The sequence below is a fragment of the Collinsella aerofaciens genome (genome assembly GCF_015557435.1).
Lineage (GTDB): Bacteria > Actinomycetota > Coriobacteriia > Coriobacteriales > Coriobacteriaceae > Collinsella > Collinsella aerofaciens_Z.
The window spans coordinates 1-46,508 of record NZ_JADNOH010000014.1 but is presented as its reverse complement, the minus strand read 5'-3'; the positions used below and the strand labels follow the sequence as shown (position 1 = coordinate 46,508).

The following is a 46,508-nucleotide window of genomic DNA, read 5'->3' as shown; positions in this document are numbered from 1 at the left end:
GCATGGCCACCGGACCCATCGAAACACATCTCCACCGTTCCTTCAACTGGGAAAACGGCGCCCCCGGGCCCCGGGAGGGGCCGCGGGGGCGTTCGGCTAACTGCGGGAACGGCCTATTTGCTCAATGTGTTCGGCTGAGATCGGAAATCAACCAAAATGACAAATCGATGTCTGTCCCACATGAGTGAATGCACTCATGTAAGCCTGTCCCCAATGAGTGAGGCGATGCATTATTAGTTGAATCGCTTCATTTTGTTGAAGCGTTTTAGTATGCCTTTTACGGGAATCTGACCGTTTACCGAATAATTTATTGCTATCATGCAAGGCGTAGGGTAAATCTCCGATCGCAAGGAGACACAAATGGTGAAAAAGTCACCGGAAAACACTACTCCCGCAATTGTGGACAACGTAGAGGCGCTTGAGGCTAAGCTCGCTCAGATGCGAGAGGCCCAGGCGCTTTTTGCTTCGTACACGCAGGAGCAGGTCGACAAGATCTTCTATGAGGCCGCCATGGCCGCCAACAAGGCTCGTATCCCGTTGGCGAAGATGGCCATCGAGGAGACCGGCCGCGGCGTTCTTGAGGACAAGGTCATCAAGAACCACTACGCCGCAGAGTACATCTACAACGCTTACAAGAACACCAAGACCTGTGGTGTCCTGGAGCGCGACGAGGCCTACGGCATCACCAAGATCGCCGAGCCCATCGGTATCGTGGGTGCCGTCATCCCGACGACCAACCCCACCTCCACCGCGATCTTCAAGACGCTGATCTGCCTGAAGACCCGCAACGCCATCATCATCTCCCCGCACCCCGCTGCCGCCAAGTGCACCATCGCCGCCGCCAAGCTCGTGCTTGACGCCGCCGTCAAGGCCGGCGCCCCCGAGGGCATCATCGGCTGGGTCGATGTCCCCTCCATCGAGCTGACCAACATGGTCATGCGCGACGTCGATATCATCCTCGCCACCGGTGGCCCGGGCATGGTCAAGGCCGCTTACTCCTCGGGCAAGCCCGCCCTGGGCGTTGGCGCCGGTAACACCCCGGTCGTCATCGACGACACCGCCGACGTGCTGCTCGCCGCCAACTCCATCATCCACTCCAAGACCTTCGACAACGGCATGATCTGCGCTTCCGAGCAGTCCGTGACCGTCATCGACACCATCTATGACCAGGTTAAGGCCGAGTTCCAGAAGCGCGGCTGCTACTTCGTCAAGCAGGGTGCCGAGATGGAGGCCCTGCGTGGCGCCATGTTCAAGAACGGCGCTCTCGACCACCGCATCCCCGGCATGGCTGCCGCCAAGATCGCCGAGCTCGCCGGCATCGAGGTTCCCGCCAAGACCAAGATCCTGATCGCCGAGGTCAACTCCACCGACCCCGCCAAGGAGGAGTTCTCCCACGAGAAGCTCTCCCCGGTCCTGGCCATGTACCACGCCAAGGACTTCCAGGAGGCCGTCGACAAGGCCGAGCACCTGGTGCTCGCCGGTGGCCCGGGCCACACCGCCTCTCTGTACGTGCACCCCGCCCAGGCCGAGAAGATCAGCCTGTTCGAGCACGTCATGAAGGCCTGCCGTATCGTCATCAACACCCCGTCCTCGCACGGCGGCATCGGTGACCTGTACAACTTTGGCATGAAGCCGTCTCTGACCCTGGGCTGCGGCTCCTGGGGCGGCAACTCCGTCTCCGAGAACGTTGGGGTGAAGCACTTGATCAACGTTAAGACTGTGGCCGAGCGCCGCGAGAACATGCTTTGGTTCCGCGCTCCCGAGAAGGTCTACTTCAAGAAGGGTTCCACGCCCGTCGCTCTCGACGAGCTCGGCACCGTCATGGGCAAGAAGCGCGCCTTCATCGTCACCGACCAGTTCCTCTTCAAGAACGGCAACACCCGCGCCATCGAGGCCAAGCTCGACGAGATGGGCATCGCCCACGACTGCTTCTACGACGTCGAGCCCGATCCGTCGCTGCAGTGCGCACGTCGTGGCGCCAAGCAGATGGCTCTCTTTGAGCCGGACGTCATCATCGCCGTCGGCGGTGGCTCCGCCATGGACGCCGGCAAGATCATGTGGATGATGTACGAGCACCCCGAGTGCAAGTTTGAGGACATGGCCATGGACTTCATGGACATCCGCAAGCGTATCTTCACCTTCCCCGAGATGGGCAAGAAGGCCTACTTCGTCGCCGTCCCGACCTCTTCGGGTACCGGCTCCGAGTGCACGCCGTTCGCCATCATCACCGACAAGGAGACCGGCATCAAGTGGCCGCTCGCCGACTACGCGCTGCTCCCCAACATGGCTATCGTCGACGCCGACAACTGCATGACCGCCCCGCGCGGCCTGACCGCTGCCTCCGGCATCGACGTCATGACCCACGCCATCGAGTCCTACGTCTCCATCATGGCTTCCGACTACACCAAGGGCCTCTCCGAGCGCGCTGCTAAGCTCGTCTTTGAGAACCTGCCCTCCAGCTTCGAGAACGGCGCCAAGGACCCGCACGCCCGCGAGGAGATGCACAACGCCTCCTGCATGGCCGGTATGGCCTTCGCCAACGCCTTCCTGGGCCTCAACCACTCCATGGCTCACAAGCTCGGCGCTTTCCATCACCTGCCCCACGGCATCGCCAACGCTGTCATCCTGACCCGCGTCATGCGCTACAACGCCGCCGAGGCCCCCGTCAAGATGGGCACCTTCTCCCAGTATCCTTACCCCAACGCGCTGCACAACTACGCCGAGATGGCCAAGTACTGCGGCATCGAGGGCAAGGACGACAAGGAGACCTTCGAGAACTTCATTACGAAGCTCGAGGAGCTCAAGGACTTCATCGGCGTCAAGAAGACCATCGCCGACTACGGTGTCGACGAGCAGTACTTCCTCGACACCCTCGACGAGATGACCGAGCAGGCATTCAACGACCAGTGCACCGGCGCTAACCCGCGCTACCCGCTCATGAGCGAGATCAAGGAGCTCTACCTGGACGCCTACTACGGCCGCGAGCCCCAGGATTACGCCGTCTGCTAGTTCTAGCACGGTTTTTTACGGCGGGGGTGCACGGGTGTTTCACACACCCCCGCCGTCGCTTCTATCGCATCGTTGAAAGGATGCAACCATGCTGCTACCCGATTCCAAGACCGAGCTCGTCCGTCGTGGCAACAAGGTCGTTTACGACCTGGGCGACAAGATCGTCAAGGTCTTCAACGAGACCAAGCCTGTCTCCGACGTGTTCAACGAGGCTTTGAATCTTGCCCGCATCAATGAGTGCGGCATCCGCAGCCCCAAGGCTCTCGAGGTTTCCCAGCTCGAGAACGCCAACGGCTGGGCACTCGTGACCGAGAAGGTCCCGGGTACCACCCTTGCCGAGAAGATGACTGCCGAGCCCCAGCGCTTCGGTGAGTACCTCGAGATGTTCGTCGACCTCCAGATCGAGATCCACGGCTACACCTCCCCGCTGCTCAACCGTCAGCGCGACAAGTTCGCCCGCATGATCGACAGCCTGGATCAGCTCAATGCCACCACGCGCTACAACCTTCAGGAGCGTCTGGACGGCATGACCAAGGAGTTCAAGGTCTGCCACGGCGACTTCAACCCCTCCAACGTCATCGTCGGCGACGACGGCCAGCTCTACGTGTGCGACTGGGCACACGCCACCCAGGGCTCCCCTGCCGCCGACGTTGCCACGACCTACCTGCTCTTTGCCCTCAACAGCAAGGATCAGGCCGAGGCTTATCTGGAGCTCTACTGCGACCGCGCCGACATGCCGATGCAGGTCGTGCGTCAGTGGACGAGCATTGTCGCCGCTTCCGAGCTCGCTCGTAAGCGCAACGTGAACGATGAGTTCCTTAAGAACTGGATCGACGTCGTCGATTATCAGTAATATCTGAGCGATTTATTTCGCATCGGAGGCACAAAGGAAAACCCCGCAGCTCATCCGGGCTGTGGGGTTTTCCTTTTTGAATTTGAGCATATCGGGGTAAATAGGGCTGCCCCGCATCTCCCCTATCTGGAGAAATGCGGGGCAGCCCCGTAATACAGTTATTGGCGATGTCGTCGACTAGCGGCGAGCAGCCTTCACAAGCTCGGCGACCTTGGCGACAACCTCGTCGATGGCGACGTCCTCGCGCTCGCCCGTGGCACGGTCCTTGAGCTCCACGGTGCCGTTCTTAAGGCCGCGCTTACCCAGAACGACCTGATACGGGAAGCCCATGAGGTCGTTATCGGCAAACTTAAAGCCGGGACGCTCGTCGCGATCATCGACGACGACCTCGATACCCTCGGCGCACAGACCCTCGACGATTCTGTCGCAGACGGTAGCGCACTCCTCCTTCTTGGGGTCGAGCGGAATCACCGCGACCTCGTAGGGAGCGACGGAAACCGGCCAGACGATGCCATGCTCGTCGTTGTGCTGCTCCACGACGGCAGCGAGCGAGCGGGACACGCCCACGCCATAGCAACCCATGATGAGCGGCTTCTCCTTGCCGTCCTCGTCCATAAAGGTGGCGCCCATGGCCTCGGAGTACTTGGTGCCCAGCTGGAACACCTGAGAGACCTCGATGCCGCGAGCAGCAGAGAGCGGCTTGCCGCAATGCGGGCACGGATCGCCGGCAACGACGGTGACCAGGTCGGCCCACTCGTCGACGGAAAAGTCGCGGTCGGGGCAGGCACCGGTAAAGTGATAGTCGACCTCGTTGGCGCCGCAGGCCCACTGCTTGGACTCGCGCAGGCTCTCGTCGCAGACCAGACGGATACCCTCGGGCAGGTTGACCGGTCCGATAAAGCCCTTGTGCAGGCCATAGGTTTGGAGCTCCTCGTCGGTCATCATACGATAGCCCTTACCAAAGACATGCTCGGCCTTGCAGTCGTTGAGCTCGTGATCGCCCGGGACGATCGCCACAACGGGCTTACCCTCGGCGTCGATGAGGGCCAGCGACTTGCGCGTGCCGTTCTCGGGGAAGCCGAAGAACTTGGCAACGGCCTCAATAGTGCCCATGCCCGGAGTCTCGACCTTGGTGAGCGTACCGTCGCCAGGACCCTCGGTCACAACGACCTTGGTGCTCGCAGCCTCATCGTCGGCAGCAAAGCCGCAGTCGTCGCAGTAGACGAGCGATGCCTCGCCGGCCTCGGCCAGAGCCATGTACTCGACGGAGGTGTCGCCGCCGATCTCACCGGAGTCGGCGACAACGGGCAGGGCCTTGATGTAGCAGCGCTCGCAGATGTTGGCGTAGGCCTGCTTCATCTTGTCGTACTCCTCCTGCAGGCTCTCCTGCGTGGCGGAGAAGCTGTAGGCGTCCTTCATGATGAACTCGCGGCCGCGCATCAGGCCAAAGCGGGGACGGAACTCGTCGCGGAACTTGTCCTGAATGTGGTAGAGGTTGACGGGCAGCTGCTTGTAGGAGCGCAGCTCGTTGCGCACCAGGGCCGTGACGGTCTCCTCGTGCGTGGGGCCCAGGACGAACTCGCGGCCATGACGGTCGTCAAAGCGCACGAGCTCCTTGCCATAGGCATCGATACGGCCGGACTCACGCCACAGCTCGGCATCGACCATAATGGGCATCATGAGCTCCTGAGCACCGGCGGCGTCCATCTCGTCGCGCACGATGTTCTCGATCTTGCGGATCGAGCGCCAAGCGAGCGGCAGGTAGGAGTAGAGACCAGCGGCCTCCTTGCGAATCATGCCGGCACGAAGCAGCAGGCGGTGGCTTGCGAGCTCAGCGTCGGCCGGATCCTCTTTGAGTGTCGGCGCATAGAGCTTAGACATGTACATTGCTCGAGTCATTTATTTCTCCTCAATAAGCTTGTCGACCTCGGCCATAAGCGCGTCGACAATTTGATCCTCAGCTACTTTACCAATGATCTGGCCATGCGAAAAGAGCAGAGCCTGACCACGTCCGCAGGCAACGCCCAGGTCGGCATCAGACGCCTCGCCGGGGCCATTAACGGCACATCCCATGACGGCAATCGAAAGCGGTGCGGCGTAGTTTTTAAGTCGCTCGGTGACTTCCTCGGCGATGGGAATCAGGTTGACCTGGCACCGCGCGCAAGTGGGGCACGAGACGATCTCGGGACCACGGCGACGCAGGCCCAGCGACTGCAGAATACCCCAAGCAACCGGCGGTTCCTCGACCGGATCGGCCGTGAGGGAGACGCGCATGGTGTCGCCGATGCCCTCGGAAAGCAAGATACCAAGGCCCACCGAACTCTTGATGGTGCCCTGCAGCTTGGTGCCGGCCTCAGTCACGCCCAGATGAAGCGGAACGTGGGGAATCTCACGCGACAGGGCACGATAGGTATCGAGCGTCGTTTGCACGCTATGGGCCTTGGCAGAAAGCACAATGTTGGTAAAACCGCGGTCCTCAAAGTGCTTGACGAAACGCTCGCTCGACATCACGAGCTTTTCGGGCTGCGTGAGGTCGTCGCGCTCGGCAATATCCTGCTCAAGCGAACCGGCATTGACGCCGATACGAATCGCACAGCCAGCAGCACCCGCAGCATCGATTACCGCGTCAACCTTGGCCCAATCGCCGATATTGCCGGGATTGATGCGCAGCTTGGCAGCACCAGCCTCAACGGCACCAATGGCGAGCTTATGGTTAAAGTGGATATCGGCGACAATCGGCACCGGAGACTCGGCACAGATGGTGCGGAAACCCTCAAGCGCGGCCTCGGTGGGCACACTCACGCGCACGATATCGCAGCCAGCCTGCGCCAAAGCACGCACTTGCGCAAGCGTTGCCTGGGCATCAGCGGTATCGGTGCAGGTCATGGATTGGACCACCACCGGCGCGCCGCCACCGATCTGCGCGCCGCCCACATGCACGGGACGCGTCAGCTCGCGAGGCAAAGGATGGGATAAAGACAATCCAACCACTCCCCTACAGAATAAATCGAAGGATGTCGGAACGAAGCATATAGACAAACAGCAGCGCAAAGAGCGCGATGCCCACATAGCTCACAATCGTCTGGACCTTGAGCGGAAGCTCGCGGCCCGCAATCTTTTGAATGATCTCGATGACCAGCTTGCCGCCATCGAGCGGTGGGATGGGCAGCAGGTTCATAAAGCCAAGCGAGAACGAAATGAGGGCGGCAAACGAAAGGAACGTGGCAGGGCCGGCGGCAGCAGCCTGTGAGGACATAACGCTAATACCCACGATTGAAGAGGACTGGTCGAGAATCTCCATCGTATGCTGCGGCTGGAGCAGGCGCATCACGCCCTCCGCTGTCTGCACGATATAGGAGAACGACAAACGAGCCGACGTGATGGGGTCCAAACGGACCACCTGCGTAGAGGCATACACACCGAGGCGCTCGTCCTCTTTGAGCGCAACCGTGGTCGAATGCTGCTTGCCGTCACGCTCGTACTCGATGGCGATATCGTCCTTACCGGCAGCCTTGCCGATGGCATCGTAAACGTCCATCCAGGTAGAGCACGATACTCCGTCGACCGAAAGGATCGCATCGCCGCCCTCGATTCCCGCCGCGGCGGCAATCGAGCCTTCGTCAACCTGGCCGATCACATTGGTATCCACCGGCACCGTGACGCCCGCGATGGAATAGATGCTCATAAGGAGCAAAAAGCCCGTCAGGATATTGACGATAATGCCCGCAAGCAGCATAAAGGAACGCTTGACAAAGCCCTGGCCCAAATAGGTGTGCGAGCGCTCGCGTGCAAGGAATTCGGACTCGCCGCACGGCAGCTCCCATACATCGCCCTCGGCAGTCGCGTGCTCACGATCGAACCGACGGCCGTCAAAGGTGGTATAACCCGCCGCGTCACGCGGCAGGGTCTGGTACTTGGTGGGATAGTAATTGGGCGAAGGCTTTTCCCCTTCTTCATACCAGGGAGCGATGGAGCCCCAGCCCAACAGCAAAGCACAGGCCTCGAGCACATCCTCCTCGGACAGCTCGAGCTCGACGGCAAGATCGGCCACCGTCACCCGGCCGTGACGATAGATGGCAGCAAGCACGCGGTCGGCACACGAGACGTCGGTCGGATCCATGCCACAAATGGCTGCATAGCCACCCAGCAGCAGCGGCGTCACGCCAAACTTGGTGCCGATACGACGCGACGTGTGGTGGATATCAAAGCGACACGGCAGGCCCAAAAAGAACTCGGTCACGCGGACACCGCAGGCACGCGCCGCCAAAAAGTGGCCGCCCTCGTGCAAAAACACGAGGACGGAAAGCATCAGAAGGCCCCAAAAGACCGATGAGAGAACGCTCAGAACAGTATCCATAAAACGAAAAAGCAATCCTTATGGGTTAAGAACGGGTTGCGGCGAGCACCTGCGCGGCCTTTTCACGCGCCCACGCATCGATATCGGCGAGCTGCTCAAACGAGGCAACTGCCTGAACCTCGTGGGCATCCATGCAGGATTCCACAATGCGGTCGATATCGGTAAAGCTACACCCATCGTGCAGGAAGGCGTCGACGGCGACCTCGTTAGCTGCATTAAGCACACACGGCATGGTGCCGCCCATCTTACCGGCACGCTCGGCCAGCGCCAGACAGCGGAAGGTATCCATGTCGGCGGCATCAAAGGTGAGCTGACCCAGCTCGCGGAAGTCGATACGTGGAGCCGGCGTATCCCAGCGCTCGGGATACGAGAAGGCAAACTGGATGGGAATGCGCATGTCGGAGGCACCGAGATGCGCCATCACGGAGCCATCGGCGAACTCGACCATGGAGTGAATCTTGGACTGACGCTGCACGACCACGTTAATAAAGTCGAGGTCGCAGCCAAACAGATGCATCGCCTCGATGCGCTCCAGACCCTTGTTCATAAGGGTGGCGGAGTCAATCGTAATCTTGGCACCCATGGCCCACGTGGGATGCGCGAGGGCATCGGCACGCGTCACGCGATCGAGCTCGTCTCGCGTGCGGCCAAAGAACGGACCGCCCGAGCAGGTGAGCCAAATACAATGAGCCTCGCGCGGGTTCTCCCCCAGATAGCACTGGTAAATGGCGGAGTGCTCAGAGTCGACTGGAATAAGCTGGCCCGGTTGCGCCAACGGCATAAGCAAGTCGCCACCGACGACGAGGGACTCCTTGTTGGCAAGGGCAAGGCGCTTATTCGAGGTCAAGGCCGCATGACTCGCCTCGAGACCGGCGGCGCCCACAATAGCGACAAGCACGCAGTCGACATCGTCGCGACGCGCGAGCTCGCAAACCGCCTGCGCGCCAACGCCGAGCTTCGTTCCCTCGGGCAACTCCTGCAGCACGGCGTCATCGCCATGATCGACAGCGGCCACGGCAACCGCCGGAACCGAGAACTCGCGGGCAGCGGCAACGAGCTCGGAGGTACTGGAGTTAACGGACAGCGCCGTCACCTGCAGGCGATCGGCATGCTGGCGGCACACATCGAGCGCCTGGGTGCCGATAGAGCCCGTACAACCCAGGATGGCAACGCGAAGGCGTCCATCAGGGCCATACGTCGTCTGGAAGGACATTACAGCACGCCTCCGATCATCAGCAACAGCTGCGCGGTGATGCAACCGAAGATAAGCGAATCGCTACGATCGAGCATTCCGCCGTGGCCCGGGATAAGGTTGCCGGAATCTTTGACGCCCACACCGCGCTTGATGCGCGACTCGATAAGGTCGCCGATAACGCCCAGAATGGACACGACCACGCCGCACAGCAGCGCATAGGGCAGGCTGAGCTTGTAGAAGTGCGTCGCCCACAGGATGAGCCAAATCAAAACCGAGCCCAGGATGCCGCCGACAAACCCCTCCCAGCTCTTTTTGGGAGAAATCTTGGGGACCATCTTGTGCTTGCCGATACGGCTGCCCACGATGTAGGCAAACGAATCGGAGACCCAAAGGGACGCGCAAACGCCCACTGAAAGCAGGGCACCGGCAAAACCGGGCACGGCATCGCGCAGCAGCACGATAGCCGACAGCATAAAGCCAGTGTAGATGGGACCCATGAGCGTCACTGCCACATCAGAGATGCGGGTACGCGGCGACCAGACATACCAAATGCCCACAGCGAGCATCAGGGCAAAAAGCAGGGCATTCAGCAACATCGAATCGCCCAACGCCGACAGCGGAAAGAGTACGGCGGCAGCGATACCCATGCGCTCGTTAGCCATCTTGCCATCGAGCCTCGTCATGCGGAAGAACTCATAGCAGCACAGACCGCTCATGACGGACACGAAGATAGCCGTGGGAACAATGCCCAAAACCAGGCACAGGATAAAGACGACGGCATAGACGATACCGGCGGCGGCACGGGTGATAAAGCCCGCCAGCCATGAACCGGAGCTGCCCTTCGCTGCGGGCGCCCCTGCAGGGGCAGCTTTGCGCGCAGGCGTCTTGGGAGCAGATGCCTTGGGACGATCGGACACGATTAAGCCTCCTCGGTCTTGCTCAGTCCACCAAACCTACGGTCACGGCCCTGATAGGCCAAAATGGCGTCGACAAGGCCCCAACGATCAAAGTCGGGCCAATAGGTATCGGTGACGTAGAATTCGGAATAAGCCACCTGCCACAACAGATAGTTCGAAAGGCGCAGCTCACCTGAGGTGCGAATCACAAGCTCAGGATCGGGAAGGCCGGCGGTATAGAGGTGGGAAGCCACCATGTCGTCATCAATTGCGGCAGGATCGATCTTACCGGCGGCAGCGTCGAGTGCAATCTGACGGACAGCGCGGGTGATCTCGGCACGGGCGCCGTAGTTGACGGCAAGCGCCAGCGTCATACCGGTGTGGTCGGCACACTCGGCTAGACCGCGCTCAAAGACATCGCGGGTCTTCTTGGGCAGTGCGGAAATGTCGCCCAAAAAAACAACGCGCACGTTTTCGCGCTTCAGAAGAGGCAGCTCGTCGATAAACGTCTTGGCAAACAGATGCATCAAGACGTTGACCTCATGCTGCGGACGGTTCCAGTTTTCGGTAGAAAACGCATAGGCAGAAAGCACGTCGACGCCCAGACGCACGCAGGCGGTAATGATCTCGCGCAGCGAGACGATACCTGCCTTATGACCCTCGGTGCGTGCAAGACCGCGCGACGTGGCCCAACGACCGTTGCCGTCCATGATGCACGAGATATGGTGCGGAATGTTATTGAGGTCAAGGTCGGAAAAACCGACGCCCGCAGGGGCGTCGGCAAAGTACTCGACCAGTTTATGCTCGTCGTATTGCACCTTAGATCTCCATGACCTCGGCTTCTTTTTCCTTCAGAAGCTCCTCGACCTTGGCGACATACTCATCGGTATGCTTCTGGACCTTGGCCTGCTCGCGACGGACATCGTCCTCGGTGAGCTCCTCATCGCGCTCGAGCTTGTTGTTGAAGTCGCGACGGATGTTACGGATAGACACCTTGGCCTGCTCGGCGTACTCGCGGCACTCCTTGACGAGCTCGCGACGGCGCTCCTCAGTGGGAGCCGGGAACGGAAGACGAACGACGGTGCCATCGGAGTTGGGGGTAATACCCAGATCGGAAGCGCCGATGGCCTTGACGATAGCGTTGATGAGGGCCTTGTCCCACGGCTCGATGAGCAGCATGTGAGCCTCGGGGGTCTTGACGGCGGCAACCTGCGTGACCGGCGTGGGGACACCGTAATAATCGACGGTGATGTCGGACAGAATGTTGGCGTTGGCGCGACCGGTACGGACCTTGGAGAAGTTATGCTTGAGGGACTCGAGCGACTTGTCCATATGGGCGGTGATGTTCTCTGCCATGCTTAATCCTCCTGATAGACGAGCGTGCCGACGGGTTCACCCGCGAGCGCGCGTTTGACGGTGTCCTCGCCATCGATGTTGAGGACCAAAATAGGCATACGGTTATCCTGGCACAGGGCCGTAGCTGTGGAATCCATAACCTGCAGGCCGCGAACGAGAACCTCGTGATAAGTAATCTTGTCAAAACGGACGGCATCGGCGCACTTGACGGGATCCTTGTCGTAGATGCCGTCAACCTTGGTGGCTTTAATCAGAATCTCGGCGCCGATCTCGCACGCACGAAGAGCCGCGGCGGTGTCGGTCGTAAAGTACGGATTACCCGAACCGGCGGCAAAAATAACAACGTTGCCCTTGGAAAGGTGGTTGATAGCGCGACGGCGAATATAGGGCTCGCAGATCTCGTTCATCTGGATAGCGCTCATCACGCGGCAGGGAACATCGTTATGCTCGAAGGCATCCTGCAGGGCGAGCGCGTTCATAACGGTTGCAAGCATGCCCATGTAGTCGGCCTGAGCACGCTCCATGCCACCGGCAGCGCCGGCCATGCCGCGGAAAATATTGCCGCCGCCGACAACGACGCCGACCTCATGGCCAACGGCGAGCAGCTCCTTGACCTGCTTGGCAAGATGGTCGGTAACCTTGGGGTCGATGCCATATTGGCCGTCGCCCATCAGTGCTTCGCCGGAAAGCTTAAGAAGCACGCGTTTATATCGGATGTCGGACAAAGCGATCCTCCTTTAATTAGACTCTCAATATGATAACAAAGGCTTAACGGGGAGCCATGAAAAAGCAGGCTGTGAGTAAAACCCACAGCCTGCTCATTACCAGCTACAAGAGCTTATTTACTCGCCACGGACCAGACGGTCGAAGGCAACGACGGTAATGGTGTCGCCAAGCTCCTTGGAGACCTGCTCAGCGTACTTCTTGATGGTGAGGGAGCTGTCCTTGATGAACTCCTGCTCAGTGAGCACGGACTGCTTGTAGAACTTCTCCAGACGGCCGACAGCCATCTTCTCCTGGATGGCCTCGGGCTTACCGGACTCGGCAGCCTGAGCCATGTAGATCTGCTTCTCGTGCTCGACGGTCTCGGCCGGAACCTGCTCACGGGTAGCGCAGATCGGGGCGACGGCGGCAACCTGAAGGGCAACGTCGTGAGCGAAGGTCTTGAAGGACTCAGCCTGAGCGGTCTCGGCCTTCTCGAAAGCGAACTCGACGAGGACGCCGATCTTGCCACCCATGTGGATGTAAGAAGCGAGAGCGCCGTTCTCGGCCTTGCGGGCGGCAAAACGGGAGATCTTCATGTTCTCGCCCATGATGTGGATCATCTCGGTGAGCTCGGAGGAAACGGTCTCCTCGCCCATCGGCTTCTCGAGCAGAGCGTCGACGTCAGCCGGCTCGGTGGTGGCGACAACCTCAGCGACCTTGGAAGCAAAGCCGGTGAACTTGGCGTTGGAGCCGACGAAGTCGGTCTCGCAGGAGAGCTCGAGCAGAGCGCCGGACTTGCCGTCCTCGGAGACGAACGCGGCGACAGCGCCCTCGTTGGTCTCACGGCCAGCCTTCTTGGCAGCCTTGGCGAGACCGTTCTTGCGCAGAACGTCGACAGCGGCGTCCATGTCGCCGTCAGCCTCGACGAGAGCCTTCTTGCACTCCATCATCGGGGAGTCGGTCATCTCGCGGAGCTGCTTGACCATAGCGGCGGTAATCTGGGCCATTGTGGTTCCTTTCAAAGAGATGAAAAAGAATTAACTAAGACTGATTTACTCGGCCTTGGGCTCAGCGGCCATCTCGGCCTCGGAGACCTGCTCCTTGCCGGAGCCGGCGAGGCAGGCGTCGGCCATGAGCTCGCACATAAGGGTGACAGCGGAGATAGCGTCATCGTTGCAGGGGATGCCGTACTCGACCTCGTCGGGATCGGAGTTGGTGTCGATCAGAGCGACGACGGGGATGTTCAGGCGCTGGGCCTCCTTGATGGCGTTCTCCTCGCGCTTGGTGTCGATGACGAAGAGAGCCTGGGGCAGACCCTTCATGTCGCGGGCACCACCGAGGTTGGTCTGGAGCTTGGTGAGCTCCTTACCGAGCACTGCCTGCTCCTTCTTGGGCAGAACAGCCATGCGGCCGTCCTCGACCATGGCCTCGAGCTCCTCCATGCGGTTGATGCGGGAGCGGATGGTGACGAAGTTGGTCAGCATACCGCCGAGCCAACGCTGGTTGATGTAAGGCATGTTGGCGCGCTCAGCAGCGTTCTTGACGGCCTCCTGAGCCTGCTTCTTGGTGCCGACGAACAGCACGTTGCCACCCTTGGCAACGTTCTTGACGAAAGTGTAGGCCTGGTCGGCGTCGAGGATGGTCTGCTTGAGGTCGAGGATGTAGATGCCGTTACGCTCACCGAAGATGAACGGCTTCATCTTGGGGTTCCAGCGACGGGTCTGGTGACCGAAGTGGCAGCCGGCCTCGAGCAGGGTGCGGATATTAATCTTGGTAGCCATGTTAAACCTCCTGTGGTTTGCCTCCGCGCGGGGTCATCCTCCAAAACCAACCCGGACATGTGCTACCAAAGCCCGGGCACCACGGTATGAAGTAGCCGCGCGTGCGTGATAAAAACCTGTTGCCGTGAAGCAACCCGATGAATGATAGCAGGATTACTTCTTCCTGCCAACCCGCAATCAAAACCACACACCTTGGTGGTTCAGCGCGAGACGCCCTATCTACTCTCCACGGGGATGGGCCTGAGCCACGGCGTTCTTGAGCCGATCGGGCGTGAGATGCGTATAGATCTGCGTCGTGGACAGGCTCGCGTGGCCCAGCAGTTCCTGCACCGAGCGCAGGTCCGCGCCACCCTCGAGCAGATCGGTCGCAAACGTATGGCGCATCGCATGTGGGGCGATGTCAGCCGGAATGCCGGCGAGCGTCGCCATCATATGGAACCTTCTCCTGAGCATGGCGGCGCTCATGCGGTTGCCGCGCGCCGAGATAAACAACGGATGCGGACCATTTGCGGCATCGCGACGCTTTGCCTGGGCGAGCAGCGCCGGTCTCCCCTCCTCGATATAGGTGCGGGTCGCCTCGAGCGCGCGGCGATACAGGGGCACGATGCGCTCCTTGCTGCCCTTTCCCCACAGCCGCAGCGTGCGCTCGGACCATGCAATGGATTCCACATTGAGCGCCGCGAGCTCGGAGATGCGCGCGCCAGAGGCATAGAGCAGCTCGAGCATCGCCGCATCACGCAATCCCGCGGGCATCGCGGTGTCGGGGGCACGGAGCAGCTCCTCAACCTGCTGGGTCGTCAGCACCCCGGGCAAGTCGCGCGGGAGTTTGGGCGAGGAGATTGCCGAGACCGCATCGCCCTCCACAATCCCCTCAGCAGCCATCCAGCGATAGAACGATCGGATAGCCGACAGATGCGCCGCAAGCGTGCGGGGTGCCACCTGCTCGCGCGAGAGCTCGGCCAAATACGTGCGAACGGTGCGCACGTCGGCCGCACGCGCGTCGGTGCCCGTACGCTTGCACCAAGCCGCAAAACGTTCCAGGCGCGAGCTATAGGCGGCAACCGTGTTGGGAGACAGACCCTCGACGCGTGCGATATAGGCGATAAACGAGTCGACGGTATCGTACAGGTCAAAGGCTATGACCGGTCGCCTCCAAACAGGTCGGAACGCGTGACCAAGTAGGCATCGAGAGCCTCGAGGGCGCGGTCCGCATAGGCCTGGTAGCGATCGCGTTTGCTGCGGCGTTTGCCGTCCTCGAGCGGCGGCACCAGGCCAAAGTTGACATGCATGGGTTGGTAGCCCACCGTGGCGGGATCGGTCGCATAGCCCACGAGCGCACCCAGGGCGCCCACGCGAGGCAGCTCGACGCCCGCGGCCCCGATAGCCTCGGCATAGGTGTTGACTGCAGCAAGCAGACCGGTCGCCACCGCTTCCATGTACCCCTCGGTGCCGGTAATCTGGCCGGCAAGGCGCACACTCGTACCGGGCACGGCAAAGGTCCCGTCGAGCACGTGCGGCGCATCGGCAAAGGTATTGCGATGCATGACGCCATAGCGGAAGAACTCGGCGTTCTCCAGACCGGGAACCATATGGAACACGCGCTTTTGCTCGCCGAAGGTCAGATTGGTCTGGAAGCCCACCAGGTTATAGGCGGTCTTCTCCTTGTTCTCGGCGCGCAGCTGAATCGCCGCCCAGGGACGACGACCGGTTCGCGGGTCGGTGAGTCCGACGGGCTTCATGGCGCCAAAACGGATGGCGTCCTTGCCGGTGCGTGCGACCTCCTCGGCGGGCTGGCAGGCCTGGAACAGGTCGCCGCCCTCAAAGTATTTAAGCACCACACGGTCGGCCGTAGTGAGCGCCTCGATAAAGGCCTCGTACTCTTCCTTGTTAAGCGGGGCGTTAAGATAGTCGCCACTCCCCTGCTCCTCATAGCGCGACTGCGAGAACAGCACGTCCATATCGAGCGTGGAGGCATCGACGATTGGGGCCGCCGCGTCAAAGAACGCCAGGGCGTCACCACCGACAAGCTTCATGACTTCCTCGCTCAACGCCGGCGAGCACAGCGGTCCCGCGGCAATGACCACATGGCCCTCGGGAATCCGGGTGACCTCGCCGTGAACGACTTCGATATTGGGGCGGGCGGCAACCTCGGCCTCGACAAGCTCGGAAAACTTGACGCGGTCGACCGCCAGGGCGCCGCCGGCGGGAACGGCCGCACGATGGGCGCAATCGAGCAGCACCGATCCCATGCGCTCAAGCTCGGCCTTCAGCAAGCCGGCAGCAGAGTCCGGACGGGTCGACTTAAACGAATTGGAGCAGACGAGCTCCGCCAAGTGATCGGTATGGTGGGCAGGAGAACTCACCTGAGGGCGCATCTCGCACAGCTTTACGGCGAACCCGCGATCTGCCAGCTGAATCGCGCATTCCGATCCCGCCAGACCGCCACCAATAACCGTCACCTGATCAAACAGCATCTGCAAACACCTTTCTAATTGACACGCTTTCCATTGTGACCGAAGGGCGTCTGAGCGTGAAGCGCAAACTTTGAGGGCGCATACCTTCCATCCATCATGCGCTCGATGAGGCCCTCGAGCTCGAGCGAGCCCAGGAGCTTAAGGACACCGACGGCATCGAGCGAGACGAGCGCGGCAATGTCGTCGACCTTGAGCGGCGAGGCGATAAGCGCATGCATCACGGTCTGTTGCATAGGGTCCAGATCGGCGATACCGGGCGCATCGGGGCGCGAGTAACGCAAGGTGCCGTAGATGCGTGAAATGGCCATCTCGATGGATTCCTCGTCCACGATACAGCAGGCACCGTTGGCGATGAGGTAGTTGGTACCGCGCGACTCGGGCGACAGGATGGAACCCGGCACCGCGAGCAGTTCACGTCCCAGGTCCATAGCGGCCTCGGCCGTCGAGAACGTACCCGAGGGCATGCCCGCCTCGGAAACAAAAAGTGCCTGCGACAGCGCGGCGATGATGCGATTACGCCGCGGGAAGGCAAACTTGCGCGGACCCATGCCCCACGGCGAGATCGACACGACCGCACCACCCGTATCGAGCGTGCGCGTGATAAGCCCCGCACTCGAGCGCGGGTAGACCACGTCGGCGCCTGTCCCCAGCACCACAACGTGTTTGCCGCCGGCATTGACCGCAGCCCAACCCGACGCCTGGTCGCAGCCCACGGCGCCACCCGAGACCACCGTGACGCCCGCCTCAACCGCCACCTTGGCCGCAAGTTCCGCGACGGCAAGGCCATACGGAGATGCCTTGCGCGCGCCGATGATGGAGAGCGCGGGCGTCGATAACACGGCAGGATCGCCGCGCACATAGAGCGTCTGGGGCACATCGGAAAGTTCTAGAACAGCTGCTGGATACAACGCATCACCGGGATGCAACTCGAAGATCCCCTCTGCCATCATTGGTCCCTCCTTCCCTGATACATCGCCGCCTCGAGCACGTGGTCCTGCGTCACCCGCTCGCTTTCGGCGACATCGGCGATCGTGCGTGCGATGCGCACCAGACGCACGATGCCGCGACCCGTGAGATGCGTACGCTTCGACAGGCCAAGCACGCACTTCTCTGCCGCCTCGTCGAGCGCAAAGGTCGACACGACGCCGTCAATGGAGCGGGACTCGTCATCCTCGGCCTCGGCGTCCGCATCGTCCATATGCGACTCGCGCCAGGCGCGGAAGGCGCGCCCACGCACAACGTAATCGCGCAACTCGGCCGATGACATGCCCTCGGCGCCCTCGATAATCACCTGGGGGTCGGGACGGGTCACGTCGAGCATCATGTCGATACGGTCGGCCAAAGGACCGCGTAACTTAGCCCGATAGCGTTCGACCATCGAGGCGGAGCAGCGACACGGCACTTCGCGATCACCCAAAAAGCCGCAGGGGCAGGGATTGCTCGCGGACAGCAGCTGAAAGCGCGACGGGAAGGTAAAGGCCCCGTCAACACGCACGATCTTCACATAGCCGCGCTCGATGGGCTGGCGCAGCGTCTGCAACACGCCGGTGGGAAACTCGGCGAGCTCATCCAAAAAGAGCACACCGCCATGAGCCAGGCTGATCTCGCCCGGATGCACCGGACGTCCGCCACCGATAAGGCCCGCGGTCGAAATGCTGTGGTGTGGGCTTCGGAAGGGCCGATGCCCCGCCAGCAGCCCATCGATGTTTTCGCCCAAGACCGAATGGATACACAGCGCCTCCTGCTGATCCTCAACAGAAAGCTCGGGCAAAATACCGGTCATGCGACGCGCAAGCATCGTCTTGCCCGAACCTGGGGACCCAATCATGAGCAAGCCGAGCTCACCCGCCGCCGCAAGCGCCATGCCGCGTTTGGCAACCTCCTGCCCTAGCACGTCGGCATAGTCGAGTTCGGGCTCAAAGGTCGCCTCGAGCACTTCAGAATCCAAGTAGTGCCGCGCGGCATCGCCCATACCATGAGCAAGCTGAGACAAATGATCGATAAATCCGCAATCCACGCCCGCAAGCGGCACATGCTGATCGGACCTGCCGGCGATAAAGGACAGCCCCATATCACGCGCCAATAGCTGAAACGCCACCTCGCCCTTGACAGGAAGCACCGTACCGTCCAAGCCAAGCTCACCAGCAATAAGACAACGATCGAGGTTGTCGCGGGAAATCTGACCATCGGCCGCCAATACCGCGATGGCGATGGGCAGATCAAAGCCGCTACCGGTCTTGCGAATATCGCCGGGCGCCAGATTGACCGTAATGCCCGAGCGCGGAATCTCGAACCCGGCGGAGCGCATCGCACAGCGAATACGACCGCGTGACTCCATCACCTCCATACTCGGAATGCCGAGCATCTGGATGCCCGGAACGCCACCGGCAAGCGAGACCTCGACCGTGACGTGAATCGCCTCGACGCCGCGGATGCAGGCCGCGTGAACGGCAAACGTCTCGAACGCCATCACGACACCTGCCAATCGAACGCGTTGTACTGATGCTCGATCTCGGCGATATGCCCGCCGCGAATGGTAACACCCACGGCATCGAAGCGAATCGCCTTGAGCGGATAATGCTCCATGAGATAGCAGCTTGCGATGCGGCGGTAGCGGCGTTGCTTTTGGGCGTCCACGGCCTCCTCGGGAAAGACCCGCGCGTCGCAATCCAGGGCGACGCGTCTAGTCTTGACCTCGGCCATCACCACGACATCGTCGAGCTCATCGAGCAGCACCAGATCGGCCTCGCCCTCGGTGCAACGATAACCCTGCTCCAGCAAGGTGTAGCCGCGCTCGTTAAAGTAGTCGATGGTGATCAGCTCGCCCATCATGCCCAGCTCGCGGGGACTGAGTCCCTTGATAAACTCGGGCGTCATCGCCCCGCAGTCGAGCTCGCCGTTTTCCCAACGCTCCTTGAGCTGCTGCGTCTTGCTCTTTTTGCTTGCGGCACTCATGGGGTCTCCTTTCCCGCACACTGCAGTGCCCCGATGATGAGGGCACCTTTCATGCGGGTAAGTACCGGAAGCAAACCAAAAGCTGACCAAATGCCGTCAAAAAACGGGCCGTACGCAGCAATGGTGTTGCATACGGCCCGCTACCAGCAGGTTTATAAAACCCCAGAGGTCCCTGTCTCCACAATTGACCTAGAAAAGGCGCTCAGTCTGCAGAAAGTTTCCGCAAAAGCTCACACGGTGCAGCGGACAAAGTCCATGTTTGCGAATGGCCTCGATATGCTCGGGGCTTGCATAGCCCTTCGACTCGGCCAGATGGTACTCGGGATACTCGGCGTCGTACTCGACCATTATCTCGTCACGCGTGACCTTGGCCATGATAGACGCCGCGGCGATGCAGGCGATTTTGGCATCGCCCTTCACCACATCGCGCTCGTTAGGAACGGCGCCCAAGGGATTGCCATCCATGAGGACGCAGTCGGGCTCGAGTCCTGTATCGGCCACGGCGCCCGCGACGGCGGTACGGATAGCACGGGCCATGCCCATCTCATCGATATCCTTCGGCGCGATATGGCAAAAACCGATCGCCGTCGCCACCTCGGCAATCTTCACTGAGAGCAACTCGCGGCGCGCGGGCGTGAGCTTTTTGGAATCATTGATGCCCCAGACGCGCGGCTCCATAGGAAGACAGACGGCGCATACCGTCAAAGGACCGGCCACCGATCCGCGACCCACCTCGTCGACACCAACGACCACCCCATCGCCGCCAAGCTCGTGCATAAGCTCGTACATGTCATTGACGCGCTCGCGCTCGGCAAGCTCTTTGGCATGGCGTTTGAGGGCGCGTTCACAAGCCTTGATCACCTGCTGGCGCGGGTCCTCGCGATAATGCTCCACGAGGGCGGGAATCTCCTCAAACGTAGCGCTCGCCAACTCACCGGCAACCTGCGATGCCGAAACCGAGCTCGTCATGTTGGCCATACCAGGCCCTCCTTGCATGCAAATCAGATAAAAAGAAGGGCCACCCGAAGGTGACCCTTGTGTCCAAACGAGTGGACAGACGCTGCGATCTTCTTAGCGCTTCTCGGGGATGCGAGCAGCCTTGCCCACCTTGTCGCGGAGGTAGTACAGCTTGGCGCGACGGACGCGACCATGACGAACGACCTCGAGCTTGGCGATCTTGGGGCTGTGAAGCGGGAAGGTACGCTCAACACCGACACCGAAGGACATCTTGCGGACGGTGAAGGTCTCGCGGGCACCGGCGCCGGCCATGCGGATGACGTCGCCCTGGAAGACCTGAATGCGCTCGCGGTCGCCTTCCTTAATGCGGTAGTGAACCTTGACGTTGTCGGCGACGCGAACCTGAGGAATGTCCTCGCGGATCTGCTGACGCTCGATTGCGCGGATGTAATCCATGTGCAATTCCTTACTCTTCTAGAGGTGCCGTACCACCTTGGCCGGCACGTAGTTGAACAAACGTATTCGAGTATACACGCGCGGGTTTCTGCTGCAAGAACAATTTTTTGCGCAGACAAAAAGACAAAACCCGCACATGATAACCGCCCGTCTCACGAATGAGACGGGCGGCATGAAGGGGGCTACGCTAGGCGTCTAAACCCAAAACGTTAGGCGGAACGCTTGGCCTCGAGCTTGGCCTGAGCGGCAGCCAGGCGCGCGAGGGGCACGCGATAGGGCGAGCAGGACACGTAGTCCACGTCGGCCACGTTAAACAGGCCCTTGATGGACTTGGGGTCGCCGCCGTGCTCGCCGCACACGCCAAAGTGCATGTCGGGATTGGTGGCGCGGCCCTTCTCGACGGCCAAGCGCACGAGCTCCAGCACCGCCGCGTCGATGGTCTCGAAGGGGTTGTCTTTCAGGATCTTTTTATGCATGTACAGCGGGATGAACTTGGCCTCGGCGTCATCGCGCGAGAAGCCAAAGGTCGTCTGGGTGAGGTCGTTGGTGCCAAAGCAGAAGAAGTCGGCATGATGGGCGATCTCGTCAGCGACCATGCAGGCACGCGGCAGCTCGAGCATCGTGCCCACGGGAATATTGAGCTCGACGCCTTCCTCGGCGGAAACCTCGGCGATCACGCGCTCGATAACCTCGCGGGTCTGGACATGCTCGGCCGTGATGGAAACGAGCGGAACCATGATCTCGGGGCGCGGGTCGACACCCTCCTTGATAAGGCGGGCAGCGGCCGTGGCGACGGCGCGAACCTGCATGAGCGGCAGATCGCCAAAGACGACGGACAGGCGCACGCCGCGCAAGCCCAGCATGGGGTTGGACTCGACCATGCCGTCAATGCGACGCAGGCGGGCGCGCAGGGCAGTGAGCTCCTCCTCGGGAGCGCCGGCGGCCTCCTTCTTGGTGATGGCGACCTCGAGCTCGCGAGGATTATCCAGGAACTCATGAAGCGGCGGATCGAGCAGGCGGACGACCACATCGCGACCGGACATGGTCTTGAACATCGCCAGGAAGTCCTCGGTCTGAACCTTGAGCAAGTCGGCCAGGGCCTGCTGCTTCACGGCCTCATCGTCAGACAGGATAAAGCTCTGGATGATGTTCTTGCGATCGCCCAGGAACATGTGCTCGGTGCGGCACAGACCGATGGCCTCGGCGCCAAACTCGAGCGCGAGCTCGGCATCCTCGGGGTTGTCGGCGTTGACGCGCACGCGGTTGGCGTGACCGTCGGTCTCGTCCAAACGGATCTCATCGGCCCAAGACAGGATGGTGTCCAGGTCGCCGGTGAGCTCTGCAGAGACCAGGTCGACCGCGCCGTCGACGACGATACCCTGGGTGCCGTCGATGGAGATGACATCGCCCTCGCGCAGCACGCGGTCGCTGCCCTCGATGCGCACGACCTTCTCTGCCGCGTCAATGTGGAAGCGCTCAACGCCGCAAACGCAGGGCGTACCCATGCCGCGGGCGATAACGGCGGCATGGCTCGTCTTGCCACCGTGGCTGGTCAGGATGCCCTCGGCGGCGACCATGCCCTTCAGGTCGTCGGGGTTGGTCTCCCAGCGGACCAGAATGACCTTGTGGCCCTCGGCGGAACGCGCGACGGCGTCATCACTCGAGAACACGACCTCGCCCACGGCGGCACCAGGGCTGGCGTTAAGGCCGCTGGCCAGGGCCTCGTACTTCTTGGAGGCGTCGAACTGCGGGTGCAGGAGCTGGTCGAGCTGCGCGGGATCGATGCGGCTCACAGCCTCCTCGCGGGTGATGAGGCCCTCCTCGACCATTTCGATAGCAATGCGCAGGGCGGCAGTGGCGGTGCGCTTGCCCACGCGGGTCTGGAGCATCCAGAGCTTGCCCTGCTCGATGGTAAACTCGATATCGCACATATCGCGGTAATGATCCTCGAGCGTCAGGAACACGCGCTCGAGCTCCTCGCCTGCGGACTCGAGGCCCGAGGTGGTCTTGAGGTCGGCGATGGGCTCGGTGTTTCGGATGCCGGCGACGACGTCCTCGCCCTGGGCATTCACCAAAAAGTCGCCATAGAACTCCTTGGTGCCGTCGGCCGGGTTGCGCGTAAAGGCGACGCCGGTCGCAGAGGTCTCGCCCTTGTTGCCAAAGGCCATGGCCTGGACGTTGACGGCGGTGCCGAGCTCGTCGGAAATGCCGTGCTGCTTGCGGTAGATGCAGGCGCGCTCGTTCATCCAGCTGCCAAAGACGGCCTGGATGGCAAGGCGCAGCTGGAGCTCCGGATCGTGCGGGAAAACGGGCTTACCGTCGGCGACCTCGAGCTCGGGATACAGGGTCGCCTCGACGTTCTCGGAGAAGATGCCCTTAAAGGTCTCGACGAGCTCCTGCAGGTCCTCGGCCGAAAGCTCGGAATCGACGCGAACGCCAGCGACCAGGCGGGCCCGGGTCAGGGCGTTTTCGAACAGGTCGGCGTCAACGCCCATGACGACGTTTGAGAACATCTGGATAAAGCGACGGTAGCTATCCCAGGCAAAACGCGGGTTTTGCGTCTGGGCGATGAGACCCTGAACGGAGTCGTCGTTGAGGCCCAGGTTGAGGACCGTATCCATCATACCGGGCATGGAAAACGGAGCGCCCGAGCGAACCGACACGAGCAGCGGATCGGAGGCGTCGCCGAGCTTCTTGCCGCAGCGGGCCTCGAGGTCTGCCTCGGCGGCAACGATCTCGTCGAGTGCGCCTTCGGGCCAGACGTTGCCGGCACCGGAGTACTCGACGCAAGTCTGGCAGGTAATGGTAAAGCCACCGGGAACCGGCAGGCCGATGCGGCTCATCTCGGCAAGGTTTGCGCCCTTGCCGCCAAGCACGAAGTTCATGGACTTGTCGCCCTCAGTGACACAGGTGCCCTGGGCGTCGGTTCCAAAACGGTAAACCCTCTTGCAATCGCTCACGATACTTCCCCTTCCATGCGCTTACGCGCACGACCGTGGTAACGAATCGACCCGCCGGATGCGGGCCGTGAGGGAACTATACGGCCGGATTTGAACGGGCTTGAGCAGAGGATACGCGGTTTGGTAAACGTGCTAAAACTGGCGGTAAACGGTAGGTAAAGTTGGTTACCTTATGAAGATACCACTACAATAAAAAAGCAGGTCAGATGCGATGTTTTTGCTAAATCGCTTTATCAAAATGATACTACTATTAGGCGCGGCGGGTGGCTCGGCGGGCGCGAGCTTCTTGGATTTCCTCCAAGTGGCTGATGATCTCGGCAGCGCTTTCCTCGATGGCCTTGCCGTCGGTACGCACCACAAAGCAGCCCAGGCGCTTCATGAGGGCGCGAGCTTCCTCGAGCTCGCTGCGCACGCTCTCGGGCTCGGCATAGGAGCCGGCGACGGCACGGGCGTAGTCGTCGCCCAAGCGGCTATCGCGAATTTCGGAAATCACATCGACGGTCGAAATCAGGCCGAACAGGCGCATCGGGTCAACCTCGTAAATCGACTTCGGCGGCTCCATGCCATGGGCCAACGGAACATTGGCAACCTTGTAACCTTGATAGGCCAAATACATCGACAACGGCGTCTTGGACGTGCGCGATACGCCCAGCAGCACGATATCGGCACCCGACAGATCGTCGCAACCGCGCCCGTCATCGTGCTCAACGAAATACTCCATGGCCTCGATACGATGGAAATAGCGGTCATCGGTCCTGTGAATCACGCCCGCAACGCCCTTGGGCGGCACACCGATGAGCGACGACAGCACGGCGAGCGTCGGACCGATCAGGTCGACCGAGCGAATGTGCAGCATGCCCAAGTAGTCGAGCACACGAGCACGAAGGGCCGGATCGACAATGGTGTGGAACACGGCAATATCGCGATGGTCCGCATCGACACGCGGGCCCACAAACGATTTAACCTGCTCCACCGAGGTCACCTTGGGCAGGCGCAAGAGATGAAAAGCCCCTTCATCAAATTGCCCGGACGCCGCAAGCACCACCTCACAAGCGGTATCACCGAGCGAGTCGGAGATAACGATAACGGTGGGACGAGCGGTGACCGGGCAATCCATGCGGGGCTCCTTTTGCGCTTATGCGCAGGCTAGCTTACTTTTTGCGGGCAAGCTCACCGATGTTGGCGATGCCGGAGAAAACGGCCTCGAAGCGGTTGAGCAACTTAAGGCGATTATCGCGGAGCTCCTCGTCCTTGTCCATGACCATAACCTCGTCGAAGAAGCGGTCGATGGGGGCACGCAGGGCGGCGAGGGCGGCAAATGCGGCCGGGTAATCCTCGGCAGCAAGGGCGGCATCGACAGCGGTCTGGGCAGCCTCGGAGGCGTCGGCAAGCGCAAGCTCGACCTCGCCCATCAGGCTGCGGTCGTACTCCGCACCCAGCTCGGGCTTGGAGATGTGCGCGGCGCGGGCATAGGCGGTAGCCAGGTTGTCGAACGTCTCAGCGTCGTTCTTGCGGGCCTCGTCGAGGGCGGCGCAGCGGGCGAAGAAGACGGACGGAGCGATGATGTGCACCGCGGAGACGGCGGCAACGGTATCGGCCGGGATCTTTTCGTCACGGGCCATGCTCACCAGGCGGCCATGGAAGAAGTCGCGAACCTGCTGGGCGACCTCGGCGGCGTCGAACTCAATGCCCTGCTCACTGTAGAGCTCGAGGGCGAAGTCGATGAGCGACGTGGGGTCAATCGGCAGGCGGTCGCGCAGGATGTTGATGATGCCGATAGCGGCACGACGCAGCGCATAGGGGTCCGAAGAGCCGGTCGGGGGCTCGCCGATGGAAAAGATACCGGCGATGGTATCGAGCTTGTCGGCGCAGGCCACAATGCAGCCAGCGGTGCCCTCGGGCAGCTCGTCACCGGCAAAGCGAGGACGATAGTGATCGCGAATAGCATGGGCGACCTCGTCGTTCTCCCCCATCGCGGTCGCGTAATAACCGCCCATCACGCCCTGCTGGCTCGTGAACTCGACGACGGCGTTGGACACCAGGTCGGCCTTGCACAGGTGCGCGGCGCGAGCAGCGTCGGCGGCAAGATGGGCGCCCAGGTGAGCCTCGCGGGCGATAGCGAGCGCGAGCTGCTCGATGCGCTCGGACTTGGCGAGCACGCTACCGAGCTTCTCCTGGAAGGCAACCTTGGCCAGACGCTCACGGAACTCGTCGAGGGAGATCTTCAGGTCCTCCTCGTAGAAGAACTTTGCGTCGTCCAGACGGGCGCGCACGACGCGCTCGTTACCGTCGATCACGCGCTCGGCGTTCTCGGGCTTGCTGTTGGAGACGACCACAAACTCACGCGTGAGCTTACCCTCGCCGTCATAGATCGGGAAGTAGCGCTGGTTGGTGAGCATGGACTCGCAGATGATCTCATGCGGGACCTTGAGGAACTCCTCATCGAAGGTGCCGACGAGCACCGTCGGCCACTCGCAGAGGTTGATAACCTCCTCGAAGACCTTCTTGGGCGTATCGACATGGCAGCCGGGGCGAGCGGCCTCGACCTCGGAGATACCGGCAAGGATGGCCTCGCGACGGCGCTCGGCAGAAAGCACGCCGGCGTCCTCGAGTACCTGCTCGTAGGCGGCGGGGCTGGCGACAACGTGGTCACCGGGGCCGAGCACGCGATGGCCGCGCGTGGTGTTGCCGCTCGTCACGTCGGCAAATGACACAGGCACAACATCCTCGCCCAGAAGGCAGCAAATCCAGCGGACCGGGCGCACGAAGGTGGCGTGCTCGTGGCCCCAGCGCTGGGAGCGGTAGTTGGGCCACTGCAGGCCGGCAATGGTCTTCTCGCACAGGGCCGTCAGGATCGGGGTTGCCGGTGCGGAGGGAATGTTCTTCTCGGCAAAGACGTACTCGCGACCGTCGGTGTCCTCGCGACGGACCAGGTCCTCGGCAGCCACGCCGCACTTGCGGGCAAAGCCCTGGGCGGCCTTAGTGGCGTTACCGTCGGCGTCGAAGGCGATGTTAGCCGCGGGGCCACGCTTGACCTCGTGGACCTCATCGGTCGCGGTGGCGACATCGGCAACGAGCGCGGCCAGACGACGCGGGCTCGAGATCACGCGGACCTCGCCGTGGGCCAGACCGGCCTCGTCGAGACCCTTGGCGATCATGGTACCAAGCTGCTTGACGGCATTGTTCAGCGGTGCGGAGGGCATTTCCTCCGTACCGATCTCAAACAGGAAATCCTTAGCGTCTGCCATGGCTTACGCCACCTCGCCTTCCTGGTCGGCATTCTCGTTGATTCCGGCGACCTCGGCCATGTAGGCCTCGCAGCACGCCTTGGCGACGGCGCGGACGCGCAGGATGTAGTTGGCGCGCTCGACCGCGGACAGCGCGCCGCGGGCATCGAGCAGGTTGAAGGCGTGGCTGCACTTCATGACGCAGTCGTAAGCCGGCAGCGGCAGCTTGCGCTCCAGGCAGGAGTGGCACTCGGCCTCGTAGTCGTCAAACTTCTGACGCATCATCTCGACGTTGGCGACCTCAAAGTTGTAAGCACTGAACTCGCGCTCGTTCTCCAGGAACACGTCGCCGTAGGTCATGGGCGTGCCGTCGGGCAGGTAGCTCCACACCAGGTCGTAGACGGAGTTGACGCCCTGTGCGTACATGGCGATACGCTCCAGGCCATAGGTGATCTCGACGGGCACGGGGTCGACCTCGATGCCGCCCACCTGCTGGAAGTACGTGAACTGCGTGACCTCCATGCCGTTGAGCCAGACCTCCCAGCCAAGGCCCCAGGCGCCGAGCGTCGGGCTCTCCCAGTCGTCCTCGACAAAGCGGACGTCATGGTCGTTGGGGTCCAGGCCGATGGCGGCCAGCGAGCCCAGATAGAGCTCCTGAGCGTTGACCGGCGAGGGCTTGATGAGCACCTGGAACTGATAGTAGTGCTGCATGCGGTTGGGGTTCTCGCCGTAGCGGCCGTCGGCGGGACGGCGGCAGGGCTGCGCATAGCAGGTGCGCCACTCGGCGGGACCGAGCGAGCGCAGCGTGGTCGCGGTATGGAAGGTACCGGCACCGACCTCGGAGTCATAGGGCTGCATAATGACGCAGCCCTGCTCGCCCCAGTACTGCTGGAGGCGCAGGATGATGTCTTGGAAGGAAAGCGATGAAGCGTTCATGCCTCTAATATCCCCTCGTCGAAACGATTACACGGTTAGGTACTGTACTATAGCGGTTTTTAGTCGATAGCGCCGATGCGGTTGAGCGGCCAGTAGCGAACGAGTGCCACTGCAATCAAATCGGAACGGTCGACCGGGCCAAAGTAACGGGAGTCAGCAGAGTTCTCACGGTTATCGCCCATCACCCACACGCACCCGTCGGGGACAGTGTAGGGATAGCTCACCTGAGCGCCGGGAGCTTGGACCGAAAGCGGCCAGCTCATGCCGGTCGTATAGTCCTCGTCGAGCGTCTGGCCGTCGACGACGACCTTGCCGTCCTGGAGGTCGACCGTCTGGCCGGCGGTGGCGATAACGCGCTTTACGAGCACATCGTGCTCGGAGGTACCATCAGGGTTATGGAACACCACGATGTCGCCCTGTTTGACGGGCTGGCCGAGCTCAAGGGTAACCTTTTGCGCCAGAATCTGATCGCCAATCTCAATCGTGGACTCCATGGAGCCGGTGGGCACCACAAAGGGCTCGACCACAAACGTGCGGATCAGAAAGGTGGCGGCGAGCGCGATCGCGACAACCGCGATCCACTCAAAAGCGCCCCTCAGCGCGGAATGCTGCGATGGAACCATACTCACTCCTCGCTCTGCGAATACGAAGCGTCCAGGATTTCCTGAGCAAATGCGCGCTCCTCGGACGTAAGCCGCGCCGTCTCGATAAGATCGGGGCGCCAGCGGCAGGTGCGCTCGATGGCATTCTTACGGCGCCAGGCGTCGACTTTGGCGTGGTCGCCGCTCACGAGCACCAGGGGCACACCCTCGCCGTTGAACTCGGCGGGACGGGTGTACTGCGCGTACTCGAGTAGGCCACCGTCCTCAGCGGTCGAAAACGACTCGTCCACGTTGCTCATCTCATCGCCCAAGGCGCCGGGAATGAGGCGTACGACGGCATCGGCAACGACCATCGCGGGCAGCTCGCCGCCCGTGAGCACGTAGTCGCCGATCGACAGGCGCTCGTCGGCATACGCATACGCGCGCTCGTCGACGCCCTCGTAACGGCTGCACACGAACAGCAGGCGCTCGCTTTTGAGTAGGCGCTCGGCCACATGCTGCGTAAAGGGCTCGCCACAAGGAGTAAAGAACACCACGGTGGGCTTGGGGCCCTCGGCGCCAATGGCCTCGATGGCCTCGGCAATGGGTTCGACCTTCATGAGCATGCCCTGTCCGCCGCCATACGGCTCGTCATCAACGGTGCGATGGCGGTCATGCGTCCAGTCGCGCAGGTTATACGCCTTAAAATCAAAAAGGCCGGCCTTGCGGGCGCGGCCCAAGATCGATGTGGACATGACGGGCTCAAACATCTCAGGAAAGACCGAAAGGGTCTCGATCAGCATGTTGTCCTCCCTACTTGTCCGTATCGATCAAGCCGTCCATAACATGGACGGAAATTGTTCCTGTGTCGGGAAGATCGAGCACAACCTGCTCGATCACGGGAATCAGCACCTCGCCGTACCGATCGCCCTCGACAACCCAAACATCGTTGGCGGGCGTCGACATGATCTCGACAATCGTTCCGAGCGAACCGAAGCGCTCATCGACCACCTCGCGACTCATAAGGTCGGTATAGGCAGCGTCGAGTGAATCAAGTTCAAAGTCATCACGGTTAGCCAGCACGTAGCATCCGGTAATGCCCTCGGCGGCTGTCAAGTCGTCAATGCCCTCAAACGAGACCAGATCGCCATCGCCCGTATCGGTAACGGACATGACCGTGCAAAAACGGTCACGCTTGAGCGCCGGCGGCGTCAGGGCGACGCGCATACCCGGCTCCAATACAGAAGGAAGCCCCCGCAGCGGTTGCGCGAGGACCTCCCCCTTCCTTCCGTGCGGCTTGACCACACGGGCGATGTTTTTGTACTGGGACCTCAAGGTCCTAGCCCAGAACCTCTACCTCGACAGCAGTGTCGAGGCGAGCGGCCAGTGCACGGGCGAGCGTGCGAATGGCCTTGATGGTACGGCCACGACGGCCGATGACCTTAGCGACGTCATCCTCGGCAACCGAAACCTCAATCGTGGAGGCGTCGTCACCATCGATGACCTCAAGGCTCACGGAATCCGGGTCGTCGACGATCTGAACAACGAGATATTCGACGAGATCGGCGATGCGATCTGAGAGCATTGCCTCACCCTCGAGCTGTGCAGCGTCAACCTCAGGCACGATTTACTCCTCGGCGCCCTCAGCGGCCTCAGCGGCAGCCTTAGCGGCCTCGGCCTCTTTGGCGAGCTGCTTCTTGGACTTCTTGACGACGGTCTCGGTCTTCTCGCCCTCGTTGGCGGCCTTGACCAGAGCGGCGACAGCGTCGGTGAGCTGAGCACCCTTGGACTGCCAGTCGGCGATCTTCTCGAGGTCGAGGTTGATGGTCTTGGGGGCGGTCATCGGGTTGTAGCGGCCAACCTCCTCGATGATACGACCGTCACGCGGGGCGCGGGAATCGGCGACGACGACACGGTAGTACGGACGCTTCTTAGCGCCGTGACGAGCAAGGCGAATCTTGACTGCCAAAGGAAACTCCTCCAACCAAGCAGCTTTAGGCTGCAACTACAAACAAACAGTTGAACATAATACGCCATCGACGCGGGCAGGTGAAGTCCGTGAGACCAACTTCTTCGGTGTAGTCGAAGGCAAATCCATATCTTAGACAAGAATTCACGATTTGCAAGCACATCCACGCACCCCACATGAGCTGCGCGGTATACTCATGACATGGAAAGACGCGAACATACATACGGTTATGAGGATGCTGCGGGCGTCACGCCGCCGCCCTGGACGGGTCCGGCGGTGGGCCTGATGGACCTCGATGCGTTTTTTGCCAGCGTGGAAATGCTCGACCATCCCGAGTGGCGCGGCAAGCCGCTCATCGTGGGCGGAGACGCCGAATCGCGCGGCGTCGTGTCCACGTGTTCGTATGAGGCGCGCCGCTTTGGCGTGCATTCCGCCATGGCCTCGGCCGAGGCACGTCGCCTGTGCCCGCAGGCGATTTGGACGCATGGGCACTTCGATCGCTATCGCGAGGTGAGCGCACAGGTCATGGCGATTCTCGCCGACGAGACGCCGCGTGTGGAGCGTGTGTCCATCGATGAGGCCTTTATCGACATTACGCCGGGACGCTTTGCGCCCGAGGACCCGCTGCTGGTGGCGCGGCGCATCAGCGATCGCGTGGCGGCGCTGGGAGTGACCTGCTCCATTGGCGTCGGCTGCAACAAGACGGTGGCCAAGATCGCGAGCGAGCGCGACAAACCGTTTGGTCTGACCATCGTGCGCCCCGGCACGGAGCAGCGTTTTTTGGCCGCGCTGCCGGTGTCTGCCATGAGCGGCATCGGCCGCTCTGCCGAGGAGCGGCTGCGCCGCATGCGCATCTTTACGCTGGGCGAGCTTTCTCGCGCACCGGAGTCAACGTTGGCCTCTATTTTTGGCGTGAATGGCGAGCGTATGCGCCAGCGTGCGTTGGGGCTCGAGGTTTCTGGGGTCACGAGCCTGGATGAGGAGCGCGAGGTCAAATCGGTGAGCAATGAACGCACCTTCGCCAAGGATTTGACCGAGCGCGGAGACATTGAGGCAGCCATTGCACTGCTGGGCGAGTCGGTTGGGCGCCGTCTGCGCCGTCAGGGGCTTACGGGCGGCACCGTGACACTCAAGCTCAAGTATTCGTATGGCAGCGGTCGCACGGCACAGCGCAGGCTTCCCCACCCCACCGATGACGAGAATATCTTTGTTGCGGTTGCCCTCGAGCTGCTCGACAACATCTGGCAGGAAGGTATGCACGTGCGCCTGGCCGGCATCGGCATGAGCGACTTCAACCACCAGGGCGGCATCCAGACCGACCTGTTCTGCGAAGTCGATGACCGCGGAGCCCAGTCCAGCGACCGACGCGACCTGTCCGTTGCAATCGACGCCGTCCGAGACAAATTCGGCGACACCGCCCTATCCTTCGGCCGCCAATCCCGCTTCAACGATTAGCTACTTTTGGGCAAAAAGAAAGCCGGGCAGCTGCGGAAAAGGCGACTGCCCGGCGAAATACTTGAGGGTAGCTAAAAAAGCCCCGTCCCAAATTAACTACTAGAGGAGGTTGAGGGGGAGCTGGGGAGCGTCGCCCCAGAGCTTCTCGAGACGATAGAAGTCGCGTGCCTCGGGGGTGAAGACGTGGACGACGACCGAGCCGTAGTCCATGAGCATCCAGGTCTTCTGCTCGCGACCCTCGATGGAGAACGGGTGCTCACCGCAAGCCTCGGCGACCTTCTCCTCGATCTCATCAACAATAGAATCGACCTGACGGTTATTGGTACCGGTTGCGAGCACAAAGTAGTCGCACACGTCGGAGAGCTCGGTCAGATCGAGCACCTGCACGTCCTCGCCCTTCTTGTCGTAGGCGGCCTGCGCGGCGGCGCGGGCGACATCCTCGGCGGCAACACCGCTCGCGGGCAGCGAGGCGGCGGTGCGGTCGGACGTGGCGGCGAAGCTCTTGTGCTCCACACCCTCAAGAATCTGCTCGTCAGTCATGGTCTCATCGGCCATGGAATACCTCTTTCTAGACAGCCCAAGCTAGCGCAGCTGGGCGTAATGGTTGTAAATCGTAATAGCTGTGGGATAAAGATAACGCCCGGTCTGGATCACATAGACCAGACCCTGCGCAAAACAGGAGAAGAACAACTCGTCGAGCGTCGACTCCCCCACCATCTTGCGTAAGCCATGGGCGTAATCGCCGTGACGGTTGGGCTCGATGGCATCGGCCACAAAGACCACCATATCGAGCGGCGTCATGTCGCAGGCGCCCACGGTGTGACGGTCGACAGCCTGAAAGACCGCTGGCGAAAGCTCGGGAAAGAGCTGCGGAAGCTCATAAGCGGCAACCGGGCCGTGCAGCAGCGGCGTCGCGGCAGAGGGAGAACCGGCGACCTTGATGCCATAGTGCAGCGCACGCGCCACGAGCTCATCATCGGAGAGCACCTTGTCCCAGTCGTGAATCAGGCCGGCGGCAGCGGCATCAAAACGATTGACACCATACACCTCGGCAAGATGTAGCGCGGTCTCGGCAACGCCCAACGAATGGACATAGCGCTTGCGCTTGTCCTTCATGCGAACATCGAGCAGCTCATGAATGCGCTTGAGCAGTGCGCGTTCATCGCCCTCAAACTGATCTTCAACGGTCAACGTTGACCCCCATCACTCAAAATCTTCTTGGCCCAGATCGGCATACAGACCGCGTTTGCGAATGTAGCCGAGCACGGACTCGCTCGTAAGATAGCGCACGCTCATGCCGCGGGCGACTCGCTTACGAATGTTCGTCGAGCTGATCGCCAGCGCCGGAATCTGGATATAGCGCACGTCGAACGGCAAGCTCGACTCCTTGATCCGAGCACGGGCCGTATCGATATCGAAGCCGGGGCGCGTTGCGGCAATAAAAGTTGCCAGCTCGGCAATCTCATCGGCATGATGCCAGGTCACAATATCGATAATCGCATCGGCACCCGTAATAAAGTAGAGCTTTACCTGCGGCGGATAAAACTCGCGCAGGGCGCGCAGCGTATCGGCTGTGTAGGTGACACCCTCGCGATCGATCTCGAATCGGCTCGCCAAAAACGCTGGATTCGCGGCAGTGGCGAGGACCGTCATCGCATAACGGTCCTCAGCTGGCGTCACCGGTTTGTCGAGCTTAAAGGCAGGAGAGCCCGCCGGCATAAAGAGCACGGCATCCAGGTCGAGCGACTCGCGCGCCTGCTCGGCGGTCACCAGGTGTCCGTAATGGATTGGGTCAAAGGTGCCGCCCATAATGCCTAAGCGATATTCCCGACCTTCTGGAATGCGAAGCTCAGGCAAACCGATTCCACCGCGCAGCGACATGGCCTACTCGCCCTCCGGGGTCTCAACATCGTCAGCGACGTCCGCTGCGTCGACAGCCTCGACGCTCTCATCCGCGGCATCCGCCACCTCAACGACCTCAACGCCCGCATCCTCGAGCTCATCCTCGTACTCCGAGAAATCCTCGGCGCCCTCAAAGTCAAAGGCGCGCTGGCAAATGCGAACCTCGTCACCTGCGCGGCAACCGGCCTTCTCGAGCGCGTCGTCAACGCCCATGCGAGCAAACTTATGCTGCAGGTAGATGACAGCTTCCTCGTTTTCCCAGTCGGTCTGGATGACCATACGCTCGATCGCACGACCGACCACGCGGAAAGCACCGGGCTCTTCCTGGACAATGCGGAAACGCTTCTCGCGCTGCAGGCGGCGGCGCTCCCACTCGTCATCACGAAGATCGACCGGTTCATCAGAGACCGCCAGCTCGGCGCGGAGCTTGGCCACCTGCTCGCCCACGGCAAGCATCAGCGTGTTCAGACCGGCGCCCGTCACGGCAGACACGGCAAAGAACATATGTCCATCGTCGAGCGCCGCGCGCTTCAGGTCGGCAATCTTATCCGCGGTGCCCGGCGCGTCGCACTTGTTGGCAACGACGATCTGCGGGCGCTCCGAAAGCTCAGCACCGTATTGCTCGAGCTCACGGTTAATGATGCGATAGTCCTCGACCGGATCGCGATCCTCAAAACCGCCCGTCATATCGACGACATGCATGATCAAAGCGGTGCGCTCGATATGGCGCAGGAACTGGTGGCCCAGGCCCTTGCCCTCGCTCGCACCCTCAATGAGGCCGGGGACATCGGCAACGACATAGGAGTATTCGCCGGCACGCACCATGCCCAAGTTAGGAACGAGCGTGGTAAACGGGTAGTCGGCAATCTTGGGGCGTGCGGCACTCATGCGCGCGATGAGCGAGGACTTGCCCACCGAGGGAAAGCCCACGAGCGCGGCGTCGGCCATGAGCTTCATCTCGAGCTCAATCCAGTGCTCCTCGGCCGGCTCGCCCAGCTGGGCGAAGGCGGGCGCGCGGCGCACCGACGTCACAAAGTGCGTATTGCCCAGACCACCGGCGCCACCGGGGGCCACGACGACGCGCTCGCCATCATGCACCAGGTCGGCGATCTCGAACATCGGGGTCTGCGTCTCGGGATCGAGCTCGCGCAGCACGGTGCCCATGGGGACTTTCAGAATCAGGTCCTCGCCGCTCTTGCCGTTGCGGCGGGCGCCCTGACCGTGCGTGCCGCGCTCAGCACGGAAATGATGCTTAAAGCGGTAATCGATCAGCGAAGAAAGCTGAGCATCGGCCTGGATGACGACATTGCCGCCACGACCGCCGTCGCCGCCATCGGGGCCGCCCTTGGGGACAAATGCCTCGCGCCTAAACGACATGCATCCGGCTCCGCCGTCGCCGCCGCACACGTTAATGCGGCTGATATCGGTGAACTGTGACAACAGAATCGCCTCCTACAAAAAAGAGGGAGACCCTTGAATCCTAAAACTCAAGTGCCTCCCACATATGTGCTCTATGAAGGGTGAATTACGCGTTCGCGAGCGGGCGTACGCTGACCCTGTGCTTGATACCCTTGTGGAACTCAACGGTACCGTCGACCAGCGCGAACAGCGTGTCGTCCTTGCCACGGCCAACGTTCTCACCCGGGTGGATGTGCGTGCCGTGCTGACGGACGAGAATCGTGCCCGTGGTTACCGTCTGGCCGGCGAAGCGCTTCGTGCCAAGGCGCTGACCGCGGGAGTCACGGCCATTACGGGAGGAACCGAGTCCTTTTTTGTGTGCCATTGTGTATACCTACTCTTTCGTTACGAGTGTAATCTACTCGGCGACGGGAGCCTCGGCAACAGCCTCGGCCTCTGCCTTGACAGCCTTCTTGGCGCGGGACGTAGCCTGGACCTTCACGATCTTCAGCTTGGTGAGCTGCTGACGGTGACCCTTCAGACGACGATAGCGCTTACGCTTGTGGAACTTGAAGACCAGCTGCTTCTCGCCCTTGAACTGCTCAACGATCTGAGCGGTAACCTTGGCCTTGGCCAGCTTGTCGGGATCGGTGACGATCTTCTTACCATCGTTGAGGAAAATGACCGGCAGGGTGACCTTGTCGCCCTCATTGCCCTCGATCTTCTCGACGGTGATGACATCGTCGGTGGCGACCTTGTACTGCTTGCCGCCCGTGTTAACGATTGCGTACATGTTTACTTGCCCTTCATGCATCAGTTAGTGCAACAGCCGAATATAGTAGCAGGCGAAAATACCCCCGTCAACGAGTATGTGGAGCAAATCCACAAGTTCGCACAGGTATGGGGCTGACGAGTCGGCCCTCGTCGTCCTCGCATGCTTGATTCTGACGCTCGACATCGTAGGAGCAGATGGTCACGAGGTCTTGCATACCGGTGGAAACAATAGGTGCATCGACGCCCGGGGTCAAGCCCTGCAACAAAACATCAGCAGCAGAAAGCAAAATTTCCGGACGCATGGAGCCCTCATTGTCGGCGTGGGTGTCGAGCATGAGCACCAGATGGTCCGTGCGCTCCCCCGCCGTGAGCTCATAGCCCACAAGCGTATGGTCCAGATCGAGGCGCTTGCTCTTTTTGCCGCGCGCATAGTCGATGCCATGGCCCGCGCGCAGCGTATCGATCGCAGCGCGCACCTCGTCGGCACTCACCGGGGACTCGGGGTCCAAGTGCAGGTCGATGCGATATGACAGGCGTGTGAGCTGAGCCGTCAACGCCGGCGTGCGCACGTCGATGTAGGCGGCCTCGATGGGCGCCAGATCGTCCGGGGACGCCGCGGACAGACGCTCAAACGCCTCGTCGAGCGAGACGAACTCGGTCATAAACAGGTCATACCACTCGCAAGTCGACGACGTTCCCACCGGCAGCGCCGACGAGAAGCCCACGCGCATATGCGGAGAGAAGCCCTGCGTGACGGCATAGGGCAGGCCCGCGCGGCGCACGATGCGCTCAATGGTATGAATCAGTTCCAGATGGCCCAGGTACTTGAGGCGGTCGCGCTTACCGTAGCGAACGCGCAGCCTAAAGAGCGTGGGATTGTCGGTCAAGCGCTCACTCATGCGCGATCACCCATCAATACGTTCTTGGCGTGGAGTGTGGGACAGATACCGCAGCCGGTGCACGACGTGCGGGTGCAGTCGGGGGTCGTGACGCCCTCGAGCGAGCGACGATACTCGCGCTCAAGGAAACCGCGCGTGCAGCCGGGGCTCACGTGCTCCCAGGGCAGGCGCCAGTCCAGCTCGTAGGGCAGATGCACCAACTCGTTGAGGTCGATGCCGTTTTCGGCGGCGGCTGCCTTCCAGTTATCGAGCGAGAAATGCTCAACCCAGGCGTCAAAGCGAGAGCCCGCACGCCAGGCATCGATGATGACGGGCGTCATATCGCGACCGGCACGCGAGAGTGCGGCCTCGATGAGCGAGGTCTCGGCATCGTGGTAATGCACGCGGACGGCGCGATTGCGCACGCTCGTGATAAGCAGCTTCTGCCGGCGCTTAACGTCGTCGTAATCGAGCTGCGGGCACCACTGAAACGCGGTGGCCGCCTTGGGGATAAAGACCGAAACCGAGATGGACACCGAGATAGATCCGCGGCGCGCCTTGGGCACCACGGAACGGCCAAGCTCCAACACGTGGTCGGCCAAGTTGGCGATAGCTACGATGTCCTCGTCGCGCTCGCCGGGAAGGCCCATCATAAAGTAGAGCTTCATGCGGTTCCAGCCGGCCTCGAAGGCCGCCTTGGCCGCACGGTCCAAGTCCTCCTCGGTCACGTTCTTATTGATGATGTCGCGCATGCGCTGGCTGCCGGCCTCAGGGGCAAACGTCAGGCCGCCCTTCTTTTCGCCGGCGACCGACTCTGCCATATCCACACCAAACGAATCCAGGCGCTGCGACGGAATGGACACGCGAATGCCCGTGTCCTCCAGACGACGGTTGAGCCTACCGAGCACATCGCGAATGCAGGAGTGGTCGGTCGTGGAAAGCGAAGTGAGCGAGACCTCGTCATAGCCGGTCTTCTCCAGACCCTGGATCACCGAGGACACGATCTGGTCGGCGGAGCGCTCGCGCACCGGACGATACGTCATGCCAGCCTGGCAAAAACGACAGCCACGAGCACAGCCGCGCAGAATCTCGATGGACAGACGGTCATGGACCAGCTGCGCATAGGGCACGCACGACTGCGAGAGCGGATTGGTAGCGCCAAAATCCTCGACGACGCGCTTGTACACCACGGGCGGCACATCCTTGCCCTCACGCGGCACGGTATAGCCGTGCGGCGAACAGGGCTCGTCATGGCGCACCTCGTAGAGCGCCGGCACGTAGTTGCCGGCAACAGACGCAAGCTGTTCAACGATCTGCGCGCGCGGGACTCCTTCGTCACGCAGGCGACGATGCAGCTGGCAGGTCTCGAGCAGCGACTCCTCGCCCTCGCCGATCAGGATAGCATCGAAGAAGGCCGCATACGGCTCGGGGTTATAGACCGAGGGGCCGCCGGCGATGATGATGGGGTCGTCCTCGCCACGGTCGGCCGCCAGCAGCGGAATACCGGCGAGGTCGAGCGCCTCGAGGAAGTTTGTGACGGCCATCTCGTGCGGCACATGCAGACCGACGATGTCAAACGAAGCGACCGGTGCCGCACCCTCGAGCGACAGCAGCGGAATACCCGCCTCGCGCATGGCGTCGCCCATATCGGGCCACGGCACATAACCGCGCTCGCAGGAAATGCCCTCGGCCTGGTTGAGAATGTTGTAGAGGATGGCGATGCCCTGGTTGGGCAGACCGACCTCGTAAACATCCGGATAGATCAGGCAGCAACGGTAGTCGGCATCGGCCTTGGAAAGCGTGCCCCACTCGTGATCGATATAGCGACTCGGCTTCTCGACCTTGGCGAGCAGCGGCTCAATTAAGTGAAAACAGTCTTGGTACGGAACGCGCAACGAAAACCCCTAAGCAGCGAGATCGGATACATCCTGGTAGGACGCCATAGGACGGGTGGCGCCGGCGACCGTGGTTACCAGGTCGCGAACGCGAGAGAACGTGGCAGTAACAACCTCGTTGGCACGGCTGTAGTCGACATCGCGCTCATAGAGCGAAACGAGTGCACGGCCCATGCCATAGGTGCCCGCGGCAGCGGTGAGCGCCTTGACGGCAAACCCGATATGCGGCGTCTGCTTGACGAGCGCGCGAGTGACGGCACGGATCACCAGGCCACCGGCAAGCACACCCGCGACCTCATAGCCGCGTTCGGGCTTAATGCCGCGCCCAAAGACGGCGGCGAGCTCAAAGAGCATGCCAACCTGCGCCAGCGCCATAACGGGATAGTCGGCACCCGGCAAGAACACCAAAGCCCCGGTCGCCATGTTGGTGAGCGCACACGAGGTGATGATGCGGTTTGCAGCGGCGATACGCATAAAGGCAAAGTTCGCGGCAAACGCCGTTTCCTTGTCGGTGCGATCGAGAATCCAACGCGCGAGCGTCTCGAGCAGATACGTCTTGTCGGTCGCCGCCACCACGCCGAGCATGGGCGTGGACTCCTCGATGAACGGCACCTCGACGGCAGACTCAGCGAGCACGCACACGGGCGCACCGGCAATCACGAGCTCCTGCACGGCGCTCTCCAGGCAGTCGGAGCCGCACGAGAGAACCAGCACCACATCGGTATCGGTCTTGGGAACGATACGCTCCTCACCTAGGCGTTCAACGCGCACAATGCCCGACGTCGTCTGCGGCACAAAGGCATCGCGGACCGTCTCGACCAAAAAGCGCGAGGCAGACGAATCCAAGTACACCGAGACGCGCACCGGCGTATCGGAGTCCTTCTTAACAGACGCGCCCATCTTAAAAGCGCGGGTAAGCTTGTCCACGGGAATCTTCATAGCAAACCCCTCCAGCGTTACGCGGCGCCCGAACGATGCCGCCATATGGATTGTACGATACCCACCGTCACCAACTGAATCATCATCGACGATGATCCGAAGCTAATGAACGGTAGCGGAATACCGGTAATCGGCATCATGCCAATGCACATGCCGATGTTCTCGAAGGTTTGGAATGCCCACATGCCGACGATGCCCACGCACGACAGGCGCAGGAACAGCGACTCGCACTTAAAGGCGACGCGAATCGTCGAGAACATAAGCAGCACATACAGGCACAGGAGCAAAAAGGACCCGCAAAAGCCGAAGGTCTCGGACAGGAAGGCGAAGACAAAGTCGGTGTGGAACTCGGGCAGAAAGCCGCCGGCAGACTGCGTCGCATGGCCCAAGCCCTTACCGAAAAAGCCACCCGAGCCAACGGCGATAAGCGACTGCTGCAGGTTGTAGGCATCGTCCGAATCGGCGTTGTCGGGGTCGATAAAGACCGTCAAGCGGTTCATCTGGTACTGCTTGATGAGCACGTCGTGGCCGAGTAGCGAATCGAAGACCGAGTCGAGCGCCAAGATAAGCGCCACCAAGCCCACCAACAGAGCCAGGGTGGACAGCACCCATTCGCGGCGCGCACCGCTCATGCAAATGACGATGGCGCCCGAGACCAGCACGACCAGGCCCGAGCCCAGGTCGCCCATGGCGACAACGGCCAAAAACGGGATGGACAGCATGCCGCAGAGCTTAACGTAGTCGCGAACGGTATCGATGCGCCCGTTGTACTGCGAGCCAAGCGTGGCGATGAAGAAGATGGTGATGAGCTTGGCAAGCTCAACCGGCTGGAAGGTCAGACCGATACCGGGGATCTTGATCCAGCCCGTCATACCTAGGCCGCCCGTATAGGAAAGACCGGGAATCTTGGGCGAGAAGATCACGATCAGGTCGATGACGAGCAGCGCCGTTGAGAAGTTGGAGATGCCGCGCAGGTCGGTACGCCAAACAAGCACCGCCAGGATTGCGCCAATAACGATTCCCAGCAGATGGCGTGAGAATGACGCATCGGCCTTAAACTGCGAGGCCGACCAGATGATGATGGCGCCGTAGGTAACGAGCGCCACAGAGGCCAGCAGAACACCGACATTGACCTTCTGGCGAAACGTGCCGCGCGAGGCCGAAAGCTGCTTGTTGACGCGGTCTAGGCTGCTACGGGAGCCGGTCTTGGTTGAGCGGAACAGATCCGCCGGCGAAAAATCCATCGCAACCTCCTATCGAACCGAAGAATCGCCCGAAGCCGATGAGGTATCGGGCTCGTCATAAATCACGCCGAGCACGTCACGCACGACATGCATTGCGGTATCGGAGCCACCGCCGCCCTGCTCTAGGACGGTAGCGATGACGTACTTGGGGTCATCGGCCGGGGCATAGGCGCAAAACCATGCGTATTCGTCCTCGCCGCTTTTCTCGCCCGTGCCCGACTTACCGTATACCTGCGGCGTCAGGGTGCCAAAGTGAGCCGCCAGCGACGTCGAAGCGGTATAAATCACGTCGTGCATGCCGTTGCGAACAAGAGCCAGATCCGAGTCGCTATTGATTTTGGCCTCCAGGCGCTTTTTCTTGCCCTTGCCGTTGTACTTATAGGCATCGCCGTCGCCATCGCGCGACACGGCCGACAAGAACACGTGCGGCACGTACTGCTTGCCGCCGTTGGCAAGGCCCATATAGGCGCAGGCCATCTGCAAAGGCGTCACCAGGATGTCGCCCTGGCCGATAGCAATATTGGTCATATCGCCCGCGTTCCATTTGCGATCCTCGGCCGAGGCGTCGGTAAAGTACGACTCTTTCCACTCGGCATCGGGAATACGGCCCGCGCCCTCACTCGGCAGGTCGATGCCGCAGGTCTTGCCCAGGCCCCAACGGCGAAAGACCTCCTGCAGGCCCTCGGAATGCTGGTCGTCGTAAAAGAATGCCTTGCCCATGTCGTAGAAGACGGGGTCGCACGAGTTGGCGATACCCGACTGCAGCGTCATGGTGCCGTGACCAGACGTCAGCCAGCAGCGCTTGCCCCAAGCCTTGCCCAGGCCCGTCCAATAGCCCGTGCAGTTGGTTGTCTGTGTTGAAGTGTAGGTTCCAAACTCAAGGCCAGCCAGCGCCGAGAGCGGCTTAATGGTCGAGGCCGACATGTACTGGCCGCTGATGGCGCGGTTGAGCAGCGGGTGCGAACCCTCGTCATCGTTGAGCTCGGTCCACACGTCGTTGGAGACGCCGCCGATAAAAACAGAAGGATCGAACTTGGGCTCGCTTGCCATGCCCAGGATCTCGCCGTTATTGGGATCGAGGCACACCACGGCACCGTTGCCGGCATTGCTGTAGCCTGTGGTCTTGGCAAGCTCGATAGCGCTCGCCAACGCCGTCTCGCAAGCCTGCTGAATCTTAAGGTCGAGCGTGAGCTTAATATCCGAGCCGGCCTTGGCGGGCACGGCACCGGCCTGACCGGTCACGTTGCCTGAGGCATCGACCTTGACGGTCTGCTCGCCGCGGATACCCTGCAGCAGGTTTTCGTAGTAGCTCTCAACGCCCGCCTGACCCACGATATCGCCCGACTGGTACGTAATCTGGCCAGCAGAGGCATCATTGTCATTAGAGGACTTCCTATTCTGCGCCTCGAGCTGCTCGGAGGTGATGGTGCCGGTATAGCCCAAGATATGGCAGGCGGTCTCGCCATACGGGTACTGACGCTCGGTACGCTCGGCAATCTTCACGCCCGGGAACTCGCCGGCGTGCTCCTGAATATAGGCGACCGTCGAGCGGCGCACGTCCGTCGCGATGGTATGCAGGCTCTGAGCGCCCTCGGAATTGTCCTGAATGTTGCGAAGGACCGCAATGTAGGGCATGCCCAGAACGTTGGCGAGATGATGGACCAACACGGTATCGTCGGCAAGGTCGCGATAGGCGACGACGGCAAGCGAGGGACGGTTTTGCACCAGCGCCACGCCGTTGCGATCGAGAATGCGCCCGCGAACGGCAGGCGTGGTGACGGTGCGAGTCTGATTGCTGTTGGCCTGTTTCTCGTAATAATCCGACGAGACCATCTGCATGCCCCACAGCTTAACGGCAAGCGCCGCAAACATCGCGCCCACGCCTGCGGTGAGGATGGAGAAGCGGCCCTTAAAGGCGGTCGCTGCGGTATTGCCCTCGCCCTCGGTGGCGCGCGGGGCCGTTCCATGCTGCGTGTCGTAGGTAAAGCGGGAATCGCCGCGACGCATAATGACCAGTGCGACCACAATGGCCACGAGCAGCACGATACCGGCGATAACAACCGTCATCTGGGAAGACATCTACGAGCCTCCCCTATTTGAGTTTGCGAGTCTTGGGCTTAAAGCGCATACCCGTCTGACGACCGCCACGTGCGGAGAATCCGTAACCGGACTGCGGCACGACGCCGGACATCAAAAACGGAATGGCGACCAGGCCCGTCAGGATCGAAGACGGCAGGGCGTGGCCAAAAATCGCCACGACAAAGCTTGTCTCCAGACTCATGAACAGCAAGATGATGCTGTAGATCACGTTGATGATGAGCGCGAAGACACCTACGGTAACGCCGCGCGCGCTCGGGGTGCCGCTTGTCTGACCGGCAGCGCTATGCACCAGGGCAAAGCTGCCAACCGTCAGCAGCAAAGACATGACGCCCACCGGAACAGCCGCCGAAAGGTCGTAAAACAGGCCGCTGCAAAAACCGCAGACGACGGCACGCGTGGGGTCGCCCGAGAACGCGCTCAGGCACACCAGGATAATCATAAAGTTAACGCGACCGCCAGCGATGGAGATCTGCGGGGCCAAACCCGCCTGCAGCAACACGCAGACGATGGCGGCAATCACAAAGGTACGGGAGCCAGCCCCCTGCTCGTGAAGATCCACGGACATGCCTCCCTATTCACTCGAACCGGAGTCGGTCGTTTCGGACGTGTCGGAGCTGTCGTCCGAACTCTCGTCCTTAGTCTTGGTCGCGGCATCGCGCGACGTGCCTTGCGGCGTGCTGTTGGCGGTGCTCACGTCCTCGTCCGAAGCCGACTGCTCGTCGGTCAGCGAGGTGATGACGAGCACTTCCTCGTTGTTCTCGGCCGTAGTCTGGGCGCGCACCACAATGGTGTAGTACACGTCGTTGGCAGACTTCTCCACCGAGGACACAGTGCCGAGCGGCAAGCCCTTGGGGAATACGCCACCGATGCCCGAGGTCACGATGATGTCGCCCACTTTGACGTCGGAGTCGACACTCACGTACTCAAGACGCAACGTACCGTCAGCCTGACCCTGCAACATACCCTGGGCACGCGTGTCCTGCACCATAGCGGACACGCCCGAGTTCTCGTCGCCAATCAGGCGCACGGTCGACGTCTTGGCCGAAACCTCGATAATCTGGCCGATAACACCGGCCGAGCTCGTCACGGGCATGTTAATGGAAAGCCCGTCGGCAGAACCCTTATCGATGGTGACCGTTGAGGTCCAGGCATCGCCCGAGGCGCCAACGATACGGGCCGCGGTCGACTTGAGGTTGTAGGTGGACTGCAGCCCGACCAGACCCTCCAAGCGCTCAGCAGTCTTCTGGGCCTCGGAAAGCTCAGCAACCTTTGAGGTCAGGTCCTCGTTTTGCTTTTTGAGCTCGTCGAGCGTTTCCTGCGACGCCGTGAGGTTGGAGAACACGTTGCCAATCGCATTGAACGGCGCGGCCACGGCCGAGCCCACGAAGCGCACCGGCGAGGTGATCGTCGTCACACCCGAACGAACGGCATGAATCGGCCCAGCCTCGCCCTCGCGGATGTAAAACGTGAGCAGCAACACCGAAATCAGGCTGAAAACAATCAACGGGCGCATACCCGTTGATTGTCGCTTGGTATTCAGATTTGTGGAGAAACCCGAAGATCGTGCCAAATGGAATCCACCTTTTGGAAATTAAGCATTGGTCTGGACGAAGCCACCGTCAAACGCGTTGGCCTCGAGCACGCGGGCGCAGCCGTTCACGACGTTATCGAGCGCCGTGGGGCTAACGTTGACCGAAACACCGGTCTCATCGCGCAGACGCACGTCGAGCCCGCGCAGCAGCGCGCCGCCGCCGGTCAGCAAAATGCCGTAGTACATGAGGTCCGAGGCAAGATCGGGCGGCGTGGCGTCGAGCGCGTCCTTGACGGCCTTGGCCATCTCGTCGAGCGGCTTGTTGAGCGCGCGACGGATCTCCTCGCTCTCGATGCGCACGGTCTTGGGCAGGCCCGTGATAACATCGCGGCCGTTAACCTCGACGTCGAGCTCGTCCTTGAGCGGGACGGCGGAGCCGACCTTGATCTTAATGTCCTCTGCCGTACGCTCGCCGATGGCCAGGTTATAGGCATCGCGAACGTGCGTGAGGATTGCCTGATCGAACTCATCGCCGGCAATGCGGATGGACTGCGAAACGACAATACCGCCCATGGCGATAACGGCGACCTCGGTGGTGCCGCCACCGATATCGATGACCATGGAGCCGGTGGGTTCCTCGACGGGCAGGTCGGCGCCGATGGCAGCCGCCATGGGCTCCTCGATCAGATAGGCCTGGCGAGCGCCGGCCTGGATCGTGGCCTCAAAGACGGCGCGCTTCTCGACCGACGTGACGCCGGAGGGAACACAGACGACGACGCGCGGGCGCGGAGTCCACGGATAGCGCTTCTCGGACGCCTTGTCGATAAAGTAGCGCAGCATTGCCTCGGTAACATCGAAGTCGGCGATGACGCCGTCCTTGAGGGGACGAACGGCCACGATGTTGCCGGGCGTACGGCCGAGCATGCGCTTGGCCTCGATACCGACGGCCAGGATGCGCTCATCGTTCTTGTCGATGGCGACAACAGAGGGCTCGCGAATGACGATGCCCTTGCCGCGCACGGAGACAAGCGTATTGGCGGTGCCAAGGTCGATCGCGAGATCGCCCGCATAGCTACCGAAGAACATATCCATCAAAGAAAACAACGCAACTCCTGATATGTTGGATGATTGCTGGAAAACTACTAGCCCATCATACTAGCGCAAGCCCGGCACCTCACTTGCGGTGAAGCGCCGGGCAAAGCCAAATCCCATAAGGTCACTACTGGTTGTCAGCGGCCGAGAAATCGATATCGAGCGAAGACACGGCCCAACCGATATGGTTGTCGGAACGGACGAACTTGACGGTGTACTCCTGCTCGCCGCCCTTGGACAGCGATGCCTTCACCTTGGCGGTCGTCTCGGTCATGGACTGGTCCATGCCCTCGACGGAGACGGTAGCACCCTGCGGAATCGAGGAGATGATCATCGACTTGGCGTCCTCGGACAGGCTCGAGGCGAGGCAAGACTCCGCCTTGGCGGTGTCGCCATCGCCGGCAGCCTGGAACAGGTCGGTAACCACCGACTCCTGAGACGGGAACCCAAGGCCGCGCGTGTAGGCAAAGCCCAGACCGCCCGCGGCGATCAGGATGAGCAGAAGCAGCACGATGAAGACCTTGAGACCCGTGTGGCGATGACGGCGACGGACCTTGGCCTGCTTACGGTCTTGGCGGTCCTGCTGAACCATCTCGGACTCGGACAGCGTGAAGAAGCCGGTGTCCGAGGGGT

General features: G+C 61.4%; 43 protein-coding genes and 1 pseudogene. 3 read left to right on the top strand and 41 right to left on the bottom strand.

Features of this window, described 5'->3' with window-relative positions:
* The first annotated feature begins 360 nt into the window (after positions 1–360).
* Both adhE and I2G43_RS01260 read left to right on the top strand, forming a co-directional pair.
* A complete protein-coding gene (gene adhE / locus I2G43_RS01265; RefSeq protein ID WP_195534791.1) occupies positions 361–3,009 on the top strand; it encodes a bifunctional acetaldehyde-CoA/alcohol dehydrogenase in 2,649 nt (882 codons plus the stop codon).
* Between the two features lie 88 nt (positions 3,010–3,097).
* Complete coding sequence (locus I2G43_RS01260; protein WP_006236119.1) at positions 3,098–3,862, top strand: aminoglycoside phosphotransferase family protein; 765 nt, start codon at positions 3,098–3,100, stop codon at positions 3,860–3,862.
* A 177-nt stretch (positions 3,863–4,039) separates the two neighbouring features.
* On the opposite strand, the gene I2G43_RS01255 is transcribed toward I2G43_RS01260, so the two are convergent.
* From I2G43_RS01255 to rpsP, 26 genes are all read right to left on the bottom strand, one after another.
* Positions 4,040–5,761 (bottom strand): proline--tRNA ligase, encoded by a 1,722-nt coding sequence (locus I2G43_RS01255; protein WP_229071430.1) that lies wholly within the window; start codon positions 5,759–5,761, stop codon positions 4,040–4,042.
* Positions 5,762–6,844 (bottom strand): flavodoxin-dependent (E)-4-hydroxy-3-methylbut-2-enyl-diphosphate synthase, encoded by a 1,083-nt coding sequence (gene ispG / locus I2G43_RS01250; protein ID WP_229071428.1) that lies wholly within the window; start codon positions 6,842–6,844, stop codon positions 5,762–5,764. It abuts the gene before it with no gap.
* A 13-nt stretch (positions 6,845–6,857) separates the two neighbouring features.
* The gene (locus I2G43_RS01245; protein ID WP_195534790.1) at positions 6,858–8,219 is read right to left on the bottom strand and encodes a M50 family metallopeptidase; all 1,362 of its coding nucleotides are present in this window, start codon (positions 8,217–8,219) and stop codon (positions 6,858–6,860) included.
* Between the two features lie 25 nt (positions 8,220–8,244).
* Complete coding sequence (gene dxr / locus I2G43_RS01240) at positions 8,245–9,432, bottom strand: 1-deoxy-D-xylulose-5-phosphate reductoisomerase (RefSeq protein WP_195534789.1); 1,188 nt, start codon at positions 9,430–9,432, stop codon at positions 8,245–8,247.
* Positions 9,432–10,331 (bottom strand): phosphatidate cytidylyltransferase, encoded by a 900-nt coding sequence (locus I2G43_RS01235; RefSeq protein ID WP_324249475.1) that lies wholly within the window; start codon positions 10,329–10,331, stop codon positions 9,432–9,434. Before I2G43_RS01235 ends, dxr begins: the two co-directional genes overlap by 1 nt.
* Before the next feature lie 2 nt (positions 10,332–10,333).
* Positions 10,334–11,128 (bottom strand): isoprenyl transferase, encoded by a 795-nt coding sequence (locus I2G43_RS01230; RefSeq protein ID WP_117735162.1) that lies wholly within the window; start codon positions 11,126–11,128, stop codon positions 10,334–10,336.
* A gap of 1 nt (position 11,129) precedes the next feature.
* Entirely contained in the window at positions 11,130–11,666 is a 537-nt protein-coding gene (gene frr / locus I2G43_RS01225) for a ribosome recycling factor (RefSeq protein WP_006236112.1), read from the bottom strand.
* A 2-nt stretch (positions 11,667–11,668) separates the two neighbouring features.
* The gene (gene pyrH, locus I2G43_RS01220) at positions 11,669–12,391 is read right to left on the bottom strand and encodes a UMP kinase (RefSeq protein WP_040359955.1); all 723 of its coding nucleotides are present in this window, start codon (positions 12,389–12,391) and stop codon (positions 11,669–11,671) included.
* A 117-nt stretch (positions 12,392–12,508) separates the two neighbouring features.
* Positions 12,509–13,378: a translation elongation factor Ts gene (gene tsf, locus I2G43_RS01215; protein WP_195534788.1), complete on the bottom strand. Its 870-nt coding sequence runs from the start codon at positions 13,376–13,378 to the stop codon at positions 12,509–12,511.
* Positions 13,379–13,423: 45 nt separating this feature from the next.
* Positions 13,424–14,152, bottom strand: a complete 729-nt coding sequence (rpsB, locus tag I2G43_RS01210) for a 30S ribosomal protein S2 (RefSeq protein ID WP_006236109.1) — start codon at positions 14,150–14,152, stop codon at positions 13,424–13,426.
* 219 nt (positions 14,153–14,371) lie between these two features.
* Positions 14,372–15,280 carry a tyrosine recombinase gene (locus I2G43_RS01205; protein WP_229071434.1) on the bottom strand — a complete coding sequence of 303 codons (909 nt, stop codon included), beginning with the start codon at positions 15,278–15,280 and terminating at the stop codon, positions 14,372–14,374.
* 8 nt (positions 15,281–15,288) lie between these two features.
* Positions 15,289–16,626 (bottom strand): methylenetetrahydrofolate--tRNA-(uracil(54)-C(5))-methyltransferase (FADH(2)-oxidizing) TrmFO, encoded by a 1,338-nt coding sequence (gene trmFO, locus I2G43_RS01200; RefSeq protein WP_195534787.1) that lies wholly within the window; start codon positions 16,624–16,626, stop codon positions 15,289–15,291.
* Positions 16,627–16,640: 14 nt separating this feature from the next.
* Positions 16,641–17,573, bottom strand: coding sequence for a DNA-processing protein DprA (locus I2G43_RS01195; protein WP_195534786.1), 933 nt, complete (start codon positions 17,571–17,573; stop codon positions 16,641–16,643).
* The gene (locus I2G43_RS01190; protein WP_195534785.1) at positions 17,573–19,096 is read right to left on the bottom strand and encodes a YifB family Mg chelatase-like AAA ATPase; all 1,524 of its coding nucleotides are present in this window, start codon (positions 19,094–19,096) and stop codon (positions 17,573–17,575) included. The genes I2G43_RS01195 and I2G43_RS01190 overlap by 1 nt, the downstream gene beginning before the upstream one ends.
* Positions 19,096–19,581, bottom strand: a complete 486-nt coding sequence (locus I2G43_RS01185) for a YraN family protein (RefSeq protein ID WP_195534784.1) — start codon at positions 19,579–19,581, stop codon at positions 19,096–19,098. The genes I2G43_RS01190 and I2G43_RS01185 overlap by 1 nt, the downstream gene beginning before the upstream one ends.
* A gap of 189 nt (positions 19,582–19,770) precedes the next feature.
* The gene (locus tag I2G43_RS01180; RefSeq protein WP_195534783.1) at positions 19,771–20,559 is read right to left on the bottom strand and encodes a ribonuclease HII; all 789 of its coding nucleotides are present in this window, start codon (positions 20,557–20,559) and stop codon (positions 19,771–19,773) included.
* A 93-nt stretch (positions 20,560–20,652) separates the two neighbouring features.
* Positions 20,653–20,994 carry a 50S ribosomal protein L19 gene (gene rplS, locus I2G43_RS01175; RefSeq protein WP_006236098.1) on the bottom strand — a complete coding sequence of 114 codons (342 nt, stop codon included), beginning with the start codon at positions 20,992–20,994 and terminating at the stop codon, positions 20,653–20,655.
* A gap of 209 nt (positions 20,995–21,203) precedes the next feature.
* A complete protein-coding gene (ppdK, locus tag I2G43_RS01170) occupies positions 21,204–23,954 on the bottom strand; it encodes a pyruvate, phosphate dikinase (protein WP_195534782.1) in 2,751 nt (916 codons plus the stop codon).
* A gap of 250 nt (positions 23,955–24,204) precedes the next feature.
* Positions 24,205–25,071, bottom strand: coding sequence for a pyruvate, water dikinase regulatory protein (locus tag I2G43_RS01165; protein WP_195534781.1), 867 nt, complete (start codon positions 25,069–25,071; stop codon positions 24,205–24,207).
* 34 nt (positions 25,072–25,105) lie between these two features.
* Positions 25,106–27,202, bottom strand: a complete 2,097-nt coding sequence (gene glyS / locus I2G43_RS01160) for a glycine--tRNA ligase subunit beta (RefSeq protein ID WP_195534780.1) — start codon at positions 27,200–27,202, stop codon at positions 25,106–25,108.
* A gap of 3 nt (positions 27,203–27,205) precedes the next feature.
* Positions 27,206–28,117 (bottom strand): glycine--tRNA ligase subunit alpha, encoded by a 912-nt coding sequence (locus I2G43_RS01155; RefSeq protein ID WP_117820562.1) that lies wholly within the window; start codon positions 28,115–28,117, stop codon positions 27,206–27,208.
* A gap of 59 nt (positions 28,118–28,176) precedes the next feature.
* A complete protein-coding gene (gene lepB, locus I2G43_RS01150) occupies positions 28,177–28,740 on the bottom strand; it encodes a signal peptidase I (protein ID WP_195534779.1) in 564 nt (187 codons plus the stop codon).
* A gap of 2 nt (positions 28,741–28,742) precedes the next feature.
* On the bottom strand, positions 28,743–29,501 hold the full coding sequence (gene trmD, locus I2G43_RS01145; protein WP_195534778.1) for a tRNA (guanosine(37)-N1)-methyltransferase TrmD: 759 nt from the start codon (positions 29,499–29,501) through the stop codon (positions 28,743–28,745).
* Positions 29,502–29,511: 10 nt separating this feature from the next.
* Positions 29,512–30,003 carry a ribosome maturation factor RimM gene (gene rimM, locus I2G43_RS01140; protein ID WP_324249476.1) on the bottom strand — a complete coding sequence of 164 codons (492 nt, stop codon included), beginning with the start codon at positions 30,001–30,003 and terminating at the stop codon, positions 29,512–29,514.
* A gap of 34 nt (positions 30,004–30,037) precedes the next feature.
* The gene (locus I2G43_RS01135; protein WP_171021534.1) at positions 30,038–30,283 is read right to left on the bottom strand and encodes a KH domain-containing protein; all 246 of its coding nucleotides are present in this window, start codon (positions 30,281–30,283) and stop codon (positions 30,038–30,040) included.
* Between the two features lie 42 nt (positions 30,284–30,325).
* Positions 30,326–30,667 carry a 30S ribosomal protein S16 gene (rpsP, locus tag I2G43_RS01130; RefSeq protein ID WP_022094749.1) on the bottom strand — a complete coding sequence of 114 codons (342 nt, stop codon included), beginning with the start codon at positions 30,665–30,667 and terminating at the stop codon, positions 30,326–30,328.
* 201 nt (positions 30,668–30,868) lie between these two features.
* Between rpsP and dinB the strand changes: the two genes are divergently transcribed.
* Positions 30,869–32,122, top strand: a complete 1,254-nt coding sequence (dinB, locus tag I2G43_RS01125) for a DNA polymerase IV (RefSeq protein ID WP_195534776.1) — start codon at positions 30,869–30,871, stop codon at positions 32,120–32,122.
* Positions 32,123–32,221: 99 nt separating this feature from the next.
* On the opposite strand, the gene rsfS is transcribed toward dinB, so the two are convergent.
* The 15 genes and pseudogenes from rsfS to I2G43_RS01050 form a co-directional block, all read right to left on the bottom strand.
* Complete coding sequence (gene rsfS, locus I2G43_RS01120; protein WP_195534775.1) at positions 32,222–32,677, bottom strand: ribosome silencing factor; 456 nt, start codon at positions 32,675–32,677, stop codon at positions 32,222–32,224.
* 27 nt (positions 32,678–32,704) lie between these two features.
* Complete coding sequence (gene yqeK, locus I2G43_RS01115) at positions 32,705–33,238, bottom strand: bis(5'-nucleosyl)-tetraphosphatase (symmetrical) YqeK (protein WP_195534793.1); 534 nt, start codon at positions 33,236–33,238, stop codon at positions 32,705–32,707.
* Between the two features lie 87 nt (positions 33,239–33,325).
* Positions 33,326–34,003: a nicotinate-nucleotide adenylyltransferase gene (gene nadD, locus I2G43_RS01110; protein ID WP_195534774.1), complete on the bottom strand. Its 678-nt coding sequence runs from the start codon at positions 34,001–34,003 to the stop codon at positions 33,326–33,328.
* Positions 34,004–34,006: 3 nt separating this feature from the next.
* The gene (obgE, locus tag I2G43_RS01105; RefSeq protein WP_195534773.1) at positions 34,007–35,464 is read right to left on the bottom strand and encodes a GTPase ObgE; all 1,458 of its coding nucleotides are present in this window, start codon (positions 35,462–35,464) and stop codon (positions 34,007–34,009) included.
* A gap of 85 nt (positions 35,465–35,549) precedes the next feature.
* Complete coding sequence (gene rpmA, locus I2G43_RS01100; protein ID WP_089573443.1) at positions 35,550–35,807, bottom strand: 50S ribosomal protein L27; 258 nt, start codon at positions 35,805–35,807, stop codon at positions 35,550–35,552.
* Positions 35,808–35,840: 33 nt separating this feature from the next.
* Positions 35,841–36,215, bottom strand: a complete 375-nt coding sequence (gene rplU, locus I2G43_RS01095; protein WP_035138585.1) for a 50S ribosomal protein L21 — start codon at positions 36,213–36,215, stop codon at positions 35,841–35,843.
* 67 nt (positions 36,216–36,282) lie between these two features.
* A complete protein-coding gene (locus I2G43_RS01090; RefSeq protein WP_195534772.1) occupies positions 36,283–37,095 on the bottom strand; it encodes a TIGR03936 family radical SAM-associated protein in 813 nt (270 codons plus the stop codon).
* On the bottom strand, positions 37,092–38,969 hold the full coding sequence (locus I2G43_RS01085) for a TIGR03960 family B12-binding radical SAM protein (protein WP_195534771.1): 1,878 nt from the start codon (positions 38,967–38,969) through the stop codon (positions 37,092–37,094). Before I2G43_RS01085 ends, I2G43_RS01090 begins: the two co-directional genes overlap by 4 nt.
* A 9-nt stretch (positions 38,970–38,978) precedes the next feature.
* On the bottom strand, positions 38,979–39,908 hold the full coding sequence (locus I2G43_RS01080) for a YcjF family protein (protein ID WP_195534770.1): 930 nt from the start codon (positions 39,906–39,908) through the stop codon (positions 38,979–38,981).
* A 17-nt stretch (positions 39,909–39,925) separates the two neighbouring features.
* Positions 39,926–41,152, bottom strand: a complete 1,227-nt coding sequence (locus I2G43_RS01075; protein WP_195534769.1) for an FtsW/RodA/SpoVE family cell cycle protein — start codon at positions 41,150–41,152, stop codon at positions 39,926–39,928.
* A 9-nt stretch (positions 41,153–41,161) separates the two neighbouring features.
* Positions 41,162–43,231, bottom strand: coding sequence for a penicillin-binding protein 2 (mrdA, locus tag I2G43_RS01070; protein ID WP_195534768.1), 2,070 nt, complete (start codon positions 43,229–43,231; stop codon positions 41,162–41,164).
* Between the two features lie 13 nt (positions 43,232–43,244).
* Positions 43,245–43,811 (bottom strand): hypothetical protein, encoded by a 567-nt coding sequence (locus tag I2G43_RS01065; RefSeq protein WP_324249473.1) that lies wholly within the window; start codon positions 43,809–43,811, stop codon positions 43,245–43,247.
* 12 nt (positions 43,812–43,823) lie between these two features.
* Positions 43,824–44,765, bottom strand: a complete 942-nt coding sequence (gene mreC, locus I2G43_RS01060; RefSeq protein WP_195534792.1) for a rod shape-determining protein MreC — start codon at positions 44,763–44,765, stop codon at positions 43,824–43,826.
* Between the two features lie 78 nt (positions 44,766–44,843).
* A complete protein-coding gene (locus I2G43_RS01055; RefSeq protein WP_006236061.1) occupies positions 44,844–45,875 on the bottom strand; it encodes a rod shape-determining protein in 1,032 nt (343 codons plus the stop codon).
* Positions 45,876–46,002: 127 nt separating this feature from the next.
* Positions 46,003–46,508, bottom strand: a pseudogene (locus tag I2G43_RS01050) (hypothetical protein); the annotation flags it as partial.

Coding starts and splice junctions, on each gene's coding strand:
- adhE (WP_195534791.1), top strand. CDS start 361: ATGGTGAAAAAGTCACCGGAAAACACTACTCCCGCAATTGTGGACAAC.
- I2G43_RS01260 (WP_006236119.1), top strand. CDS start 3,098: ATGCTGCTACCCGATTCCAAGACCGAGCTCGTCCGTCGTGGCAACAAG.
- I2G43_RS01255 (WP_229071430.1), bottom strand. CDS start 5,761: ATGACTCGAGCAATGTACATGTCTAAGCTCTATGCGCCGACACTCAAA.
- I2G43_RS01245 (WP_195534790.1), bottom strand. CDS start 8,219: ATGGATACTGTTCTGAGCGTTCTCTCATCGGTCTTTTGGGGCCTTCTG.
- dxr (WP_195534789.1), bottom strand. CDS start 9,432: ATGTCCTTCCAGACGACGTATGGCCCTGATGGACGCCTTCGCGTTGCC.
- frr (WP_006236112.1), bottom strand. CDS start 11,666: ATGGCAGAGAACATCACCGCCCATATGGACAAGTCGCTCGAGTCCCTC.
- tsf (WP_195534788.1), bottom strand. CDS start 13,378: ATGGCCCAGATTACCGCCGCTATGGTCAAGCAGCTCCGCGAGATGACC.
- rpsB (WP_006236109.1), bottom strand. CDS start 14,152: ATGGCTACCAAGATTAATATCCGCACCCTGCTCGAGGCCGGCTGCCAC.
- trmFO (WP_195534787.1), bottom strand. CDS start 16,626: ATGCTGTTTGATCAGGTGACGGTTATTGGTGGCGGTCTGGCGGGATCG.
- I2G43_RS01195 (WP_195534786.1), bottom strand. CDS start 17,573: ATGGCAGAGGGGATCTTCGAGTTGCATCCCGGTGATGCGTTGTATCCA.
- I2G43_RS01190 (WP_195534785.1), bottom strand. CDS start 19,096: ATGGCGTTCGAGACGTTTGCCGTTCACGCGGCCTGCATCCGCGGCGTC.
- I2G43_RS01185 (WP_195534784.1), bottom strand. CDS start 19,581: ATGAGTGCCGCAAGCAAAAAGAGCAAGACGCAGCAGCTCAAGGAGCGT.
- I2G43_RS01180 (WP_195534783.1), bottom strand. CDS start 20,559: ATGGCCAACATGACGAGCTCGGTTTCGGCATCGCAGGTTGCCGGTGAG.
- rplS (WP_006236098.1), bottom strand. CDS start 20,994: ATGGATTACATCCGCGCAATCGAGCGTCAGCAGATCCGCGAGGACATT.
- I2G43_RS01165 (WP_195534781.1), bottom strand. CDS start 25,071: ATGGATTGCCCGGTCACCGCTCGTCCCACCGTTATCGTTATCTCCGAC.
- glyS (WP_195534780.1), bottom strand. CDS start 27,202: ATGGCAGACGCTAAGGATTTCCTGTTTGAGATCGGTACGGAGGAAATG.
- I2G43_RS01155 (WP_117820562.1), bottom strand. CDS start 28,117: ATGAACGCTTCATCGCTTTCCTTCCAAGACATCATCCTGCGCCTCCAG.
- lepB (WP_195534779.1), bottom strand. CDS start 28,740: ATGGTTCCATCGCAGCATTCCGCGCTGAGGGGCGCTTTTGAGTGGATC.
- trmD (WP_195534778.1), bottom strand. CDS start 29,501: ATGCTGATCGAGACCCTTTCGGTCTTTCCTGAGATGTTTGAGCCCGTC.
- I2G43_RS01135 (WP_171021534.1), bottom strand. CDS start 30,283: ATGCTCTCAGATCGCATCGCCGATCTCGTCGAATATCTCGTTGTTCAG.
- dinB (WP_195534776.1), top strand. CDS start 30,869: ATGGAAAGACGCGAACATACATACGGTTATGAGGATGCTGCGGGCGTC.
- rsfS (WP_195534775.1), bottom strand. CDS start 32,677: ATGGCCGATGAGACCATGACTGACGAGCAGATTCTTGAGGGTGTGGAG.
- yqeK (WP_195534793.1), bottom strand. CDS start 33,238: ATGAAGGACAAGCGCAAGCGCTATGTCCATTCGTTGGGCGTTGCCGAG.
- nadD (WP_195534774.1), bottom strand. CDS start 34,003: ATGTCGCTGCGCGGTGGAATCGGTTTGCCTGAGCTTCGCATTCCAGAA.
- rpmA (WP_089573443.1), bottom strand. CDS start 35,807: ATGGCACACAAAAAAGGACTCGGTTCCTCCCGTAATGGCCGTGACTCC.
- rplU (WP_035138585.1), bottom strand. CDS start 36,215: ATGTACGCAATCGTTAACACGGGCGGCAAGCAGTACAAGGTCGCCACC.
- I2G43_RS01090 (WP_195534772.1), bottom strand. CDS start 37,095: ATGAGTGAGCGCTTGACCGACAATCCCACGCTCTTTAGGCTGCGCGTT.
- I2G43_RS01080 (WP_195534770.1), bottom strand. CDS start 39,908: ATGAAGATTCCCGTGGACAAGCTTACCCGCGCTTTTAAGATGGGCGCG.
- I2G43_RS01075 (WP_195534769.1), bottom strand. CDS start 41,152: ATGGATTTTTCGCCGGCGGATCTGTTCCGCTCAACCAAGACCGGCTCC.
- mrdA (WP_195534768.1), bottom strand. CDS start 43,231: ATGTCTTCCCAGATGACGGTTGTTATCGCCGGTATCGTGCTGCTCGTG.
- mreC (WP_195534792.1), bottom strand. CDS start 44,765: ATGCGCCCGTTGATTGTTTTCAGCCTGATTTCGGTGTTGCTGCTCACG.
- I2G43_RS01055 (WP_006236061.1), bottom strand. CDS start 45,875: ATGGATATGTTCTTCGGTAGCTATGCGGGCGATCTCGCGATCGACCTT.